The sequence below is a fragment of the Geodermatophilus sp. SYSU D01106 genome (assembly GCF_054049995.1).
In genome coordinates this window covers 1-55778 of the sequence record NZ_JBJGYM010000027.1, presented here as the reverse complement: position 1 = coordinate 55778, position 55778 = coordinate 1, and the positions used below count along the sequence as shown (strand labels likewise).

Sequence of the window (55778 nt, the reverse complement as noted above, 5' to 3'; positions counted from 1 at the left end):
CGGCACGCCCGGCGGCGGGGGCCCCCGCCGCCCGCCCCCCCCGCCGCCGGGGCGCCCCCCCGCCCCCCCCCGCCCCCCCCCCCCCGCCCCCCCCCCCCCCCCCCCTGGCCGGCCTGGCGCGGACCCTCGCCGACGAGGGCATCCGGCCGCCGGCGGTGTGGGTGGTCGGCGACGTCGTCGGGCTGGCGCCGCGGCTGGACCCGCCGACGGCGTGAGGGCGGCTGCGTGAGGGGCACGGCGCTCGCGCTCGCCCCGCTCCTGCTCGTGCAGGGCGCCGGGGTGCGGCGGCGGACGCCGGTGCTGCCGGAGGCGGCGGGCCCCCGCGCGGGCAGCGTCCCCGGCAGCGTCCCCGGGGACGGGCCGCCGCTCACCGCGGCGGTGCTCGGCGAGTCCACCGCCGCGGGGGTCGGGGTGGCCCGGCAGGAGGACGCGCTGGCCGGCCGGTTCGCCGCGGCGCTGGCCGCGGCGAGCGGGCGGGAGGTGCGCTGGCGGCTGTCGGCCCGCACCGGCACGACGGCGGCGCAGGCCACGCCGCGGCTGGTGCCGGGGCTCGCCGGGCTGCCGGCCGACGTCGTCCTGGTGGCGCTCGGCGTCAACGACACGCTGCGGCTGCGCTCGCCCGCCGCCTGGCTGCGCGACGTCACCGCCCTGCTCGACGCGCTCGCCCCGCTCACCGCGCCCGGCGGGGTCACCGTGCTCGCCGGGCTGCCCGACCTCGGCCGCTTCCCCACCCTGCCGCAGCCGCTGCGCGGCGTCCTCGCCCGGCAGGCCCGCGACCTCGACGCCGCGCTGGCCGGGCTGTCGCGGCCCGGGGTCCGGCACGCGCCGGCGCCGCCGCTGGACGGGCCGGGCCTGTTCGCCGACGACGGCTTCCACCCCGGCGCGGCCGCCTGCCGGCTGTGGGCCGACGCGCTGGCGCGCGTCGCGCTCGCCGCGCCGTCGTAGCGTTGCCACTGCGGATGTAGCAGTCCTACTATCTCGCCACCGACAGATCGGAGGCGACGATGCCCCGTCCCGACAGTCCCGACGACCCGGTGGTCGACGTCCGCGGCCTGCGGATGGCCTACGGCACGAACGAGGTGCTGACCGGCGTCGACCTCACCGTCTCCGCGGGCGAGGTGGTCTGCCTGCTCGGCCCCAACGGCGCGGGCAAGACCACGACGATCGAGATCCTGGAGGGCTTCCGCGCCCCCTCGGCGGGCACCGTCCGGGTGCTCGGCGAGGACCCGATGCGGGCCGGCGACGCCTGGCGGGCCCGGGTGGGGGTGGTGCTGCAGTCCTGGCGCGACCACGCCCGCTGGACCCCGCGCCGCCTGCTCACCCAGCTCGGCGACTACTACGCGCCGTACTCCACGCCCCAGCGGCCGCGGCCCTACGAGGTCGGCTGGCTGCTGGACACCGTCGGGCTCACCGAGCACGCCGACCGCAAGATCGTCGGGCTCTCCGGCGGCCAGCGGCGCCGGCTCGACGTCGCGGTGGGCATCATCGGCCGCCCCGAGCTGCTGTTCCTCGACGAGCCGACGGCGGGCTTCGACCCGCAGGCCCGGCGCGACTTCCACGACCTGGTGCACCGGCTGTCCGACCTCGAGGGCACCACGATCCTGCTGACCACGCACGATCTCGCCGAGGCGGAGAAGCTGGCCGACCGGATCCTCATCCTGGCCGGCGGCCGGATCGTCGCCGACGGCAGCGCCGACGAGCTGGGCCGCCAGGTCGCCGGCAGGTCGGAGGTGCGCTGGGCCTGCGGCGCCGAGCGCTTCGTGCACCCGACCGACGACGTCGTCCCCTTCGTCCGCCGCCTGTTCGAGCAACACGGCGGGGAGCTCACCGACCTCGAGGTGCGGCGGGCGAGCCTCGAGGACACCTACCTGGCCATGGTGCAGCGGTTCGAGTCCGGCGCCCGGAACCGGCCGGTGCTCGAGGAGGTCGTGCGATGAACCCGACCCGGCACGCGATCGGCCTGGGCCTGCGCCGCGGCTGGACGGAGTTCCTGCAGAGCGTCCGCAGCCCGCAGGACCAGGGCTTCTACCTGTTCACGGCGGTCGGCACGGTGCTGCTGCTGTGGTTCAACCGGGACAACGAGATCGGCGACTCGGGGATCTTCTACCCGACCTACGCACTGCCGAGCATCCTCGGCGCCCTGGTGGCCTTCGGGGTGGTCATCGGCCCGGCGTTCGCCCTGGCGATGGAGCGCGAGGACGGCACGCTGCTGCGGCACAAGGCGCTGCCGCACGGCATGCAGGGCTACGTGACCGGGCAGCTCACCTACCACTCGCTGAGCCTGCTGCCCTCGCTGCTGACCATCCTCGTGCCGAGCCTGCTGCTGTTCGACGGGCTCATGTCCGGCGGGGCCGCCGGCTGGCTGACCGTGGCGTGGGTCGTCGTCCTGGGTCTGCTGGCCACGCTGCCGCTCGGCATGGTGCTCGGCTCGGTCGTGCCCGGCACGCAGAAGGTGGGCACCTGGGGGATGCTGCCGATCCTCACGCTGACCGCGATCTCGGGGATCTTCTTCCCGCTGCAGGCGCTGTGGGGCTGGGTGCAGGGCCTCGCGCAGGTCTTCCCCGTCTACTGGATCGGCCTGGGCCTGCGGTCGGCCTTCCTCCCCGACGCGGCGGTGACCCTCGAGGTGGGCGACTCCTGGCGCACCGGGCTGACGGTGCTGGTGCTCGCCGCCTGGGCCGTGGCCGGCGCGCTGGTCACCCCGCGGGTGCTGCGCCGGATGGCCCGCCGGCAGTCCGGCTCCACGGTCGAGGCGGCCCGCGAGGCGTCGCTGCAGTGGGTGCGGTGAGCGGCGACCGCGACGCGGTCTTCAACCGGATCGCCCTCCTGCGCGCCGAGCAGGGGGTGACCCGGCGCGACCTGGCCGACGCGCTCGGCGTCCACTACCAGACGGTCGGCTACCTGGAGCGCGGCGAGTACAACCCCAGCCTGCACCTGGCGCTGCGCATCGCGGAGTTCTTCGGGCTGCCGGTGGAGGTCGTCTTCTCCACCCGGCCGTTCCCGCGGATCAGCGACGCCGCCCGCCCGGCCGATCCCCCCGCCGCGGCCGGCTGACGCTCAGACGAGGTCGGCGAAGACGACGGTGTTGTCCTCGCTGGCGCCGGCCTCCTCGTCGTACTCCCCGCTGCAGGTGACCAGTGCGAGGTCGGCGCCCTCCGGGTGGCCCTCCAGCGCCTCGGCCAGCGCCGGCGTGGCCTTGTCCAGGCCGGTCACCGGCTCGCCGAGGACCCGCAACCGGAGCACCGCGCCGCCGGCGTCGACGAGCACCACCTCGTCGCCGGCGGACAGTCCGGGCAGCGGGTCGAAGACGGCGCCGCCGTCCGCCCCGGCGTGGCCGAGCAGGACGGCCATCCGCCCGGAGCCGGGCGCGGGCCCGTCGGACCACCACGACGTCGTCCGCATCGACGCCGGGACCCCGTAGCCGTCGACGGCCTCCCCGGTGAAGGGGTTCTCGTACCGCACGGTGCCGCGGCTCTCGACGGCGGTGTCGACGCCGATGGCCGGGATGGCGATGCGCGCCGGGACGACGGGCCCGTCGGCCGGGGCGCCGGCGGCGGGGAGCGCGGGCACCTCCCCGGTCGCCGGGACGGCCGGGAGGGAGACCGCCGGCGGCGCCGCGGCGTCGGCCGCCGGGCGCCCGGTCCAGACGAACACCCCGGCCCCGGCGAGCAGCACGACGAGGAAGGTCAGCAGCGGCAGCCGCTGGCCGGAGAGCTCACGGGCGACGGATCGCACGGGACCGCACCCGGGAGACGGCGGCGCCGGTGGCGCCGGCGACCAGCACGCCGCCGCCGAGCAGCGCGAGCGGCACGCCACCGGCGTCGTCGGACCGGGAGGCCGCGACGGTCTCCACGGCCCCGTCGCCGCCGGTCGGCGCGTAGCCCAGGTACCGCACGGGGTGCTCGCCCGCCGACGCCGCGGCGGGCGCGGCCGGTGGCGGCGCCTCGTGCGCCGGCTCCGGCGCGGGCGTCCCGGGAGCGGCCGGCAGCGCGGGCAGGCAGGCCTGGAAGGCGGCGAGCAGCTCCTCGACGTCGGTGGCCACCTGCCCGGCGGCGGGACCGAGGGTGGCCGGGTCGAGCGCCGGCGGCTGCCCGGACGCGAGCCCGGTCAGCGCGCCCTGCAGCCCCGCGATCAGGTCCTGCACCGCCGCCGCCGGGTCCTGCGACAGCACCCCGTCCAGCAGGCCCCGGACGCCGTCGGCCACGCCCTGGACGCAGTGCTCCGGCACGCCGAGGGGGGTGAGCGCGGACTGCAGGCCGGACACGAGCTCCTGCGGGAGCGGCGGCACCGGGCCCTCCTCTTCCGCGGGGGCCGGTCCGGCGGGCGGCTGCTCGCCGGCACCGGCGCCGGCACCGGCGCCGGCGCCGGGCAGCGGCAGCGGCAGCGCGTCGGCGCCGGGGGCCGGCGGCGGGGCGGCGTCGTCGCCGCCCCGCTGCTCCCCGCCCTGCCCGGTGACCGCCTGCTCGAGCGTGGCGACGACCTCCTCGAGCGGGTTCGCCGGCGCGTCACCCGGTGCGGCCGCGGCCACGCCGGGCACCCCGACGACCGCGGCGACCAGACCGGTGACGAGCAGCGCCCGGCGGCCGCGCGGCCTGCGGGTCGGGGAGCGGTGCGAGGACGGCGACAACGGGACCCCCAGGGGACGTCGGGACAGGAGCGGCGCTCCCGTCCCGGGGGCAACGACCGTGACATCGATCGGTGACGGACCCCTCCGTCCTCCCGGTCCGCCGTCACGCTCCGGAGCGAACCGGTGACCCCGCTCAGATGTTGGCGCCGTCCGGCGGCGGCTCGTCCGGCAGCGGCGCGGCGAAGCCGGTGCCCCCGGCCGGGGTCGCGGGCATGCCGACCGTGTACGAGGTCATCGACAGCGAGCCGTACGCGTAGCCGTCCACGAGGACGTCCGCCGTCGTGCCCGTGGCCGCCGCGATGCCCGCCAGGTACAGCAGCGGCAGGAAGTGGTCGGGCGTGGGGACGGCGAGGTCGAAGTCGCGGTGCCCGTCGAGCCGGGTCACCGACGCGGGGTCGGTGAGCAGGCACTCGCGGGCGGCGTCGTCGAAGCGCCGGGCCCAGTCGAAGCCGGCGTCGGGCATGGCCCGGCTGACCCCGCCGAGGTTGTGCACGACGTTGCCGCTGCCGACGACCAGCACGCCGTCCTCGCGCAGCGGCGCGAGCGCCGCGCCCATCTGGAAGTGGTGGTCGGCGCCCTTGAGGGCGTTGATCGACAGCTGCGCCACCGGGACGTCGGCGTCGGGGAAGGCGTGCCGCAGCACCGACCAGGCGCCGTGGTCGATGCCCCAGCTGTCCACGTCGGCGCCCACCCAGGTGGGGGCGACGACGTCGGCCACCTGCTCCTGCAGCTCGGGCAGGCCGGGCGCCGGGTACTCGACGTCGAAGAGCTCCGGCGGGAAGCCGAAGAAGTCGTGGATGGTGCGCGGCCGCGGCATCGCGGTCACCGCCGTGGCGTGCACGTACCAGTGCGCCGACACGACGAGGATCGCGCGCGGGCGCGGGACGGCGCGGCCGAGCGCCGCCCAGGCCTCGGTGTAGCGGTTGCGCTCGAGCGCGTTCATCGGGTTGCCGTGGCCGATGAAGGCAGCGGGCATGACGGTCACTCGGCTCTCCCCCTCCGTCGTCGGCGCGCTCCCGCCCGGATCATCGCCTCCCCGGCTCCGGAGCGCGAGGGACGGCGGGGACGGCGGCCCGCCCGGCCGGGGGCAGCCGGCGCAGCAGCGGGGACAGCCGGCGGGCACCCGGGCCCTCGCGGCCGGCGACGTCGCCGGGGTTGGACAGCGCGCAGGAGCCCAGCGACAGGCAGCCGCAGCCGATGCACGACGTCAGCCCGTCGCGCAGCTGCTCCAGCGCGGCGATCTGCGCGTCGAGCCGGTCGCGCCAGTCGCGCGAGAGCCGCTCCCAGTCGCGGGCCGACGGGGTGCGCCCGTCGGGCAGCGAGGCCAGCGCCGCGCGGATCTCCGGCAGCGACAACCCGACGTTCTGGGCCGCGCGGACGAAGGCCAGGCGGCGCAGCACCGAGCGCCGGTAGCGGCGCGCGCCGCCCGGTGACCGCTCGGCACTGATCAGGCCCTCGGCCTCGTAGTGGCGCAGGGCCGAGTGGGCCAGGCCCGAGCGGGCGGCCACCTCCCCGATCGCGAGCAGCTCCACGGCGCCCCCTTGACCTCAAGTCGACTTCAGGTCAGAGCGTAGCCCCATGACACCCACCGCCCTGGTCACCGGCGCCTCCCGCGGGCTCGGCCTGGCCCTCACCGCCGCCCTGACACGCCGCGGCACGCGCGTCGTCGTCGACGCCCGCGACGCCGCCCGGCTCGCCGCCGCCGTCGGCGCCCTCCCCCACCGCGACCTGGTGACCGCGCTACCCGGTGACGTCACCGACCCCGCCCACCGCGCCGCCCTCGCCCGTGCCGCCGGCGACCGGCTCGACCTGCTGGTGCTCAACGCCTCCGCCCTCGGCCCGGCGCCGCTGCCGCGCCTCGCCGACCTCCCGCCCGCCGCGTTCGAGGAGGTGCTGCGGGTGAACGCCGTCGCCCCGCTCGCGCTGGTGCAGGCCGCGCTGCCGGCCCTCGAGCCTGCCTGCGGCACCGTCGTGTCGGTGAGCAGCGACGCCGCCGTCGAGGCCTACGAGGGCTGGGGCGGCTACGGCGCCGGCAAGGCCGCGCTGGACCTGCTCACCGCCGTCCTCGCCGTCGAGCACCCCGGCCTGCGCGTGCTCGCCGTCGACCCCGGCGACATGGCCACCGACATGCACGCCGCCGCCGATCCCGGCGCCGACCCCGCCGGCCTGGCCGATCCGGCCGACGTCGCGGCCGCGCTGCTGGACCTGCTCGACGGCGACGTCGCGGGCCCGCGGGTACGGCTGGCCGACCTGATGCCGGCGGCGCGGCCGTGACCGCCGCGGCCGCGTCGCACGCACCGGTGCCGATGGGCTCGGTGGCCACCGGGCCGCCGGAGCGCCGGGGCCTGGCCCGCGACGGCGTGCGACTGCTGGCCGTCCGCCCCGGCAGCCTCACCTCGGCCCGCTTCCGCGACCTGCCCGACCTGCTGGAGCCCGGCGACCTGCTGGTCGTGAACACGTCCGCGACGCTGCCCGCCCGGCTGACCGCCCGCCGCGCCGACGGCTCGCCGACGCCGCTGCACGTGTCGACGACGCTCGACGACGGCTCGTGGGTGGTCGAGGTGCGCCGCCCGGACGACGACGGCCCCGAGACGCGGCTGGAGCCCGGCACCGCGCTCGACCTGCCCGGCGGGGTGCGCCTGGTGCTGCGCGCGGGCTTCCCGGACCCGGGGACCCCCGGGCGGCTGTGGCGCGCGCACGCGACCCCCGCGGTGGCGGTGCCCGCGTACCTCGCGCGGCACGGCGAGCCGGTGCGCTACGGGTACCTGACGGCGCCGGTGGCCCTCGCCGACGTCCGCAACGTCTACGCCACCGAGCCCGGCAGCGCGGAGAACGCCAGCGCCGGGCGCCCGTTCACCGACCGGCTGCTCGTCCGGTTGATGGCCCGGGGCGTCCCGGTGGTCCCGCTGGTGCTGCACGCCGGTGTCTCCAGCCCGGAGGTCCACGAGCCGCCGGCGCCCGAGCGCTACCGCGTCCCGGAGGTCACCGCCCGGCTGGTGACGGCGACGCGGGACGCCGGGCGGCGGGTGGTCGCCGTCGGCACCACCGTCACCCGGGCGCTGGAGACCGTCACCGGCGAGGACGGCGTGACCCGCCCCGGCGAGGGCTGGACCGACCTCGTCCTCGGCCCGGAGCGGCCGGCGCGCGCGGTGACCGGCCTGCTCACCGGGCTGCACGCGCCGGAGGCGAGCCACCTGCAGCTGCTGCGGTCGGTGGCCGGCGGGGACCTGGTGGCCCGCGCCTACCGCGCCGCGGCCGAGGGCGGGTACCTGTGGCACGAGTTCGGCGACTCGATGCTGTTCCTGCCCTGAGCCTCACCAGAGGCCGGCGGCGTCCTCCAGCAGCAGGCGGCGGTGCTCCGGGGCCCGGGCCGGGCAGGCGGTGCACATCGGCTGCCCGGGCAGCCGGACCAGCAGGCAGCAGGAGGCCCGCCGCACGAACCGGGTGCCGCCGAGTTCGGTGTACCGCGGCGCGGGCATCGGGTGCCCGACGGCGGCGGCGACGGGCGCGGCCAGCGCGGTCACCGCCGCGACGTCGCCCAGCGCCCGGCCGAGGGCGAGCAGCCGGCCGGCCAGCGAGTCGGTGGCCACCGCCCACAGCGGCCGCTCCCGCATCCCGCCCGCCTCGGCCACCGCCGCGACCGCCGACCCGAGCGAGGCGCGCAGCTCCCCGGCGGGGTCGTCCCCGGCCGGCGCCGACGACACCCCGCCCAGCAGCACGCCGCCGACCTCGTACAGCGTCGTGTCGGCCAGCCGCGCCGACAGCGGGCGCCCGGTGGCCAGGCCCGCGGCCACCGGCGTCAGCAGCACCGCCGACGCCGAGTACCACCACACCGTGGCGAGGGCCCGCCGGTCGGCGCTGCGGTGCCGGGCGCCCAGCGCGGCCACCCGCTCCGCCGTCCACCCGGGGTCGGCCAGCAGGGCCGCCGGGACCCGGCGCGCGGCGGGTGGCGCGAGCAGGCCGAGGCCGGCCGCGCCGGGCACCCGGGCCGCCACCGCCGCCTGCGGTCCGCCGTCCACCGGGCCAGTGTCCGCGAGACCGCCACAGCCCGGCCGCACAGGGCCGCGCCGCGCGGTCCCGGGGGCCCTACGGTGTGTGCTGGCACACGCCGCCCTCCCGGCGGCGGACCAGACCCGAGACGGAGGGAGCCCCACGTGAGCGAGTCGACCGGGCCGGAGGGCCGCCGCTTCCCGGCGCCGCAGCAGCTGGCCGCCGCCGCGAACGTCGGCCCGGACGTGTACGCCGAGGCCGACCGCGACCGCCTGGCCTTCTGGGAGACCCAGGCGCGCCGGCTGAGCTGGGCGCAGGAGTGGGACGAGGTGCTCGACTGGAGCAAGCCGCCGTTCGCCAAGTGGTTCGTCGGCGGGAAGCTCAACGTCGCCTACAACTGCCTCGACCGGCACGTGGAGGCCGGCCACGGCGACCAGGTGGCCTACCACTGGGAGGGCGAGCCCGGCGACACCCGCACGCTCACCTACGCCCAGCTCACCGAGGACGTCTGCCGGGCCGCGAACGCGCTGCTCGAGCTCGGCGTGCAGGCCGGTGACCGCGTCGCCATCTACATGCCGATGATCCCCGAGACGGTCGTCGCGATGCTGGCCTGCGCCCGCATCGGCGCCGTGCACATGGTCGTCTTCGGCGGCTTCTCCGCCGACGCGCTGGCCAGCCGGCTCGACGACGCCGGTGCCGTCCTGGTCATCACCGCCGACGGCGGCTACCGCCGTGGGGCGCCGAGCGCGCTCAAGCCCGCCGTCGACGACGCCGTCGGCCGCAGCCCGGGCGTCCGCAACGTGCTGGTGGTCAAGCGGACCGAGCAGGACGTCGAGTGGACCGAGGGCCGCGACCTGTGGTGGCACGACGTCGTCGACCGGCAGTCGCCGCAGCACACGCCCGAGGCGTTCGACGCCGAGCACCCGCTCTACATCATGTACACCTCGGGCACGACGGCGAAGCCCAAGGGCATCCTGCACACCTCCGGCGGCTACCTCACCCAGGTCGCGTTCACGCACTGGGCGACGTTCGACCTCAAGCCCGACACCGACGTCTACTGGACCGCCGCCGACGTCGGCTGGGTCACCGGCCACAGCTACATCGTCTACGGGCCGCTGGCCAACCGGGCGACGTCGGTGATGTACGAGGGGACGCCGGAGACGCCGCACCGCGGCCGCTGGTTCGAGCTCATCCAGAAGTACGGTGTGACGATCCTCTACACCGCCCCCACGGTGATCCGGACGTTCATGAAGTGGGGCGAGGACATCCCCGCCGGCTTCGACCTGACCTCGCTGCGCCTGCTCGGCTCGGTCGGCGAGCCGATCAACCCCGAGGCGTGGCTCTGGTACCACGAGAACATCGGCGGCGGCCGCTGCCCGATCATGGACACCTGGTGGCAGACCGAGACCGGCGCGCACATGATCACCCCGCTGCCCGGCGTCACCGACCTCGTCCCCGGCTCCGCGCAGCACCCGTTCCCCGGCATCTCGGCGAAGGTCGTCGACGACGAGGGCAACGAGCTCGGCGACGACTCGACCGGCCTGCTGGTGCTCACCGAGCCGTGGCCGTCGATGCTGCGCACCATCTGGGGCGACGACGACCGCTACGTCGACACCTACTGGTCGCGGTTCGGGACGAACGTCTACTTCGCCGGCGACGGCGCCAAGAAGGACGCCGACGGCAACATCTGGCTGCTCGGCCGGGTCGACGACGTCATGAACGTCTCGGGGCACCGCATCTCGACCACCGAGGTCGAGTCCTCGCTGGTGGGCCACCCGACCGTGGCCGAGGCCGCCGTCGTCGGGGCGTCGGACCCGACCACCGGGCAGGGCATCGTCGCCTTCGTCATCCTGCGCGGCTCGGCCGAGGACTCCGGCGAGGACCTCGTGCAGACGCTGCGCAACCACGTCGCGCGGGACATCGGCCCGATCGCCAAGCCGCGGCAGATCATGGTCGTGCAGGAGCTGCCCAAGACCCGGTCCGGGAAGATCATGCGGCGCCTGCTGCGCGACGTCGCGGAGAACCGCGAGCTCGGTGACGTCACCACGCTCACCGACTCCTCGGTCATGAACCTGATCAAGGAGAAGCTCCCCGCGAGCAGCGGCTCCGACGACTGAGCGGGCACCGCGCCGCCCCGGCCTCCCCGCACGATCAGGGGAGGCCGGGGCGCGCGTCCGGCGATCATGGGGGACGATCACCGGCAGGCCGCCGCGCGCGGCCGCCCGCCGAGCCCCACCAGGGAGGAGCCCCCGTGGCCCACAGCGCGTCGTCCACCCAGCCCGCCGGGCGGCATGCCGGCTCCGCCGCCGACGACCCCTCGGTGGGCGCGCTCGTGCAGAGCGCCATGGCCGACGTCTCCACGCTGATCCGCGCGGAGATCGAGCTGGCGAAGTCGGAGATCGGCCGCTCGGCGAAGAAGGCCGGCGTGAGCGTCGGGCTCTTCGCCGCCGCCGGGGTGCTCCTGGCCTTCGCCGGGATCTACCTGTTCGTCACCATCGCCGAGTTCCTGACCTGGCTGGGCCTGCCCCGCTGGGTGTCCTACCTGATCGTCACCGTCGGGCTGCTGCTCGTCGCCGGGGTGGCCGCGCTCATCGGGCTGCGGATGCTCAAGAAGATCGACAAGCCCGAGCGGACGATGGAGTCGCTGCGCGAGCTGCCCGACGTCATGCACCGCGAGGCGCCCGGCGCCCGCCGCCGCGCGCTGCCCACGGTCAGCAACGGGCGCGTCGAGCGGCGCTCCCCCGACACCTACCTGGTCTGAGCGCGGCCGGCGGGCGGCCGGGCGGCGTCCCGGCCGACGAGCGGCCCGACGCCACCAGCGTCCTGCTGCCCGGCCCCTGGCTGCACCGCGACGCCTCGGCCAACGGCGTCCGGCTGCACCTCGCCGAGGCGGGGTCCGGCCCGCTGGTCCTGCTGCTGCACGGGTTCCCGCAGTTCTGGTGGACCTGGCGGGCGCAGCTGCCCGCCCTCGCCGACGCCGGCTTCCGCGCCGTCGCGCCCGACCTGCGCGGCTACGGCGCCAGCGACAAGCCGCCGCGCGGCTACGACCTGCCCACCGCGGCCGGCGACGTCGCGGCGCTGGTGCGCGCGCTCGGCGAGAAGGACGCCGTCGTCGTCGGCCACGACTGGGGCGGGCTCGTGGCCTGGACGATGGCCGCGCTGCACCCGCGGGTGGTCCGCCGGCTCGTCGTCGTCTCGATGGCCCACCCGCGGCTGCTGCGGGCGGGCCTGCGCGACCGCGCCCAGCGGCGGGCGCTGCGGCACGTGCTCGGCTTCCAGCTGCCGCGGCTGCCCGAGCGGCGGCTCACCCGCGCCGACGACGACCCGGTGGCGGAGTTCCTGCGCAACTGGGCGGGGCCGGAGTGGACGCACACCGCCGACTTCGCCGAGGCCGTCGAGCGCTACCGCTCGGCGGCGCGCATCCCGCAGGCGGCCTACGGGTCGATGGAGTACTTCCGCTGGGCCGGCCGCTCCCAGGTGCGCCCCGACGGCCTGCGCTACGCCCGCCGGATGGCCGCGCCGGTGACCGCGCCGACGCTGCAGCTGCACGGGTCGGCCGACCCGCTGGTGCTGCCGGGCACCGCGCGCGGCTCGGGCCGGTACGTGGCCGGCGCCTACGAGTGGCGGGAGCTGCCGGGCGTCGGCCACTTCCCGCCCGAGGAGGCGGCGGCCGACGTCACCCGCGCGGTCCGCGACTGGGCGCGCTAGTCACTCGCAGGGGCCGGTGTCGGCGGCCGCGGTGGCCGCCGCACCCGCCGTCGCGGCCGGGGCGACCTGCTGCGCGGTGAGCGCGTAGCCGGTGGTCGGGTCGTCGATCGCCGAGGCGAACACGACGCCGATGACCTGGCCGGCCGGGTCGAACAGCGGGCCGCCGGAGTTGCCCGAGCGCACGTCGCCGAACAGCGCGTAGACGTCGCGCTGCACCGTCCGGGTGTTGCGGAAGTCAGGGCCGCTGATCGGGCCCTGGTCGCGCACCCGGGCGGCGCCGACGAACAGCGGGCCGCCGCCGGGGTAGCCCATGATGATCGCGTCGTCGCCGGTGTCCGAGACGCCCGCGGCGAAGGCCAGCGGCACCTGCGGCAGGTCGGGGACGGCGAGCACGGCGACGTCGACCTCCTCGTCGACGTACACCGGGGTCGCCTCGTACTCCTCGCCCTCCGCCTCGACCACCGGGTCGCTGACGCCGGCGAGCACGTGGGCGTTGGTCATCACCCGGCCCGGCGCGTAGACGAAGCCCGACCCGTCGATCTGCCGCGAGCACGACGGCGCGATGCCGCTGATCTTCACGACCGAGCCGCTGACCTGGCCGACCACCGGGCTGCCGGCCAGCGCCGGGTCGGGCGCGTCGACCTCGCGGGCCTGGGTCGGGGTGAGCGGGTCGAGCACGTCGGGCAGCCCGCGCCGGTCGATGGCCTCGCGCAGCGAGTCGTAGACCGAGCGCACGCTGTCGGGCACCGCCCGGTCCACGGCCTGCACCAGCGCCGACTGGCGCACCTGCCCGGCCACCTGGGGGAACGGCGCGGTGGCCAGCGGGCTGGCCACCATCCACGCGACCAGCAGCACGGCCACCGCCGAGACGACGGCGCCGGCCACCGAGTCGAGCACCTCGGCCGGCTCCCAGGTGACCCGCCGCCGCACGGCCCGGCCGACCGCGCCCGCCAGCACCTGCCCGAGCAGCGCCCCGGCGAGCACCACGACCAGCGCCGCGAACACGCGGGTGACCGGCGTGCTGTCGAGCCGGTCGGCCACCGGGCCGGAGAGCTGGGCACCGAGCACCGCGCCGCCGAGGAACCCGAGGAACGACGTCGCGGAGACCACCAGCCCCTGGCGGAACCCGGAGAAGGCGAAGACCAGGGCGAGGGCGATGAGGAGCAGGTCGACCAGCGACATGGCTCAGCCGCGCACGGTCATGACGCCGACCTGGCCGAGCTGCACGTGGAAGCTGCACTCGAAGGGGTGCTCGCCGGGCGCGGCGACCTCGAACTCGATCGTCTCGGTGGCCCCCGCCGCGAGCAGCGGGATCTCCTCGGCGATCTCCTCGGGGCCCTGGCCGGGCGTGAAGCGGAAGTTGTGCGTGGCCTGGGTGGCGGTGCTCTCGACGGTCAGCCGCACCCGACCCGGCGCCACGGTGAAGGTGTCGGGCACGAAGACGTAGTCGTCCGGCGTCTGGATGGTGACCTCCTGGACGCCGTCCTCGGCGACGGTCACCTGCCCGAGCGAGGCGTCCGGGGTCGACGACGGCGCGGCGGCGCCGCCGTCGCCGGAACCGCAGCCGGCCAGCACGCCGGCGGCGAGCACCGCGCCGGCCAGTGCCGCGGGGGCGCGGCGCGTCCAGATCGCGGTCGTCGGCGTCCTCATCGCCGCGGAACCGTACTTGCCGGGGGCCCGTCCGCCGCGACGTCGGCGACGCTCGGCGCGGCGGCGTCCTCCGCCCCGCCCTCCCCCAGCGAGCCCGGCGCGGCCTCGGGGCGCGGCGCGACGGCCTCCAGCGGCCGCACGTCGCGCACGTCCCACGGCCGGGCCAGGCCGGTGGCCTCGAGGATCGCCTCCATCAGCCCGCCGGTGAAGCCCCACACGACCATCCCGGCGACGTCGAACGCCGGGCCGACGTAGCCCGCCGGGTGGCGCACGCGGAACCGGTTGGCCGGGTCGGTGAGGTCGGCGAGCGGCACGCGGGCCACACGTGCCACCTCGCGCGGGTCGCCGACCACGACGTCGGCGGGCTCGTCCCACCACGCCACGACCGGGACGACGAGGTTGTCGGAGTAGGGCAGGAAGAGCTCGGGCAGCGTGGCGAGCACCCGCACGCCCGCCGGGTCGACGCCGGCCTCCTCCTGGGCCTCGCGCAGCGCCGTGGTGACGGGGTAGTCCTCCCCCGCGTCGGCGCCGCCGCCGGGGAAGGCGGGCTGGCCCGCGTGCGTGCGCAGCCGGGCGGACTTCTCGATGAGCAGGACGTCGGGGCCGCGCGGCCCCTCGCCGAACAGCACGAGGACGGCCGACCGGCGCGGCGTGCCGGTGACCGACGGGAAGCGGTGGCGCAGCGGCAGGTCGGCGGAGGCGGCCAGGAGCCGCTGCAGCCATCCGGGGAGGTCGGAGGTGTCGGCGCCGGGGAGCACGCCGGTCACAGCTGCACCCCGAGGTGCTCGGCGACCAGCGCCCGCAGCTCGTCGGTCGACGCGACCGGGCCCAGCTTCACGGAGGCCACGGATCCGTCCGCCGCGAGGAACACCGTGTGCGGCAGCCCCTGCAGGCCCAGCGCCGCCGCGACCTCGCCGTCGCGGTCGAAGGCGCCGGGCAGCGTGACGCCCGAGTCGTCGGCGAACGACGCCGCCTGCGGCACGCCGTCCTGGCTGATGACCCCGAGCACGCGGACGCGGTCGCCGCCGAGGTCGGCGAGCTCCTGCACCAGCGGGAGCTCCTCGCGGCAGGGCCCGCACCAGCTGGCCCAGAGGTTCAGCACGGTGGGCACACCCGGGGCGCGGCCGAGGTCGAGCGTGCCGCCGCTGAAGCACTCGAGGGGTGCGACCCCGGCCAGGTCCCCGGTCGCGGGCTCGTCGGGCTGCTCCGGGCAGGGCGCCAGGTCGGTCTCGGTCGAGGCGACCGTCGCCCGCTGCTCCGGGGCCGGCTCGTCGGCGGAGGCGGTGCAGGCCGACAGGAGGGCGACCGCCCCGAGCAGCAGCGCGGCCGCACGCCGCCCGGCGCTCACTCGGTGTCCGACGCCGCGGGCGTCTTGACCAGCTTCAGCGCCAGCTCCGGGTCGGTGGGGCCGATGCCGTAGGAGGGGCACCAGCGGGCCAGGCCGCACGCCCCGCAGGCCGCCTTCTTGGCGTGGCAGACCCGCCGGCCGTGGAAGATCACGCGGTGGCTGAACATCGTCCAGTCGCGCTTGGGGACCAGCTCGGCGATCTCGGCCTCGACCTTGACCGGGTCCTCCTCGGCGGTCCAGCCGAAGCGGCGCACGAGCCGGCCGAAGTGGGTGTCGACCGTGAGCCCGGGGACGTCGAAGGCGTTGCCCAGGACGACGTTCGCCGTCTTGCGGCCGACGCCGGGCAGCGTCACCAGGTCGGCCATGCGGCCGGGCACCTCGCCGTCGAAGCGCTCGACCAGCGCCTGCGCGAGCCCGAGCACCGAGTTCGCCTTGGCGCGGAAGAAGCCGGTGGGCTTGAGGATCTCCTCGACCTCGGCCCGGTCGGCCGCGGCCAGCGCCACCGGGTCGGGGTAGCGCGCGAACAGCGCCGGCGTCACCTTGTTCACCGTCTTGTCGGTGGTCTGCGCCGACAGGACGGTGGCGACCAGCAGCTCGAAGGCGTTGGTGAAGTCGAGCTCGCAGTGCGCGTCGGGGTGGATCACGGCGAGCTCGCGGGCCATGCGGCGGGCGCGGCGGGTGCGCGCCAGCGGCGTCTCGTCGGGGTCGAACGGCACGGCGGCCGGACGGCGGGCGGGAGCGCGACGCGCCGCGGGGCGCGCGTAGGGCTGCTCGGATACCGGCGAGGACACGCGGTCGAGGGTAGGCGTCACCGGCGACGGTCCCGGGCGCGTGCCACCATGGCGGTGCAGGCCAGAAGCCGGCGACCCGATCGGGAGGTGACCGTGGTCGCACTGATCGTCATCCTGTTCCCGCCGATGGTCATCGCGTTCCTGCTGGTGATGGAGCGCGTGGAGGAACCGCTGCGCCGGCCCACGTCGCCGCGCGAGGTGGCCGAGTTCCTGCAGTCGGCGACGCCGGGTGAGGTCGACACGCTGGCCGCCTCCGGCATCCGCCGGGCCATGGCGCGCTGGCGCCGTCGTCGCCGCTCGCGGGTGCAGAAGAGCACCGAACCGCTGGTCTGAGGGCCGGTCCGGCCCGCGCGGGCGGGGACCGCCGGCCGCCCTCCTCCCCCCGACGGGTCACGTCGCGTCACACCGAACGGGTGACGAGTCGCACAGCCGCCTAGACTCCTCGTGGATGCGGGTGCCTTCGCCCCGCAGGTGGAGCGCGAGACGGTGGGGTGGGACGACACGTGGTGGACGAGGTACTGGCTCAGTCGGGGCTCTTCCAGGGGCTCTCGGAGGAGGCCGTCGACCCGGTCGCCAGCCGTCTGGAGACGATCACGCTGCCCCGCGGCCGGGTGGTGTTCAACGAGGGCGAGCCGGGCGACAGCCTCTACATCGTGCTGAGCGGCAAGATCAAGCTGTCCCGCCGCTCCCCCGACGGCCGCGAGAACGTGCTCGCCGTCATGGGCCCGTCCGACCAGTTCGGTGAGCTGTCGGTCTTCGACCCCGGCCCGCGCACGGCCACGGCCACCGCGGTCACCGACGTGAAGCTGGCCAAGATGCCGCAGTCGGTGCTGCGCCCGTGGATCGAGGCGCACCCGGAGGTCGGCGAGCGGCTCCTGCACGTGCTGGCCCGCCGGCTGCGCCGCACCAACGACTCGGTCGCCGACCTGATCTTCACCGACGTGCCCGGCCGCGTGGCCAAGGCCCTGCTGCAGATGGCCGACCGCTTCGGCAGCCGCGAGGCCGACGGCCTGCGCGTCAAGCACGACCTGACGCAGGAGGAGCTGGCCCAGCTGGTCGGCGCCTCCCGCGAGACGGTGAACAAGGCGCTGGCCGACTTCGTGCACCGCGGCTGGATCCAGCTGCAGGGCAAGTCCGTCGTCGTCCTGGACGAGGACCGCCTCCGCCGCCGCGCGCGCTGACGTCTGTACACGAGAGGCCCGGAACCGACTCGGTTCCGGGCCTCTCGTGTTCGGCGGTCCTAGGACGGGAGCGGCACGACCAGGCCGATCCGCGTGCCGTCGGGGAGCTCGGCGAAGCGGCCCTCCGGGGTGCGCACCAGCTCCGGCATGATCGGGTGCAGCGGCTCCGGCGGGCTGCCCGCCAGCGCCGCCGCCACGTCCGCGAACGGGGCGAGCTGGCCGAGCGTGTGGATCGTCGGCGGCAGCATCGGCCGCGTACCGGCCCGCATCTCCGCCAGCGCGACCTCCGGCGTCAGCCAGCTGGCCTCGTCGGCCTCGCCGGAGACGTCGCGCGCCTCCTGGCCGACCGGCAGCGCCGCCGCGAAGAAGCGGGTGTCGTAGCGCCGCGGCTCCGCCGGCGGGGTGATCCAGTGCGCGAAGGGCCGCAGCAGGTCCGCGCGCAGCGCGAGGCCGCGGGCCGCCAGCAGCTCGGCCAGCGACAGCTCGCGGGTGAGCAGCGCCTGCCGCTGCGTCTCCCACTCGTCGCCCGACACGTCCGGGACGACGTCGCCGCCGGGCTCGCCGGCGAGCAGGACCCCGGCCTCCTCGAACGTCTCGCGCACCGCCGCGCAGACCAGCTCGCGGGCCACCCGCTCGTCGCAGCCGAGCGCCACTGCCCACTCCGCCGGCGAGGGACCGGTCCAGGCGACGTCGGTGTCGCCGTCGCGCGGGTCGACGCCGCCGCCCGGGTAGGCGGTCATCCCGCCGGCGAACGGCATGCCGCGGGTGCGCCGCAGCAGGTGGACCTCCAGGCCCGCCCCGCCGTCGCGCAGCAGCAGGACCGTGGCCGCCGGGCGGACCGCCGCGGTCATCCCCTCAGCTCGACGGTGAGCTCGACCTCGACCGGGGCCCCCAGCGGCAGCTCCGCGACACCGACGGCGCTGCGCGCGTGCCGGCCGGCCTCGCCGAACACCTTGCCGAGCAGCTCGCTGGCGCCGTTCACCACCCGCGGCTGGCCGCTGAAGCCCTCCGCGCTGGCCACGTAGCCGACGACGCGGATGACCCGGGCCACCTGGTCGAGGCCGACCAGGTCGTCGACGGCGGCCAGGGCGTTGAGCGCGCAGAGCTTCGCGTCGGCGGCGGCGTCCTCGGGGTCGACCGACCCGCCGACCTTGCCGGTGCGGCGCAGGCCGCCGTCGACGAAGGGCAGCTGGCCGGAGGTGAACACCAGCTGGCCGCAGCGCACGGCCGGGACGTAGGAGGCGACCGGCGCGGCGACCGGGGGCAGCCGGATGCCGAGCTCGGCCAGCCGGGCGTGCCAGCTCTGGGGCTGCGCGGAGGTCATCGCGGCGGCCTCAGGACAGCGGGCGCTTGAGGTACGCGACCGGCTGCTCGGAGCCGGACGGGCCGGGCAGCACGGTGACCAGCTCCCACCCGTCGGTCCCCCACGAGTCGAGGATCGCCTTGGTGTTGTGGATCAGCAGCGGGATGGTGGCGTACTCCCACCTGCGGCGGGCCGGTTCGCTCATGGGGCCCGACGCTAGCGCAGCGGCGGGGGTCCGTCGGCCCGCCGGGCGGGCCGACGTCGCGCGGGGCTCCTAGTCTGGACCGGGTGAGCCCCGACCTGCCCGTCCGCTGTCACGTCGTGACCGGGAAGGGCGGGACCGGCAAGACGACGGTCGCCGCCGCCCTGGCCCTGGCCCTGGCCGCCGAGGGGCGGACCGTCCTGCTGGTCGAGTGCGAGGGCCGCCAGGGCATCGCCCAGCTCTTCGACACCCCGCCGCTGCCCTACGAGGAGCGCCGCGTCGCCGTCACCCGCGGCGGCGGGGAGGTGCGCGCGCTGGCGATCGACGTCGAGGAGGCGCTCCTCGAGTACCTCGAGATGTTCTACAACCTCCGCCGCGCCGGCCGGGCGCTGCGCAAGATGGGCGCGGTCGACTTCGCCACCACCATCGCCCCGGGCCTGCGCGACGTGCTGATCACCGGGAAGGTCAAGGAGGCGGTCACCCGCCGGGTCGACGGGCAGCGGGTCTACGACGCCGTCGTCGTCGACGCCCCGCCCACCGGCCGGATCACCCGGTTCCTCAACGTCACCAGCGAGATGGCCGGGCTCGCGCGCTCCGGCCCGATCAAGACCCAGAGCGACGGCGTCATGGCCGTGCTGCGCTCCCCGCAGACGGCGGTGCACCTGGTCACCCTGCTCGAGGACATGCCGGTGCAGGAGACCGCCGACGCCATCACCGAGCTCGCCGACGCCCAGCTGCCGGTCGGCTCGGTGATCGTGAACATGGCCACGGAGCCCGTCCTGCCGGAGCCGGAGCTCGTCCGGGCCGCCGAGGGCCGGCTCACCGGGGCCGACCTCGTGCCCGGCCTTACGGCCGCCGGCCTGCCCGCCGACGCCGACCTCGCCGACGCGCTCGCCGCCGAGACGGTCGAGCACGCCCGCCGCTGGGCCGCGCAGGACGCGCTGCGCGCCCGCGTCGAGGGCCTGGGCCGCCCGACCGTGGAGCTGCCGCTGCTGCCCGGGCCGATGGACCTCGGCTGCCTGTTCGAGCTGGCCGGCCGCCTCGAGGAGTCCCTCGGCGCGGAGGTGGCCGCGTGAGCGCCGCCCCCACCGACGGCGCCCGCGCCGGCCGCGCGGCCGGCACGCCGCGGCAGGCCCCGGCGATGGACCTGTCGGCCCTCGTCGACGACCCGGACACCCGGATCGTCGTGTGCTGCGGCTCCGGCGGCGTCGGCAAGACGACGACGTCGGCCGCGCTCGCCCTGGCCGCCGCCGAGGCCGGCCGCCGCGTCGTCGTCCTGACCATCGACCCGGCCCGCCGGCTCGCCCAGTCGCTGGGTCTCGTGGAGCTCGACAACGAGCCGCGGCGGGTCGACGTCCCGGGGGCCCCGGGCGAGCTGCACGCGATGATGCTGGACATGAAGCGGACGTTCGACGACATCGTGTCCGCGCACTCGACGCCCGAGCGGGCCGAGCAGATCCTGGCCAACCCCTTCTACCAGACCCTGTCCTCGTCGTTCTCCGGGACGCAGGAGTACATGGCGATGGAGAAGCTCGGCCAGCTGCGGGCGGCCGACACCTGGGACCTGATCGTCGTCGACACGCCCCCGTCGCGGTCCGCGCTGGACTTCCTCGACGCCCCGAACCGGATGAGCCGCTTCCTCGACGGCACGATGATCCGGGTGCTCACCGCGCCCGCGCGGGCCGGCGGGCGGGCCGGGTTCAAGTTCGCGAGCGCCGGGTTCATGCTCTTCACCCGCATCATCAGCAAGGTGCTCGGCGGCCAGCTGCTGCGCGACATCTCCGCCTTCGTCAGCGCCCTGGACACCATGTTCGGCGGGTTCCGCGAGCGGGCCACGGCCACCTACGAGCTGCTGCGCCGGCCCGGCACCTACTTCGTCGTCGTGGCGACGCCGGAGCCCGACGCACTGCGCGAGGCCTCCTACTTCGTCGACCGGCTCTCGGCCGAGGGCATGCCGCTGGCCGGCCTCGTGCTCAACCGCACCCACCCGCCGGCGGACACGCGGCTGTCGGCCACCCGGGCCGAGGCGGCGGCCGAGGCGGCCGAGGACGACGGGCTGGTGTCCGGCGCGCTGCGGGTGCACGCCGAGCGGATGGCCCTCGCCGCACGCGAGCAGCGGCTGGCCGACCGGTTCACCAGCGCCCACCCCGAGGTGCCGCTGCGGACCGTCGCGGCGGCGGCCGGCGACGTCCACGACCTCGAGGGCCTGCGGGTCATGGGCGAGGCGCTGACCGGCGCCGACGGCGACACGCCGACGGGCGTGCCGCGCACCCGGGTGCTGCCCGCGCGCCGCGGCTGATCACCGGTCCCGGGGCGGCGCGGCACGTACCCTTCCGGGTGATGTCCGAGGTGTCCCGTGGCCGGGTGCTGGCCAAGCTCGTCGCGATGATCGTGGTGGCCGGCGCGCTGGTCGCCGGCCTGATGCTGCCCTTCGTGGGCGGCACCGGGGTGGTGGCCCGCAACTCCGCCTCGCTGCTCGACGCGCTGCCGGTCGAGCTCACCGACGCGACGCCAGCGGGCAACTCGCGGGTGCTGGCCTCCGACGGGTCGCTGATCACGAACTTCTACGCCAACAACCGCACGGTGGTCACCTCCGACCAGATCGCCGACGTGATGAAGCAGGCCCTCGTCGACATCGAGGACTCCCGCTTCTACGAGCACAACGGCCTCGACGTGCAGGGCACGCTGCGCGCCGCGGTGACCAACCTGTCGGCCGGTTCGGTGCAGGAGGGCGGCTCGACGATCACCCAGCAGCTGGTCAAGCAGACCCTGCTGGAGACCGCCGACAGCGCCGAGGAGCGGACGGCCGCGACCGAGCAGGACGGCGTCGAGGGCCTGTCGCGCAAGCTGCGCGAGGCCCGTCTCGCCCTCGCCCTGGAGGAGACCTATCCCAAGGACGAGATCCTCACCCGCTACCTGAACATCGTGTACTTCGGGCAGGGCGCCTACGGCATCCAGGCCGCCGCCCAGCAGTACTTCAGCGTCAACGCCGTCGACCTCACCCTCCCCCAGGCCGCCATGCTGGCCGGGCTGGTGCAGAGCCCGGCCAACGACGACCCGATCACCAACCCGGAGAACGCCCAGACGCGGCGCAACCAGGTGCTGCAGCGGATGTTCGACCTCGGCCACATCTCCGAGGCCGAGCTGACCGAGATCTCCGCCCAGCCGGTCGCCGTCGCCCCCGGCGTCCGCCCGGCCAACGGCTGCATCGACGCCGCCGTCGGCGGGTTCTTCTGCTCCTACATGCAGGGCTACCTCACCGGCGTCCTCGGGATCACCCAGGAGCAGCTGGACAACGGCGGCCTGACCATCCAGACGACGCTGGACCCGCAGCTGCAGGTGCTCGGCGACCAGGCCGTCCTCAACACCCTGCCGATGGGCGCCGAGCTCGCCGGCATGTTCACCGCCGTGCAGCCGGGCACCGGCGCGGTGCTGGCGATGAGCGTCAACCGCCGCTTCGGCTGCTCCGACCCCGACTGCGAGTCCGTCGTCCTGCACACGGCCGCCAGCAAGGGCGCCGGGTCCACCTACAAGGTCTTCACCGCCGCGGCGGCGCTGGAGGCCGGCATCCCGGCCAACACCGTCATCACGACGCCGGGCAACCAGTACACCTCGCGGGTCTTCCGCGGCCCGGGCTGCGACGACGACGACCGCAACACCACCACCGCGCGCGGCATGTACTGCGTGCAGAACGCCGGCAACTACCCCGACACCCTGGACATGGTCGGCGCGCTGGTCCGCTCCTCCAACACCTACTTCCTCGCCCTGGAGGACCGCCTCGGCAGCGTCGAGGGCCCGGTGCGGATGGCCGAGCGGATGGGCATGACGTTCGACCAGCCCACCCAGAACTCCGCCGACACGATCATCGACGGCAACTTCGGCTCCTTCACCCTCGGCGCCGAGGCCACCAGCCCGCTGGACCTGGCCAACTCCTACGCCACGCTCGGCGCCCAGGGCACCCGCTGCACCCCGGTCCCCGTGGTCCAGGTGCTCGACCGCGCCGGCCAGCCGCTCACCGGGGACGACGGCCAGCCGCTGGTGCGCGGCGACAACTGCACCGCGAACGCGATCCCGGCCAACGTCGCCAACACGCTGAGCCAGATCCTCGTCGGCGACGTCGCCACCCCCGCCGGCACCGGCACCCGGGCGGCCATCGCCGGCCACCAGATCGCCGGCAAGACCGGTACCGCCCAGGGCCGCGACTCCGTCGCCTTCGTCGGGTTCATGCCCGAGTACTCCGCGAGCGTCATGGTCTTCAACCCGAAGGCCCAGCAGGACGTCGGCGGCTACGGCGGCAACTTCCCGGCGACCATCTGGCGCAACGCCATGGCGCCCTACCTGGAGACCCGGCCGACCTCGACGTTCCCGCCGGCCGACCCGGCGCTGATGAACGGCGGCCGCGGGGCCGCCACCCCCGCGCCGGACGCGGGGCAGGTGCCGACCGACCCGGGCGTGGTCGCGCCGGGCACGGCGACCGACGGCGCCCCCGCCGACGGCGGCCCCCAGGGCACCGGCGCGCAGGGCGGCGTCCCCCAGGGCGGGCCCCAGGGCGGCGCCGGCACCGACGGCGGGCGCGACGGCGGTCCTGGTTGGGGCGCGGGCGGCGGGTTCGGCGGAGGTCCCGGCGGGGGTCCCGGCGGCGGTGGTCCCGGCGGTGGCGGCGGGGGCTGACCCCGCCGCGCGGCCGGTCCGTCAGCCGAGCTGGCGGCGGACCTCCGCGGCCACCCGGCCACCCTCGGCCCGGCCCGCGACCGCGGCGTTGGCCGCGCCCATGACCCGGCCCATGTCCTTCATGCCGGTGGCCCCGGTGCGGGTGACCACGTCGGCGACGATCGCGGCGAGGTCGGCGTCGTCGAGCTGGGCCGGCAGGTAGCCCGCGACGACCTCGCCCTCGGCCCGCTCGCGGCCGGCCTGCTCGGCGCGGCCGGCGGAGTCGAACGCCTCGGCGGCCTCCCGGCGGCGCTTGGCCTCGCGGCGCAGGACGCCGAGCACCTCGTCGTCGGACAGCTCCCGGGCCTCCTTGCCGGCGACCTCCTCCGCACTGACCGCGGCGAGCACCATGCGCAGCGTGGCGGTGCGCAGCTCGTCGCGGGACTTCATGGCGGCGGTCAGGTCGGCGCGCAGCTGATCCTTGAGGTCGGACACGCCTCCAGCCTGGCACGACGCCCCCGTCCGCTCGGCGCGGGCCGGTGATCGCCACCCGTACGCTCGGCCCGTGCGCTGGTACACCGCCCTCCCCACGGCCGCCGTCGCGGCGGGTGCCTCGACCGTCGCCTACGCCTCGCTCTACGAGCGCACCCACTGGACGCTGCGCCGCTTCGACGTCCCGGTGCTCGCACCCGGCTCGGCGCCGCTGACCGTGCTGCACCTGTCGGACCTGCACATGACCGCCGGGCAGCGCTCGAAGCAGGACTGGGTGGCCGCGCTCGACGGGCTGCAGCCCGACCTCGTCGTCGACACCGGCGACAACCTCGCCGGCCACGACGCCGTCCCGGCGGTACTGCGCTCGCTGGACCCGCTGCTCGACCGGCCCGGCGTGTTCGTCACCTCGTCCAACGACTACTACGCGCCGCGGCCGAAGAACCCGTTCAGCTACTTCACCCGCACCACGAAGCGGGTGCACGGCGACGAGCTGCCCTGGCGCGGCATGCGCGACGCGTTCACCGGCCGCGGCTGGCTCGACCTGACCAACGCCCGCGGCGAGCTGACCGTCGCCGGGCGGCGGATCTCCTTCGCCGGCCTGGACGACCCGCACCTGAGGCGGGACAGGTACGACGACGTCGCCGGGCCGGCCGACCGCACCGCCGACCTGCGCATCGGCGTCGTCCACTCCCCCGAGCCGCGGGTGCTCGACCGCTTCGTCGCCGACGGCTACGACCTGCTGCTGTGCGGCCACACCCACGGCGGGCAGCTGCGGGTGCCGTTCTACGGGGCGCTGGTCACCAACTGCGGCATCGACCGCGACCGCGCCCGGTGGCTGCACCGGTGGGCCGGCCCGTCGCCGGAGCGCCCGGCGGGCACCTGGCTGCACGTCTCGGCGGGCCTGGGCACCAGTCCCTACGCGCCGGCGCGCTTCGCCTGCCCGCCGGAGGCGACGCTGCTCACGCTGACCGCGCGGGAGCCGTGACGAAGGACCCCGCTGCCCCCCACCCCTCGCACGCTCGGCGCGGGACCCTGCAGCGGGGCCGCCTGAGCTGACAGGTACAGTTCTCCTCACAGCCGGGGTGTGGCGCAGCTTGGTAGCGCGCGTCGTTCGGGACGACGAGGCCGCAGGTTCAAATCCTGTCACCCCGACCCACCACCGAGGGGCCGCCGGAAGGCGGCCCCTCGGTGCGTTCCGCGCCACGTTCCGGATGCGTCCGGTTGAGTCCGGGCCGCAGCGGGCACCCGTGCCCTGATGACCGAGTGGTTGCTCCTCCTCGCCGCCGTGGTGCTCACCGCGCTGACCGGCTTCTTCGTCGCCGCCGAGTTCTCGCTCACCACCGTCGACCGCGGCCGCGCCGAGGAGGCCGCCCGCGGTGGGGACACCGGCGCGGCCGGCGTGGTGACCGCGCTGCGCTCCCTGTCCACGCAGCTGTCGGCCGCCCAGCTGGGCATCACGCTCACCACGCTGGTCGTCGGCTACCTCGCCGAGCCGGCGATCGGCCAGCTGCTGCACGGCCCGCTCGAGGCGCTGGGGCTGTCGCAGGCCGCGGCCACCGGCGTCTCCTACGGGCTGGCCCTGGCGCTGGCCACGACGCTGCAGATGCTGCTCGGTGAGCTCGGGCCGAAGAACCTGGCGATCGCCAACCCGCTCGGCGTGGCCCGCGTCGTCGCGCCGGGCATGCGCCTGTTCACCGCCGCCACCGGTGTCCTCCTCCACGCCCTGCAGCGGCTGGCCAACGCGATCGTGCGGCGGCTGGGCTTCGAGCCGCGCGAGGAGCTGGACTCCGCGCGTGGCGCCGACGAGCTGGCCGCCGTCGCCCGCCGGTCGGCCGAGGAGGGCGACCTCTCCCCCGTCGCCGCCCGCCTGCTGCAGCGCTCGCTGGGCCTGCGCGCCAAGTACGCCACCGACGTCATGACCCCGCGGACCCGGCTGTGGACGCTGCGGGCCAGCGCCACGGCGGCCGACGTCATCGCCGCGGCCACCCAGTCCGGCAACTCGCGGTTCCCCGTGTACGGCTCCGACCTGGACGAGGTGACCGGCGTGGTGCACGTCAAGCGCGCCGTCGCCGTCCCCGAGGCGGAGCGCTCGTCCCGCACCGCCGGCGAGCTCGCCGACCCGGTGCTCGCCGTCCCGTCGTCCCTGCGTCTGGAGCGGCTGATGGACCTCCTGCGCGAGCAGGGCCTGCAGATCGCCCTCGTCGTCGACGAGTGGGGAGCCACGCACGGCGTCGTGACGCTGGAGGACATCGTCGAGGAGCTCGTCGGCGAGATCACCGACGAGACCGACCGGCCGCTGCGCACGCTGCGCCGGGTCGACGACCGCCGCTGGGTGCTGTCGGGCCTGCTGCGCCCCGACGAGGTGCTCGAGCGCACCGGCATCGCGGTGCCCGAGGGCCGGTGGGAGACGCTGGCCGGCTGGCTGGCCGAGCACCTGCAGCGGCTGCCGGAGGTCGGCGACACCGTCGAGCTGGACAGCGCGCGGCTCACCGTCGAGTCGCTGGACGGCCGCCGGGTCGCCCGGATCGCCGCCGAGCGGACCGTGGAACCCCAGTACGGCGCGACGGCGGCCTCCCGGCTGCGCGCGGAGCGGGAGGTCGCGGCGTGAGCGACGTGATCAGCCTGCTGATCCTGGTGGCGCTGCTGCTGGGCAACGCCTTCTTCGTGGCCGCCGAGTTCGCGCTGGTGTCGGCCCGGGTGGACCAGATCGAGCCCCGCGTCGACGCCGGGTCCGCCCGGGCGGCGAAGACCCTGGCCGCGATGCGCAACGTCTCGCAGAACATGGCCGGCGCGCAGCTCGGCATCACGCTGTGCTCGCTGGGCCTGGGCGCCGTCGGCGAGCCGGCCGTCGCCCACCTCATCGAGGCGCCGCTGCACGCCGCCGGCGTCCCCGACGCGCTGCTGCACCCGATCGCGCTGGTGATCGCGCTGTCGCTGGTCACCGTGCTGCACATGGTGCTCGGCGAGATGGTGCCGAAGAACATCACCATCGCCGGGCCCGACCGGGCGGCGCTCGCGCTCGGCCCGCCGCTGGCCGCCTTCACCCGCCTGCTCAAGCCGGTGATCTGGTTCTTCAACACCACGGCCAACGCGTTCGTCCGGCTGTTCGGCGCCACCCCGACCGACGAGGTGGCGGCGAGCTTCGACGAGACCGAGATCCGCTCGATGATCACCCAGTCGCGGCGGGAGGGCCTGCTCGGCACGGAGGTGAGCGAGCTGGCCGCGGGCGCGCTGACCTTCGAGCAGCACGCCGTCGAGGACGTGCTGCTGCCGATGGACACCGTCGTCACCGTGCCGCGCTCGACCACGCCCCGGCAGCTGGAGGCCGTCGTCGCCGAGCACGGCTTCAGCCGCTACCCGGTGCAGGGCGAGGACGGCAGCCTGCTGGGCTTCGTGCACGTCAAGGACGCCCTCGGCGTCACCGGCGCCGACCGCGACCGCCCGATGCCCGACGAGCACGTGACGCCGCTGGTGCCGATCGCGCCGGGGACCAAGCTGCCCGAGGTGCTGTCGGAGATGCGCGCCCAGGGCGCCCACCTCGGCGGCGTGGTGGCCCAGGAGGACGGCCGGCGGCGCACCGTGGGCCTGGTGGCGCTGGAGGACGTCCTGGAGCTGCTGATCGGTGACGTCCGCGACGCCGCCGCCGAGCACACCCGCCAGCTCGCCGACCGCGCCGCCCGCGGCCGCCGGACCGGTGCCGAGGCGGGAGCGGGCGCCGGGGGAAGATGACCGGGTGAGTGCACCCGCCCTCCCCCCGGAGGTCACCGCCCGCTGGCAGGCCCGCTTCCGCGCCCCGCGGGTGAGCCTGCCCGACTGGGCGCTGCGGGCGCCGGACCGCTCGCTGTACGCCTCCGACGTCAGCGGCGTCGTCGAGCAGTACGCCTGGGACCGCGGCACCGACGCCCACCGGCAGGCCACCGACCGGCCCAACGGCACGCTCATCGGCACCCTGTCCCCCGACGGCGAGCAGATCTGGTGGTTCGCCGACACCGACGGCGACGAGTTCGGCGTGTGGATGGTGCAGCCGTTCGCCGGCGGCGAGGACCGGGTCGCCGTGCCCGAGGTGGGCCCGGCCTACCCCGCCGGGCTGGAGATCGGCTCCTCGCTCGTGGCGATCGGCCGCTCCACCGACGACGGCAGCGAGCTGTGGCTGGCGCCCGCCGGCGGGACGCCGCGGGTGGTCTACCGGCACGAGGACCCGGCGTCGGTCGACGCGCTCACCCTCGACGACGAGCTGCTGGTGGTGTCGCACTCCGAGCACGGCGACCCGCGCTACCCGGCGCTGCGCGTGCTCCGGACGGCCGACACCACCGAGGACGCGCCCGCCGTCGTCGCCGAGAAGTGGGACGGCGAGGGCCGCGGCCTGCACGCGCTGGAGTTCGCCCCGCTGCCCGGCGACCGGCGGCTGCTGGTCGGCCACGAGCGCCGCGGCCGCGAGGAGCTGCTGGTCTGGGACGTCGCCGCCGACACCGAGACCGAGATCGTCCTCGACCTGCCCGGCGACGTGACCGCCGGCTGGTACCCCGACGGCTCGGCGCTGCTCGTGGGCCACGACCACGCCGCCCGCAGCGAGCTGTACCGCTACGACCTGGGCACGGGCACGTTGGAGCGGCTGGACACCCCGCCCGGCGTCGTCCGCGGGGCCACCGCCCGGCCCGACGGAAGCGTGGAGCTGGCCTGGTCCTCGTCGGAGCGCCCGCCGGTGATCCGCCGGGCCGACGGCCCCGTGGTGCTCGCCGCGCCCGGCGAGGAGCCGCCCGCGGCCCACCCGGTGGAGGACCGCTGGGTGCCCGGCCCGGGCGGCGACGTGCACGCGCTGCTGGTCCGCCCGGCCGGCGAGCCGCCGTACGCGACGGCGTTCCTCGTGCACGGCGGCCCCGAGTCCGCCGACGACGACAGCTACCGCGCGCGGCGGGCGGCCTACGTGGACGCCGGGTACGCGGTCGTGCACGTCAACTACCGGGGCTCCACGGGCTACGGCAGCGCCTGGCGCGACGCGCTGACCGGCCGCCCGGGCCCGACCGAGCTCGAGGACGTCGCCGCCGTCTACGACGCGCTGGTCGCCGAGGGCCTGCTCGACCCGGCGCGCGCGCTGATCACCGGCGGCTCGTGGGGCGGCTTCCTCACCCTGCTGGCGCTGGGCACCCAGCCCGAGCGCTGGGCGGCCGGCATCGCCGAGGTGCCGGTGGCCGACTACCTGGCCGCCTACGAGGACGAGATGGAGGGCCTGCGGGCCTACGACCGGGCGCTGTTCGGCGGCTCGCCGGAGGAGGTCCGGGAGCGGTACGAGCGCTCGTCGCCGATCACCTACGTCGAGCAGGTGCGCGCGCCGGTGCTGGTGGTGGCCGGCGCCAACGACCCGCGCTGCCCCATCCGGCAGATCGAGAACTACCTGGGCCGGCTCGAGGAGCTCGGCCGGCCGCACGAGGTGTACCGCTTCGACGCCGGGCACGGCTCCCTGGTCATCGAGGAGACGATCCGCCAGGTGGAGACGGCGCTGTCGTTCGCTCTGAGGCACGTACGGCCCTGACCCCCCGGGCGGGGAGCACGGCCACCACTACCAGCGTCACCAGCAGGTAGAGGTCCTCGACGAGGATGCCGACCACGCCGCGCTCGTGGTGGTGGCCCGTGGTCGCGAAGGCGAACCAGATCGCCGACGACGCCAGCACGCCCGCGGCCACCGCCGCCAGCGACCCGGCGAGCACCCGCGGCCGGGCACGCCACCACCGCGGGGCGGGCGCGGCGGGCGGCGTGCCGGCGGCGACGTCGACGAGCACGACCAGCGCCGGCACCAGCCAGACGAAGTGGTGCGACCAGCTGATCGGGCTCACCAGGCAGGCGGCCAGGCCGGTGAGCGCGACCCCGGCCAGGTCGTCACCGGCCCGCGCGGCGCGCACCGCCCGGGTCAGGACGAACGCCAGCGCCGCGGCGGCGAGCAGCGCCCAGACCAGGCGCGGCGGCTCGGCGGGGTCGGTGAGCCGCGCCAGCGCACCGAGCAGTGACTGGTTGGACGTCTTGTCCAGCTTGCCCACGCGCTCGGTCTGCCACAGCGTCTCGGTCCAGAAGCGCCACGACGTGCCGGGCACGACCGCGAACGCCAGCAGCGTGGCCGCGGCGGCGGTGCCGGTCGCCACGGCGGCGGCGCGGGTGCGACGGGTGAGCAGCAGCCAGACGACGAACAGGCCGGGGGTGAGCTTGACCGCGGCGGCCAGCCCGATGCCGACGCCGGCCCACCGCGAGCCGCGCCGCAGCGCCGCGACGTCGGCGAGCACCAGCGCCATCAGGAACAGGTTGACCTGGCCGAAGCCCATCGTCTCGCGCACCGGCTCGAGCACGAACAGCAGCGGCAGCGCGAGCACCCACGCCCACGTCAGCGGCCAGCCGTGCCGCCGGGCGAGCGGCGTGAGCAGCCACCACGCCAGCCCAGCGAGCACGACGACGTTGAGCAGCACGTGGCCGGCCGCGACCGCCGGGTAGGGCAGCAGCGCCATCGGCAGCACCAGCAGCGCCGCGAACGGCGGGTAGGTGAAGCCGTAGGGGCTGCGGCCGTAGGTGAAGTCGTAGAGCGGCTGCCCGTCCAGCCACCAGGCCACCGCGCCGCGGTAGACGCGCAGGTCGAAGAAGTCGTGCCAGGGGTCGTTGGGGACGACGACCGACACCCAGGCGACGACGCCGACCAGCGCGGCGAACAGCCCGACGCCGGCGGCGACGCGCCGCCGGTTGGTCGCGCCGGCCCGGGTGCCGGCCACGGGAGCGCTAGGCCTGGCCCCGGCGGGCGAGCAGCAGCTCGGCGATCTGCACGGTGTTCAGCGCCGCGCCCTTCCGCAGGTTGTCGTTGCTGATGAACAGCGCCAGCCCGCGGTCGCCGTCGACGCTCTGGTCCTGCCGGATGCGCCCGACGTAGCTCGGGTCCCGGCCGGCCGCCTGCAGCGGCGTCGGGACGTCGGTGAGCTCCACGCCGGGGGCCTCGCCGAGCAGCTCGGTGGCCCGCGCGACGGTCAGCGGCCGGGCGAACTCGACGTTGAGCGACAGCGAGTGCCCGGTGAAGACCGGCACGCGCACGCAGGTGCCCGAGACCCGGAGGTCGGGGATGCCGAGGATCTTGCGGCTCTCGTTGCGGAGCTTCTGCTCCTCGTCGGTCTCGAACGAGCCGTCGTCGACGACGCTGCCGGCCATGGGCAGCACGTTGTAGGCGATCGGGCGCACGTACTTCTGCGGCTCGGGGAAGCTCACCGCCGACCCGTCGTGGGTGAGCGCGGCGGCCTTGTCGACGACGGCCTTCACCTGCCCGTCGAGCTCCTCCACGCCGGCCACGCCGCTGCCGGAGACGGCCTGGTAGGTGCTGGCGACCATGCGGACGAGCTGGGCCTCGTCGTGCAGCGGCCGCAGCACCGGCATCGCGGCCATGGTGGTGCAGTTCGGGTTGGCGATGATCCCGCGCGGGACCTCGTCGAGCGCCTGCGGGTTGACCTCGGCGACCACGAGCGGCACGTCGGCGTCGCGCCGGAAGGCCGAGCTGTTGTCGATGACCGTGACGCCGGCCGCGGCGAACCGCGGCGCCTGGGCGCGCGAGGTGCTCGCGCCGGCGGAGAAGATCGCGACGTCGAGGCCGGCGGGGTCCGCGGTGGCGGCGTCCTCGACGGTGATCTCGCCGGCATCCGGGCCACTGCCCCACGGCAGGGTTCGGCCGGCGCTGCGGGCGCTGGCGAACAGCCGCAGCTCGGCGAGGGGGAAGCGGCGCTCGGCGAGGACCTGGCGCACGACGGCGCCGACCTGCCCGGTGGCGCCGACGATCCCGACGCGGAGCCCGTCGCTGGTGAAGGTCATCGTCCGGTCCCTCCGTAGACCACGGCCTGCTCCTCGTCGGTGCCGAGGTCGAAGGCGTCGTGCACCGCGCGGACCGCGAGGTCGACGTCGGTGTCGCGGCAGACCACGGAGATGCGGATCTCCGAGGTGCTGATGAGCTCGAGGTTCACGCCGGCGTCGGCGAGCGCGCCGAAGAAGCGGGCCGAGACGCCGGGGTGGCTGCGCATGCCGGCGCCGACCAGGCTGACCTTGCCGATGTGCTGGTCGAAGCGGACGTCGCTGTAGCCGACGGTGTGCTTGACCTTCTCCAGCGCGGCGATCGCGGTGGGCCCGTCGCTCTTGGGCAGCGTGAAGGAGATGTCGGCGAGCTTGCTGGTCTCGGCCGACACGTTCTGCACGATCATGTCGATGTTGATCTCGGCGTCGGCCAGCACGCGGAAGATCTGCGCGGCCTCCCCCGGCCGGTCCGGCACGCCGTAGACGGTGATCTTGCCCTCGCTGCGGTCGTGCGCGACGCCGGTGATGATCGCCTGTTCCACGCTGAGGTCCTCCATCGAGCCGGTCACCACGGTGCCGGGGAGCTGTGAGTAGGAGCTGCGGACGTGCACCGGGATGCCGTAGCGGCGGGCGTACTCGACGCAGCGGAGCATGAGCACCTTCGCGCCGGACGCGGCCAGCTCGAGCATCTCCTCGTAGGTGACGGTCTCGAGCCGACGGGCGTTGGGGACGATCCGCGGGTCGGCGGTGAACACGCCGTCGACGTCGGTGTAGATCTCGCAGACGTCGGCGCGCAGGGCCGCCGCGACGGCGACGGCGGTGGTGTCGGAGCCGCCGCGGCCGAGCGTGGTGATGTCCTTGGTGTCCTGGCTGACGCCCTGGAACCCGGCGACGATGACGATCGAGCCCTCGTCGAGCGCCGAGCGCAGCCGGCCGGGCGTGACGTCGATGATCCGGGCCTTGCCGTGGCTCGACGTCGTGATCACGCCGGCCTGCGAGCCGGTGAACGACCGCGCCTCGTAGCCGTGGGTGTTGATCGCGATGGCGAGCAGCGCCATGGAGATGCGCTCGCCCGCGGTGAGCAGCATGTCGAGCTCGCGGCCGGGCGGCTCGTCGGTGATCTGCGCCGCCTGGTCGAGCAGTTCGTCGGTGGTGTCGCCCATGGCGGAGACGACCACGACGACGTCGTTGCCGGCCTTCTTCTCGGCCACGATCCGCTCGGCGACACGCTTGATGTGGGCGGGGGAGGCGACGGAGGAGCCACCGTACTTCTGCACGACGAGGGCCACGGGTCCACAGGCTACCGATCCCGGGCCGGTCCTCCGTGATCCAGCCCGGTCCCGTCCCGTTGCGCCGCGCCGGGGCGGGCGTTGTGATCATGGGGTGACCGACCCCGTGGAGTGGCTGCTCAGCCCCGAGGAACGGGGCAACCCCGCCACCGACCTGCCGCCGTGGACCGAGGGCAACCTCGCCGTCCCGCTGGTGCACGGGGCCGCGTACTTCGACGCGCTGGTGGAGGCGGTCGAGGTGCTCGACGAGGGCGACCACCTCTTCTTCACCGACTGGCGCGGCGACCCCGACGAGGAGCTGCGGCCCGGCGGGCCCACGGTGGCGCAGCTGTTCACCGAGGCCGTGCAGCGCGGCGTGACCGTGCGCGGGCTGGTGTGGCGCTCGCACGTGGACTGGTTGTCGTTCAGCGCCCGGGAGAACCGCGCGCTCGACCGCGAGGTCGAGGACGGCGGCGGTCTCGTGGTGCTCGACCAGCGCGTACGCCGCGGCGGCAGCCACCACCAGAAGCTCGTCGTCTGCCGGCACGACCAGGACGCCACCAAGGACGTCGCCTTCGTCGGCGGCATCGACCTGTGCCACAGCCGCCGCGACGACGCCGACCACCGCGGCGACCCGCAGACGCTGCCCATGGCGGCGGCGTACGGGCCGACGCCGCCGTGGCACGACGTCCAGCTCATGATCCGGGGACCGGCCGTGGGCGCGCTCGACACGGTGTTCCGGGAGCGCTGGGACGACCCGATGGACCCCGACGAGGGCAACCCGATCGCCCACCTCATCGACCGGTTCAGCCGCAGCCGCATGTACGGCGACCCGCTGCCGCCGCAGCTGCCGCCCCCTCCCCCGGCGGGGCCGCACCTGGTGCAGAACCTGCGGACCTATCCGGCGATCCGCCCGCCCTACAGCTTCGCGCCCGACGGCGAGCGGTCGGTGGCGCGCGGGTACTCCAAGGCGATCAAGCGGGCGCGGCGGCTCATCTACCTCGAGGACCAGTACATGTGGTCGGGCGAGGTGGCCGAGCTGTTCGCCGACGCGCTGCGCGAGCACCCCGACCTGCACCTGGTCGTCGTCGTGCCGCGGGTGCCCGACCAGGACGGCGCGATCGCCGAGCGCCCGCAGTACGTGGGCCGCTGGCAGGCGCTGGAGATGTGCCGGCGGGCCGGCCGCGACCGCGTGCACGTCTACGACGTGGAGAACCACGAGGGCACGCCGGTGTACGTGCACGCGAAGGTGTGCGTGGTCGACGACGTGTGGGCCAGCGTCGGGAGCGACAACTTCAACCGGCGCTCGTGGACGCACGACAGCGAGCTGTCCTCGGCCGTCCTCGACACCACGCTCGACCCGCGGGAGCCGCGCGACCCGGCCGGCACCGGTGACGGCGCCCGCACCTTCGCCCGCGACCTGCGGCTGGTGCTCGCCCGCGAGCACACCGACCGGGCCGACGACGGCAGCGAGGACGCCGACCTGCTCGACCCCGAGGCGTTCGTCGCCACCCTCGACGCGGCCGCCGACGCCCTCGACGCCTGGCACGCGGGCGGCCGGCAGCGGCCGCGTCCGCGCGGCCGGCTGCGCCACCACCGGCCCGAGCAGCTGTCGTTCCCCACGCGCCTCTGGGCGACGCCGCTGTACCGCCTGGTCGACGACCCCGACGGCCGCCCGCTCCGCCTCCGCCGCCGCCGCGAGTTCTGAGCGGCCGGGCCGCACCCGGTCGGCCCGGCCGCACCGATCCCCAGGGAGACCGCTCCCCTGGGGGCACATGTCCTCCCGAGCCGAGTCGTGCTCTGCCCCGCCCCTGTGGGCAGAGCACGAAGGCGGACGGAACACCCACCACGGGCTCAGTCGTGCTCTGCCCCGCGCAAGAGGGCAGCCCACGAAGGGAGCCGGGTACCTACCACGGAGACGGTCGTGCTCTGCCCCGTCCCTGTGGGCAGAGCACGACCGTCCCCAGGAGGACACATGCCCTCCCGCAGGACCACCGCGCGGCCGAGCCTGGAGCCGTGGCCTTCGACCTCGCGGGCACGCTCCGGCGCATCCGCCGGGCGGCCGACGTCTCGCAGCGTGAGCTGGCGAAGGCCTGCGGTCTGTCCAAGAGCACGGTGGCAGCGATCGAGAGCGGCGACCGGGGCCTGGACGCGCGGGTGCTCGCCCGGCTCGCGGACACGGCCGGGTTGCGGCTGGCGCTGCTCGACGGCGAGGGGCACGAGGTGGCGCCGATGGACGGTGGGGCCGTGCGCGACGAGGGTGGCCGGCGCTACCCGGCGCACCTCGACGTCCGGCACGGCGACGACGGGTGGTGGCACGGCCCGCACCGCTACGACCGCGATCCGGTGACGTACACCTTCGACCGCGACCGCCGGTGGCGTGACCTCCGGCGCGTCCGCCGCGGCATCCCGGACGACCACCAGCGACCGCAGCCGGGGGACGGCCTGCGCGACCGCGCCGAAGTCCGGCGGCGCGCCGCGCTGCGGGCCTGGCGGGAGCGAGTCGACGAGGCCCGGGCGGCCGCCGCGTCCCGCCCGGATCCCGTCTGCACCTGCCCGCCGGCCTGCGACGACGTCTTCCTCGACGACCGGCCGCCCACCCCCGGACGGCTGCGGCCGCACGCGCCGGAGTGCGCGTGTGGCTGCAGCCTCGACTGACCCGCTGCTACCGTGGGCCCGTGCGCGGCAGCCTCCTGCTTACCCGCCGCGGCGAGGCCCTCTCCTAGGTCGGCCCCCTCGCCGCGGAGTCCCGCGCGTCCCCGGCGCCTGCTGACCGCCCCACCGGAGCGACAGTCCAGCCCGCGCCAAAGGAGTCAGACCACCGTGAGCAGCCCGCAGCACCCGCACGCCCGCAACCCCCAGCGCCCCTCGGGGATGCCGGTCTCCCGCTACGCCCCCTTCCAGCCGGTCGACCTGCCCGACCGCACCTGGCCCGACACCGTCACCACGGCCGCACCCCGCTGGTGCGCCGTCGACCTGCGGGACGGCAACCAGGCACTGATCGACCCCATGTCGCCCGACCGCAAGCGGCGGATGTTCGACCTGCTGGTCCGCATGGGCTACAAGGAGATCGAGGTCGGCTTCCCGGCCGCCAGCCAGACCGACTTCGACTTCGTCCGGCAGCTGGTCGAGGAGGACCTGGTACCCGACGACGTCACCATCCAGGTCCTCACCCAGGCCCGTGACGAGCTGATCGAGCGCACCTTCGAGTCCCTGCGCGGCGCCCGGCAGGCGATCGTGCACCTGTACAACTCGACGAGCACCCTGCAGCGCCGGGTCGTCTTCGGCTCCGACCGCGCCGGCATCGTCGACATCGCCGTCCACGGCGCGCAGCTGGTCCGCAAGCTGACCGAGCAGATGGGCGACACCGAGATCCGCTACCAGTACAGCCCGGAGTCCTTCACCGGCACCGAGCTGGACTTCGCCGTCGAGATCTGCAACGCCGTCACCGACGTCTGGGAGCCCACCCCCGACCGGCCGACGATCCTCAACCTGCCGGCCACCGTCGAGATGGCCGAGCCCACGGTCTACGCCGACCAGATCGAGTGGATGCACCGCAACCTGGGCCGGCGCGACGCCGTCGTCCTCAGCCTGCACCCGCACAACGACCGGGGCACCGCCGTCGCCGCCGCCGAGCTCGGCTACCGCGCCGGCGCCGACCGCATCGAGGGCTGCCTGTTCGGCAACGGCGAGCGCACCGGCAACGTCGACCTGGTCACCCTCGGCCTGAACCTGTTCAGCCAGGGCATCGACCCGCAGATCGACTTCTCCGACATCGACGACATCCGCCGCACCGTCGAGTACTGCAACCAGCTGGGCGTGCACGAGCGGCACCCCTACGGCGGCGACCTCGTCTACACCGCCTTCTCCGGCTCCCACCAGGACGCCATCAACAAGGGCTTCAAGGCCCTGGAGGCCGACGCGCAGGCCGCCGGGAAGACCGTCGACGAGATGACCTGGGCGGTCCCCTACCTGCCGATCGACCCCAAGGACGTCGGCCGCAGCTACGAGGCGGTCATCCGGGTCAACAGCCAGTCCGGCAAGGGCGGCGTCGCCTACATCATGAAGACCGAGAACCACCTCGACCTGCCGCGCCGGCTGCAGATCGAGTTCAGCGCGGTCATCCAGCGGCACACCGACGACGAGGGCGGTGAGGTCACCGCCGCGCAGATGTGGACCGCCTTCAGCAGCGAGTACCTGCCCGACCCCGACGCCCCGTGGGGCCGGTTCGCGCTGGCCGGCCACCGGCACACCACCCACGGCGGCACCCTCGACGAGATGGTCGTGGAGCTGACCGACGGCGGCGTCCCCGTCACCGTGCAGGGCCGCGGCAACGGCCCGATCGCCGCCTTCGTCGACGCGCTGAAGACCCTCGACGTCGACGTCCGGGTGCTCGACTACGCCGAGCACGCGCTGTCCGCCGGCGGCGACGCCCGCGCCGCCGCCTACGTCGAGTGCGCCGTGGGCGACCGGGTGCTGTGGGGCGTGGGCATCGACCCGAACATCGTCAGCGCGTCGCTGCGCGCCGTCGTCTCCGCGGTCAACCGCGCCCAGCGGTAGCCGGGGCAGGGCCGGGCGGGCGCCTCAGACGCCCGCCCGGCCCGCCCCGTCGCGCTCGGGCGGGGCGTCGCCGGGCTCGTCGCCGCGGTGGGCGTCGTCCTGCGCCCCGGCGGCACGCAGCTCGTCGACCAGCAGCAGGTCGCGCCGGACGTGCCGGCGCCGGTAGGCCACCCGGCTGATCAGGTGCGCGCTGACCGGCGCGGTGAGCAGCTGGAACGCCGCCACGAGCAGCAGCATCCAGGCGTTCGCCCAGCCGTCGAGGCGGATCGCCGCGCCCACCATCACCAGCAGCACGCCGAGCACCTGCGGCTTGGTGCCGGCGTGCATCCGGGACAGCACGTCCGGGAAGCGCACCAGGCCCAACCCGGCGGTCAGGCACAGCGTGGCGCCGGCCACCAGGCAGGCGTAGGCGAGCACGTCGGCGAACGCGGTCACGACCGGCCCTCCCGCTCCTCCGCGGCCACCGGCAGGCCGACGTCCCGCCCGTCGTCGGTGCTCGCCCGCAGCAGCATGCCGCCGACGTAGCGCGCCACCGAGATCGAGCCGACGAAGGCCAGCAGCGACACCACCACCAGCACGGGCACGAGCGTGGGGTCGCGCACCAGGGCCGCGTGCACCGCGAGCCCCGCCGCGATGATCACCAGCAGCGTGTCGGTGGCGACCACCCGGTCGAGCAGCGACGGCCCGCGCACCAGCCGCACCAGGCACAGCAGCGCGCCCCCACCGATCAGCGCGTACAGGACCGCGTCCACGGCGATCACGGGGCCCGCACCTCCTCGCGCGCGTCCGACCCGGCCCGCTCCAGCGCCTCCAGGTCCTCCGGCGCCCCGAACGCCCGCACCAGCCGCTCCTCGACCACCAGCACGTGGGCGCGCTTGCGCTCCACGTCGGCGCGGTCGCGGACGGGCAGCAGGTGCAGGGTCATCACCCGCCGCTCCCGGTCGAGGTCGAGCACCAGCGAGCCCGGCACCAGGGAGATCGCCTCGGCGACCATCGTCAGCAGCAGGTCGGAGTCGACGCGCAGCTGCACGCGCACGATCGCCGTGCGGCGCACCCCCGCCGGGCGCAGGGTCTGCCAGGCCACCTCGGCGCCCGACACGAACAGGTCGACGACGAAGTGGCCGAGGAAGACCAGCAGCGGCACCGGCCGCACCCGCACCCCGCCGACGACGTGCGGCAGCGGCAGCAGGACCAGCACCACCAGCGCGACGACCAGGCCGGACAGCAGGTTGGCCCACGACCAGCTGCCCCACAGCAGCATCCAGACGAGCACCAGCCAGACGACGAGCGGGACCTGGTGGCGCAGCCGCGTGGCGGCCGGTTCCACGGTCACGGCACCTCCTCCTCACCGAACACCGACGTGACGTAGGGCGAGCGGTCGTACAGGTCGGTCGAGGCCCGGTCGGCCAGGCCGTAGAGCGGGCCGGCCAGCCCGGTGAGCGCCACCGTGAGGGTCACCAGCGCCGTGGTCGCGCCGACCATCGTGCGCGGCAGCGGGCGCAGCGCCCGCACCGCGCCGGCCGCCGGCGGCAGGTCCGGCTCGGACGCCGTCGCCACCGCGGTGTGCCGGCGCCAGGCGTCGCTGAACGCGGTGCGCGGCCGCCCGTCGCCATCGCCGTCGCCGGACCCCGGGGTGCCGGAGGACTCGGGCGCCTCGTCCACGGGCCGCCGGCGGGAGGTGGCGTCGGCCGCCGCGGCCGCGGCGGTCTCCTCGGCCGGGGCCTGGTTCGGCGACCGCCAGAAGGCCCGGGTCCACACGCGGGCGACGGCGAGCAGCGTGAGCAGGCTGGTGACGACCCCGCCGGCCACGAGGGTGTACGCCGCGGCGCCCCCCTGCGCGACGCCGGCCTCCAGCAGCCCGAGCTTGCCGATGAACCCCGACAGCGGCGGGATGCCGGCCAGGTTCATCGCCGGCACGAAGAACAGCACCGCCAGCAGCGGCGAGCGCCGGGCGAGCCCGCCGAGCCGGTTGACCGACGTCGTCCCGCCCTGCCGCTCGACGAGCCCCGCGACCAGGAACAGCGTCGTCTGGATGGCGATGTGGTGGGCGACGTAGAACACCGCGCCGGCCAGGCCCGCCGCCGTGCCCAGGGCGATGCCGAAGACCATGTAGCCGATGTGGCTGACCAGCGTGAACGACAGCATCCGGCGCAGGTCGCTCTGCGCGACGGCGCCGAGGATGCCGACGACCATCGTCGCCAGCGCCGCCCAGATCAGCACGTCGTCCAGCGCGCCGCCGGGGAACAGCAGCGTCTGGGTGCGGATGAGCGCGTAGACGCCGACCTTGGTGAGCAACCCGGCGAACACGGCGGTGACCGGGGCGGGCGCCGTCGGGTAGCTGTCGGGCAGCCAGGCCGACAGCGGGAAGACCGCGGCCTTGATGCCGAACGCGACGAGCAGCATCGACTGCAGCAGCACCTGGGTGCCCTCGGGCAGCTCGCCGAGGCGCACCGCCAGCTGGGCCATGTTCACGGTGCCGGTGGCGGCGTAGACCAGGCCGATCGCGGCGAGGAACAGCAGCGAGCTGGTCAGGCTGACCACGATGTAGGTGACGCCGCCGCGGATGCGCGGGGCCGTGCCGCCGAGGGTCAGCAGCACGTAGGACGCCATCAGCAGGATCTCGAAGCCGACGTAGAGGTTGAACAGGTCACCGGCGAGGAAGGCGTTGCTCACGCCCGCGACCAGCACCAGGAACGTCGGGTGGAAGATCGACAGCGGCGTCTCCTCCGACCCGTCGGCCGCGCCCTGCCCGACGGCGAAGACCAGCACGCCGAGCGCCACGGTCGAGGCGACCACCAGCATCAGCGCCGACAGCCGGTCGACGACGAGCACGACGCCCAGCGGGACCGGCCAGCCGCCCACCGACACCGCCCCGGCGCCCTCCGCGTCGGCGACGAGCAGCAGCACCACCGAGACGGCGAGCACCGCGGTGAGCACCAGCACGCTGAGCGTGCGCTGGAACGTCGGGTGCCGGGCGCCCAGCAGGGCGCCGGCCGCGCCGAGCAGCGGCAGCAGGACCGGCAGCGGCGCGAGGACCCCGATCACGAGGGGCTCCGGCCGGCCGGCACGTCCACGTCGTCGGCCAGCTCCTCGAGGTCGGCCCGCAGCGAGTCGGCGTGCATGGCCGCGCGGTCCTCGGGGGCGAGGTCGTCCGGGTCGAGCTCGTCGGCGTCGGTGTCGCGGCGGGCGGCGACCCGGCGGTCCTCCTCGTCGGTGCCGACGGCCTCGTTGCGGGCCAGCCGCCACGAGCGGTGGATGAGCGCCAGCACGAACGCCGAGATGCCGAAGGTGATCACGATCGCGGTGAGCACCAGCGCCTGGGGCAGCGGGTCGTTGATCTCCTCGGCGTCGGAGTAGCCGAGGATCGGCGCGAGCCCGGCCGGGCCACCGGTCGACAGCAGCAGCAGGTTCGTGGCGTTGCCCAGCAGCAGGAAGCCCAGCAGGACGCGGGTGAGGCTGCGGTCGAGCAGCAGGTACACGCCCGCCGCGTACAGCCCGCCGATCATCACCGGCAGCACGATCGTGGGGGTCATCGCAGCACCACCTCCCCGGGGGCGAGTTCGATCGGGTCCTCCTGGTCCTCCTGGCGGTCGAGCTCCGCGCCGAGGCTGCGCAGCACGTCGAGCACCAGGCCGACGACGATCAGGTAGACGCCGCAGTCGAAGAACAGCGAGGTCACGAGCTTGACGTCGCCGAGGACGGGCAGCGTCGTCTGCAGGATCGCCGTCTGCAGCACGTCGCCGCCGACCAGCAGCCCGGCGACGCCGGTGGCGCCCGCGAACAGCAGGCCGCTGCCCAGCAGCAGGCCGGGGGCCACCGGCGCGGCCTCGCCCAGCTCGTACCGGCCGCCGGCGAGGTAGCGCAGCACCAGCGCCAGCCCCGCGACCAGGCCGCCGGCGAAGCCGCCGCCGGGCTCGTTGTGGCCGCTGAAGAGCAGGTACAGCGAGAACACGGTGATCGTGTGGAACAGCAGCCGGGTGACCACCTCGAGCACGACCGAGCGCCGGGCGGGGTCGAGGGTGGCGGTGGCGGCCAGCCAGCGGTCGCGCGGCGCCCGGCGGCTGCGCTCGGCGGAGCCGGTCAGCTCGGCGCGGGTCACCCGGTCCACCCCGCCGGTGCGGCCGCGGAGGAACACCAGGCTGGCCACGCCGGTCGCGGCGACGACGAGCAGCGAGACCTCGCCGATGGTGTCCCAGGAGCGGATGTCGACCAGCGTCACGTTGACGACGTTCTTGCCGCCGCCGAAGTCGTAGGCCGGGCCCGGCCAGCCCGCCGACACCGGCGGCGCCGTGCGCACCGCCATCGCCACGGCGCCCACCGCTCCCATGAACGCGCCCACCCCGACGGCGATCACGCCGCGCACCGCCCGCTCGCGGGGCCGGTGCCGCTCGGAGATGTCCTTGGGCAGCTTGCGCAGCACCAGCACGAACACGACGAGGGTGAGCGTCTCGACGAGGAACTGGGTGAGCGCCAGGTCGGGTGCGCCCTGCAGCGCGAAGACGACGGCGATGCCGTAGCCGGTGACGCCGACGACGAGCACCGCGGACAGCCGCTGCCGGATCCGCAGGGTGAGCGCGGCGGCGGTCACCACGACGACGCCGACGACGGCCTGCACCGGGGTGTCCCAGGCCCGCCACTCCCCCGGCCACGGCGCCTGCGTGAGCAGCAGCGTGCCGGGCAGCGCGAGGACGACGACGAGGATCGTGCCGAGGTAGGCCGGCAGCGACCCGCGCTGGGTGGTGCCGGTGACCAGGACCGAGAGCCGGTCGACGCCCTGCAGGACGTTCCAGTAGCCCTCGTCCGCCGAGGCGCCCACGGCCACCCGGCCCTGCAGGCGCTGTACCGGCCCGCGGAGGGCGAACAGCGCGGCGCCGCCGAGCACGGTGAGCGCCGACAGCGCCAGCGCCGGCTGCCAGCCGTGCCACAGCGCCAGGTGCTCCGCCTCGGGGGCGAGCAGCGGCAGCGTCTCGGCGTACGCGGCGACCAGCGGGTCCAGCACCGGGCTCAGCGGCCCGAGCACGAGGCCGGTGAGCGCGAGGACGGCGGGCGCGGCGAGGAACAGCGCGCCCGGCGGGTGCTCGACGGCGGTGTCGGGGACGCCGGGCTTGCGGGCGAAGGCGCCCCACACGAACCGGGCGGTGTAGGCCGCGGTGAGCACGGAGCCGAGGACCAGGCCGGCGAGCACGACCAGGGCGACCGTGCGGTCGGGCAGGCCGCCGTCGAGCAGGGCGGTGAAGGCCGCCTCCTTGCCGACGAAGCCCAGCAGCGGCGGGAGCCCGGCCATCGACGCCGCGGCGGCGCCGCCGATCGCGGCCAGGACGGGCAGCCGGCGGCCGAGGCCGGACAGCCTGCGCAGGTCGCGGGTGCCGGTGGCGTGGTCGACGACGCCGACGGTGAGGAACAGCGTGGACTTGAACAGCCCGTGCGCGAGCGTCATGGCCAGGCCCGCGGCGGCGAGCTCGGCGCTGCCGGCGCCGACCAGCACCACGAGGAAGCCGAGCTGGCTGACGGTGCCGAAGGCCAGCAGCAGCTTGACGTCCTTCTGCCGCAGCGCTCGGTAGCCGCCGAGCAGCATGGTGGCCACGCCCAGGCCGAGCACCACCGGCCGCCAGCCGGGGACGTCGGCGAGGCCGGGCGCCAGCCGGGCGACCAGGTAGACGCCGGCCTTCACCATGGCAGCCGCGTGCAGGTAGGCGCTGACCGGCGTCGGCGCCTCCATGGCCGCGGGCAGCCAGAAGTGGAACGGGACGAGGGCGGACTTGGTGACCGCGCCGGCGAGCACCAGGGCCACGCCGGCCGTCATCGCGGTGCCGCTGCCGGGGGCGGCGACGACCTCCGAGAGCAGGTACGAGCCGCTCGCCTGGCCGATGACGATCAGGCCGACGAGCATCGCCAGGCCGCCGGCGGTGGTCAGGACCAGCGCCTGCGACGCCGCCCGCCGCGCGGCCAGCCGCCGTCCCGAGCCGCCGATGAGCAGGAACGAGAAGACGGTGGTGAGCTCCCAGAACACGTAGAGCAGGAGCATGTCGTCGGCGAGGACGAGCCCGAGCATCGAGCCCGCGAAGGCGGTGAGGCACCCGGCGAAGCGGCCGGTGCCCTCCTCGCCGGGCTCGAAGTAGCGGGCGCAGTAGACGAGCACCAGCGCCCCGACGCCGGTGACCAGCGCGGCGAAGGTGAGCGACAGGGCGTCCAGGCGCAGGGCGACGTCGAGGTCGAGCGCCGGGATCCAGGGCACCGTCTCGCGCTGCTCCTCGCCGGCGAGGACCGGGCCGAGCCGGCTCAGCACCCAGCCGAAGCCGGCCGCGGGCACCAGGGCCAGGGCGAGGAAGGCCTGCCTCCCCCACCACCGCACGAGCACGGGCGCCAGCAGTCCGGCGGACAGGTGGAGGAACAGCAGAACGAGCACGTGTCTCCGGGAGTCGTGGGCGGCTCGGGGACACCAGGAACGTCGGTCGACGCGGCCGGCGGTGACAGCGAGTCTACCCGTGAGGTCCGTTCGGCCCGGCCGCGCTGCAGGGGCCCGCGCCGAGCGGAGCGAGGTGTGGGGGGCAGCGGGGTCCTTCTGCTACCCGTACGCGCCGAACGCCCTGCTCGCGACGGCGGGGACGCCTCACCGGCCGGGCGTCACCAGGCCGGACTCGTAGGCGAACGCGACCGCCTGCACGCGGTCCCGCAGACCCAGCTTCAGCAGTACCCGGCTCACGTGCGTCTTGACCGTCGCCTCGCCCAGGTACAGCCGGGCGGCGATCTCGGCGTTGGACAGCCCGGCGGCGACCAGCGCCAGCACGTCGGTCTCCCGCTCGGTGAGCTGCGCGAGCTCGGCGGCGCGGCCGGGGTCGGGCGCGGGCGCGGCGGCGAAGGAGCGGATCACCCGCAGGGTCACCGCCGGGTCGAGCAGGCCCTGCCCGGCCGCGACGGTGCGCACCGCCGCCACCAGGTCCTCCGGCGGGGCCACCTTGAGCAGGAAGCCGCTGACCCCGGCGCGCAGGGCGGCGGCCACGTACTCGTCCTCGTCGAACGTGGTGAGGACGACGACCCGCGTGCGCGCGCCCGACCCGACGATGCGCCGCGCGGCCTCCAGCCCGTCCATGCCGGGCATCCGCACGTCGAGCAGGACGACGTCGGGCTCGAGCTCGGTGACCGCGCGGACGCCCGACGCGCCGTCGCCGGCCTCGCCGACCACCTCGATGTCCGGCTCGGCGGCCAGCACCATCCGCAGCCCCGTGCGGATCATCGACTGGTCGTCGACCAGCACCACCCGGATCGTCACGCGCCTACCGCCGCGGGCGGGACGGCGGCCGGCGCGGGGACGGGGAACCCGGCGCGCACGCGGTAGCCGCCGCCGCGCACGGGGCCGACGTCGAGGTCGCCGCCGGCGACGGTGACCCGCTCGCGCATGTGCAGCTGCCCGTGGCCCCCCGGTGCGTGCGGGGTGGGCTCGACGCGCGGGCGGCCGTCGTCGGTGACCGTGACGGTCACCCGGCCCGGCGTCCAGGCGACCTCGACGCGGGTGGCGGCCGCGCCCGCGTGCCGGACCACGTTGGACAGCGCCTCCTGCACCACCCGCACGGCCGCGACGTCGACCAGCTGCGGCAGCTCGGCCGGCTCCCCGGTGACCACCAGCTCCACCGGCATCCCGCCCGCCCGCAGCTCGGCCAGGACGGCGTCCAGGCGCGACAGCGACGGCTGCGGCGCCGGGTCGCCGGCGCCGGACTCGCGGAGGATGCCGACCACGCGGCGCATCTCGTCGACCGACTCCCGGCCCAGCCGCTCCAGCCCCAGCAGCACGTCCTGGGCCTCCGGGTGGTCGGGCAGCAGCCGCCGCAGCCCGCCCATCTGCAGCACCATCACGCTGACCGCGTGCGCGACCGAGTCGTGCACCTCGCGCGCGATGCGGGCGCGCTCGGCCACGACGGCGGCGCCGGCCACGGCCTCCTGCTGCTCGGCCAGCCGGGCGGCGAGCACCTGCAGTTCCCGGGCCCGCTCGCGGGACCGGCGCACCAGCAGGCCGACGCCCCAGGCGGTGCCGGCGACGACGAGGTAGAAGACGCTCTCCCAGGTGGAGGGGCCGAACACCAGCCCGGCGACCACCACGACGAGCGTCGCCGAGACCGCCGCGCGCAGCCCGCGCCGCACCGGCAGGACCGCGGCCGCGTGCCCGACGAGGACGGCCATCCCGATGAGCTGGGCGCCGCCGGGGCCGGGCGTACCGAGCGCGTAGTTGCCGAGCACGCTGAGCGCCCCGGCGACCGCGGCCGCCTCCGGCCACCGCGTGCCGAGCGCCACGACCGCGCCGACGGCGACGCCCGGCAGTGCGGTGACCAGCGGGAAGCGGAACGTCTCGTCGATCGCCGTCTCCACCCCCGAGAGCACCGCGAGCAGCGCGCCGAGGGCCGGCCACACGAGCCGGCGGGCGGAGGGGGACGAGGTCCAGCGGGGCACGGCGAGCACGGTAGGGGCGGCCGGGCGCGGACGGGATCCCCCGCGCGGCCGATCGACGGGGGCCTGTCCATCCGCCGTGCGGCGGAGCCCGGTCGGTCCGCGACGACGGACGTGCCGGGCGCCCCACCGGCCGGAGAGTCCTCGCCGACGCACCGACCGATGCGGTGCCCGACCCGACGAGGACCGATGACCACCTCCCTGACCCCCGCCCCCACCGCCGCCCCGCAGCGACCGGCCCGCAGCGCCGGCGCCACGATGCTGACCCTCGCCGGCGGCGCGATGGTCGCGGGCTCGCTGCTCTACGTGGCGGGCCTGGCCACCTCGCCGCCGCAGGCCTCCCCGGCCGACGCCGACTACATCGCCTCGCTGGCGGCCGACGAGGGGCAGACGGCGCTCTCGGCGCTGCTGCTCCACTACGGCAACATGGCGCTGGCCCTGGCCTGGCTGGCCGCGCCGGCGCTGGTCCGCGGCCGCCGCGGACGCATCCCGACGATCGTCGGCGCCCTGCTGTCGGCGATCGGCCTGGTCACGGTGACGGGGATGGTGCTCTACGACTTCTGGATCGGCGGGATCGGCCAGGAGCTGCCGGCCGACACCGCGCTGGCGCTGTTCGAGTCGGTGCAGGGCCAGGCGGCCGTGGGCGTCGTCGGCACGGTGACGCTGTTCGGGCTGCTCGGCCCGCTGGTCGGTCTCGCCGGCCTGGCGCGCGCCGGCGTGATCACCTGGTGGCTGCTGGTCCCGGCCGTGGCCTGCCTGGTCGCCTCGGCGGCGCTCAGCTTCACCCCGCTGCTCTACGCCGGCTTCGCGCTCGTCGGCGCCGTCCCCACGGTCGTCGTCGGGCTGCGGATGATCGCCCGCACCCGCGCCGAGGCCGCCGCCGCCTGAGCCGGGATCAGGTGACCTGATCGTGGCGCCTCCTCCCCCACGTCCCACCGTGAGGGAGGAGGCGCTGCCGTGCAGGAGGACCCGCTCAGCCCTCGGCGAGCTCCGCGGCGGCCAGCCAGTCGCTCTCCACCTGGTCCTTCTCGGCCAGCAAGGTCCGCAGCCGGCCGTCGAGCTCCATGACCCGCGCGTGGTCGGTGGCCGCGGCGGCGAGGTCGGCGTGCAGCCGCTCCTCCTCCGCGGTGAGCTTCTCCAGCCGCCGCTCGAGGCGGGCGGCCTCCTTGCGGGCGGCGCGCACCTCCGCCGCCGACGGGCCCGCCGGGGCGGGCGCCGGGGCCGCGCCACCGGCGGGCGCGGGACCGGAGCCGGCCGAGGGCAGCGCGGCCTCCCCGGCGGCCCGGCGGGCGAGGTACTCCTCCACCCCGCCGGGCAGCGCGGCGAGCGACCCGTCGCCCATGAGCGCCACCACCGAGTCGCAGACCCGGTCGACGAAGTAGCGGTCGTGGCTGACCACCAGCACCGTGCCGGGGAACCCGTCGAGCAGGTCCTCGAGCTGGGTGAGCGTGTCGATGTCGAGGTCGTTGGTCGGCTCGTCGAGCAGCAGCACGTTCGGCTCGGCCATGAGCAGCCGGAGCAGCTGCAGCCGGCGCCGCTCGCCGCCGGAGAGGTCGCCGACCGGCGTCCACTGCCGCGACGCCGGGAAGCCGAAGCGCTCGGCCAGCGAGGAGGCCGAGATCTCCTGGTTGCCGATCCGCGCGATCCGGGCGACCTCCTGCACCGCCTCGAGCACCCGCAGCCGAGCCGGCAGCTCGGTGACGTGCTGGGACAGGTAGGCCGGCGCCACCGTCTGCCCGCGCACCACGGAGCCGCGGTCGGGCTCGACCTCGCCCACGAGCATCCGCAGCAGCGACGTCTTGCCCGCGCCGTTCACCCCGACGACGCCGATCCGGTCGCCCGGGCCGACGTGCCAGGTCAGGTCGGCGAACAGCGTCCGCGGGCCGGCCTCCGACCGCACCGCGTAGTCGACGTCCTCGACGTCGTACACCGTCCTGCCGAGCCGGCGCGCGGCGAAGCCCTTGAGCTGCATCGTCTCGCGCGGTGGGGGCTCGTCGGCGATGAGCGCCTCGGCGGCCTCGATGCGGAAGCGCGGTTTGCTGGTGCGCGCCGGCGGGCCCCGGCGCAGCCAGGCGAGCTCCTTGCGCACCAGGTTGAGGCGGCGCTCCTCGGTGGCCGCCGCGACGCGCGCCCGCTCGGCGCGGGCCAGCGTGTAGGCCGCGTAGCCGCCCTCGTAGGAGTGCACCGCGCCGTCGGCGACCTCCCACGTCTGCGTGCACACCTCGTCGAGGAACCACCGGTCGTGGGTGACGACCACCAGCGCCCCGACCCGCCGCTTGACGAAGTCGGCGAGCCAGGCGACGCCCTCGACGTCGAGGTGGTTGGTCGGCTCGTCGAGGACGAGCAGGTCCAGCGGGCGGATCAGCTGCGCGGCCAGCGCCACCCGCCGCCGCTCCCCGCCGGACATCGGCGCGACGGGCGAGTCGAGGCCCAGCCGGTCGAGCTCCAGGCCGGTGAGGACGCTGCGGACGGCCGGGTCGGCGGCCCACTCGTGCTCGGCGGCGAACAACGTCGGGGGCAGGACGACGTCGCGGACGGTCGCGCCCGGCGGCAGCGTCCCGGACTGGTCGAGGACGCCGACGGCGAGGTCGCCGCGCTGCGTGACCCGTCCGCTGTCGGGCTCCTCCCGGCCGGTGAGGACGCCGAGCAGCGTGGACTTGCCGCTGCCGTTGCGGCCGACGACGCCGATGCGCTCGCCGGACGCGACGCCGAGGGAGACGTCGTCGAGCAGCACGGTGGTGCCGTGCGCCTTGGACACCCGCTCCAGGTTGAGCAGGTTCAACGGGGCGCTCACGGCCGGGCCTGCGTCGTCGGGGGCGTCGTGGAGTGCGTCATCGGGAGACCAGTATCGCCGGGCCGCGCTAGTGGACCCCAAGGCGGCCACAAGTGCGGTCCGGAGAGTCGTCCCCGGAACACCCCGGGTCCACGGGGGCGAGGACTGGAGGACGAGATGAGCATGACGGCAGCGGCCCACGACGCGGCGGTCCCGGCGCCGGCGGCGCCGCGCCTGCGGGCGGTCCCGCCCCTGGCGGAGCCGGCCCCCACCTCGACGGCGCTGTGGTGGGCGCGGCTGCTGCGCCGCGGCCCCGGCCCGCTCGAGTACTCGCTGGTCGGCGTCAACTCCGACCGCTTCGACGACGGCACCCCGGTGGACATGACCGCCCTCGACGCCCGCGGCCGCCGGCCCGCCGGCTGGCTGGTCGACGTCCGCTACCGCGCCGCCGACCGCCGCGTCGTCCGGGTCGACGTCGTCGAGGACGTCGCCGACCGCTGCCCGCCGATGTGGTTCGCCGAGGTCACCCACGCCACCAGCGCGGTGCCGGCGGCCTCGCTGCTCGCCTTCCGGGGCTCGGCCTTCCGGCCGGGCTCGGTCGTCGCGCCCCACCAGGTCGCCGCCGCGGGCGTCCGGATCACCGACCGGATCGGCGAGGTCCGCTGGTGGATCCGCTCGGGCCTGGTCGACACCGTCTCGGTGGAGCAGGTCTACCGGGGACGAGGCGTGGCCCGCACGCTCGTCACCGTCGCCGAGGGGCTGCGCTCGCTGCGCGGCTGGGCGCCGCTGCGGTCCGACGGCCGGCTCACCGACGCCGGCGCCGCCTGGCTGGAGACCGCGCCCGCGGCGTGGGCTCCGCGCCTGTCGGCCCGCACCGAGGTGCTGCCCGACGCCGACGCCGAGCAGGGCCCGACCGGGGTCGCGCGGCTGCTCCGCTGAGCCGGCGGGGCGCGGCCGACCTGCGGATCGGTCGTGCCCCGCCTACCGTCGGGCGGGTGCCAGTGCCCGCGGTGACCTGGTCCGACGTCGAGGCCCGGGCGCGGACCGTCCCGCTCGGCCCCGTGCTGCGCCGCGGCGGCACCGACGACCTGCTCCTGCGCGGCCTGGTCACCGACTCGCGCCGCGTCGTCCCCGGCTCGCTGTTCGCCTGCGTGCGCGGCGCGTCCAGCGACGGGCACCGGCACGCGGGGGCGGCTGCCGCCGCGGGCGCCGCGGCACTGCTGGCCGACCGGCCGGTCGACGTCGCGCTGCCGGTGCTGCTGGTCCCGTCGGTGCGCGCCTGCCTGGGCCCGCTCGGCGCGCTGCTGGCCGGCGACCCGGCCGCGGCGCTGCGCCTGGTCGGGGTGACCGGCAGCAACGGCAAGACGACGACGAGCACGCTGGTCCGCGGCGTCCTCGAGGCGGCCGGGACGCCCACCGGCGTCGTCGGCACGCTCGGCGCGGCGGTCGGGCGCCGGTCCCGCGGCACGGCGCTGACCACGCCGGAGGCGCCGGAGCTGCACGAGCTGCTGCGCTGGATGGTCGACGCCGGCGCGCGGCGGGCCGTCGTCGAGGCCTCCTCCATCGCGCTGGACATGGGCCGCATCGACGGCCTGCGCTTCGACGTCGCCGTCTTCACCGGGTTCGAGGAGGACCACCTCGACCACCACGGCACGATCGAGCACTACTGGGCGAGCAAGGCGCGGCTGTTCGGGCCGGACCGGGCGGCGGCCGGCGTCGTGGTCGTCGACGACCCGTGGGGACGGCGGCTGGCCGACCAGGCGCCGGTGCCGGTGACCCGGGTGGGCGCGGCGGAGGACGCCGACGTGCGCGTGCTCGGCTGGCGCACCGGCGCGGCCGGCACCGAGGTGCTCCTGGCCGACGACACCGGCGGACACCGCGTGACCAGCCGGCTCGTCGGGCGGGTGCACGTGTCGAACCTGGCCGCCGCGTGGGCCACCGGCCGGGTGCTCGGCGTGCCGGCCGAGGAGATCGCGGCCGGGCTCGCGGCGGTCGCCCCGCCGCGCGGGCGCAACACCGTGCTGGGCGGGGACGGGCGGCCGGTGGTCGTCGTCGACTACGCGCACACCCCGCGCGCCCTCGCCGCCGCGCTCGCCACCGCCCGCGACCTGCGCGGCCCCGGCGGCCGGGTGCACCTGGTCCTCGGCGCCCGCGGCCGGCGCGACCGGTACAAGCGACAGGGCCTGGGCGAGTCCGCCCGGGCGGCCGACGTCGTCTGGCTGACCAACGAGGGCAGCCACGGCGAGGACCCGGCGGCGATCATCGCCGAGCTGCGGGTCGGCCTGCTCGGCGGCGGCGCGGCGGTGCGCACGGTGCCCGACCGGCGGGCCGCCATCTCCGCCGCGGTGCGCGCCTCCGGGCCGGCCGACGTCGTCCTGGTCGTGGGCCGCGGGCACGAGACGCGGATGCTCGACACCACCGACCCGCGCGACGCGGTCCACCTCGACGACGCCGAGGTGGCCAACACGGCGCTCATCGCCGAGCACGGCCCGCCGGCCGCCGTCGCGGCGCGGGCCGAGCGCGCTTCCTGACCGGGGCACGGCGGAGGGAAGACAGCGGGGCCCTGCGGCGCTACAGTCGCCACTAGTTGAGCGCTCAACAGAGGAGGCCGGCCATGCCCGCCGTCACCGTCGAGGACACCACCACCCTCCCCCGGGTCCCGCTGCCCGCCCCGCGGACGGTGCGCCGCCGCACGCGGTCGGTGACCACGGCCCCCTCCGGCTTCGAGGGCGAGGGCTTCCCCGTGCGCCGGGCCTTCGCCGGCGTCGACCTGCGCGACCTCGACCCGTTCATCCACATGGACCAGATGGGCGAGGTCGAGTACGCCCCCGGTGAGCCCAAGGGCACCTCCTGGCACCCGCACCGCGGCTTCGAGACCGTCACCTACATCATCGACGGCACCTTCGAGCACGCCGACTCCCACGGCGGCGGCGGCACGATCAGCAACGGCGACACCCAGTGGATGACCGCGGGCGGCGGCGTCCTGCACATCGAGCGGCCGCCGGAGGCGCTCGTCGTCAGCGGCGGGGTCTTCCACGGCCTGCAGCTGTGGGTGAACCTGCCGCGCGCGCAGAAGTGGGTGGAGCCGCGCTACCAGGACCTGCGGGCCCGCGAGTCGGTGCTGCTCGCCAGCCCGGACGCCGGCGCGCTGGTGCGGGTGATCGCCGGCGACGTCGGCGGGCACACCGGCCCGGGCTCCACGTACACGCCGATGGCGATGGTGCACGCGACGGTGGCGCCCGGCGCCTCGCTCGACCTGCCCTGGCGGCCGGACTTCAACGCCCTGGTCTACGTGCTCTCCGGCGCCGGCTCCGTCGGCATCGACGGCGCGCCGGTGCGCACGGGCCAGCTGGCCGTGCTCGGCCCCGGCGACACCGTGACCGTCCGCGGCGCGGTGCACCAGGAGTCGCGCACGCCGGCCCTCGACGTCGTCGTCCTGGGCGGGCTGCCGATCCGCGAGCCGATCGCCATGTACGGGCCGTTCGTGATGAACAGCCGGCAGGAGGTCGTGCAGGCCTTCGACGACTTCCGCGCCGGGCGCCTGGGCTCGATCCCGGCCGTGCACCTGCCGTCCCCCGCGGTCCCGCACGCCGCGGTCCGCGGCGAGTCCGGCCAGTGACCGGCACCCCCGGCGGAGGCCTCCACGCCTCCGCCGGGGGTGCATGCTGACGTCGACCCGGACCATCGAGGAGCCGAACGTGCCCGTCTTCCCGCCCGTCCCGCTGACCGAGTGGGCCGACACCAAGGAGACCGTGCACCGGTTCCTGCAGGTGGTCGGCAAGCTCCGCCTGGCCAACGCCCCGCGGCGCAACCACTGGTGGCACGTCCCGTTCCACCTCACCGGCCGGGGCCTGACCACCCGGCCGATGGGCTTCGACCCCGTCTTCGCCGTCGACCTCGACCTGGTCGACCACCGGCTCGAGGTCAACGTCGCCGACGGCAGGCGGGCGTCCTTCCCGCTGCCCGGGCTCAGCGTCGCCGGCTTCTACCGGCAGCTGCAGGCGACGCTCACCGGGCTCGGGCTGCCGGCCCACATCGACCGGCCGGTGCCCTTCGACCTGCCCGACCGGACCCCGTTCGCCGAGGACGAGCACCACGCCGCCTACGACCCGGCGCACGTGACCCGCTACTGGGTGGTGCTGGGGCAGGTCGCGCAGGTGCTCGAGGAGTTCGCGGGCCGCAGCTACGCGAAGACGAGCCCGGTGCACCACTTCTGGCACACCTTCGACGTCGCCGTCACCCGCTTCTCCGACCGGCGGGTGGAGCAGCCCGACGCCGTCGACCCGGTCACCCGCGAGGCCTACTCGCACGAGGTGATCAGCGCCGGGTTCTGGTTCGGCGACGACCAGGTGCCCGAGCCGGCGTTCTACTGCTACACCGCGCCGGAACCGGCGGGCCTCACCGAGGAGCCGCTGCGCCCCACGGCCGCGCGCTGGGTCCCGAGCCGCGGCGCCCACCTCGCGCTGCTCACCTACGAGGACGTGCGGACGGCGGCCGACCCCCGCGCCACCGTGCTGGACTTCCTCGAGAGCGCCCACGCCGCCGGGGCCCGCCGCGCCGGCTGGGACGTCGGCGCACTCCGCTGCCCGTCCGCCCCCGAGCCCCGCTGACACACCCTCGTGGAGGTCCCGTGAGCACGTCCGAACCCCGGCCGACCACGCGCACCGTCGGCGGCCTCGACGACACCGCCGCGGGCCCGGCCCTCGACCTGCTGCCGGCGAAGGAGGTCATGCTCGGTCCCGGCACCCCCGTCCGGCGGCTGTTGCCCACGCTCGGCCGCCGGATGGTGGGCGCCTGGGCGTTCGTCGACCACTACGGCCCCGACGACGTCGCCGCCACCGCCGGGATGCAGGTCACGCCGCACCCGCACACCGGCCTGCAGACGGTGTCCTGGCTGATCGAGGGCAGCGTCCACCACCGCGACTCCCTCGGCAGCGACGTCACCTTCGGCCCGCGGCAGCTCGCGCTGATGACCGCCGGGCACGGCATCGCGCACTCCGAGCAGTCGCCGGTGCCGCACCCGCGGTTCCTGCACGGCGCCCAGCTGTGGGTGGCGCTGCCCGACGGCGCCCGCGACACCGCGCCGGCCTTCGAGCACCACGCCGCGCTGCCGGGCTTCGCCTCCGACGGGCTCACCGCCACGGTGCTCATGGGCTCCTTCGGCGGGGCGACGTCCCCGGGCACCGCGCACTCCCCGCTGGTGGGCGTCGACCTGGACCTGGCCGCCGGGGCCGACGTCGAGGTGCCGCTGGAGCCGGACTTCGAGCACGCGCTGCTCGGCGCCGCGGGCGGGGCCGACGTCGAGGGCGCGCCGCTGGCCCACGGCGCGATGGTCTACCTGGGGACCGGCCGCCGCTCGGTGCGGATCCGGACCGACGCCCCCACCCGGCTGCTCCTGCTCGGCGGCGAGCCGTTCGAGGAGCGGCTGGTCATGTGGTGGAACTTCGTCGGCCGGTCGGGCGAGGAGATCACGGAGTACGCCGAGCGGTGGAACGACGGCGACGCGCGCTTCGGCGCCGTCCCGGGGTTCGGCGAGGACGAGCGCCAGCTCGCGCCGGCCCTGCCGCCCGTGCCGCTCAAGGCCCGCGGGAGGGTCCGGTGACCGTCAACGACCGCCTGCTGGGGTTCGTGGCCGGGCGCCGCTGGGGCGTGCTGGCCACCGTCAAGCGCGACGGACGGCCGCAGCTGTCCAACGTCGGCTACGCGTACGACCCGGAGCAGCGGCTGTTCCGGGTGTCGGTGACCGCCGACCGCGCGAAGACCCGCAACCTGCAGGCCGACCCGCGGGTGACCCTGCACGTGTCCTCGGACGACTTCTGGTCCTGGGCCGCCGTGGAGGGCACCGCCGAGCTGACCCCGGTGGCCGCCGACCCGTCCGACGCGACGGTGGACGAGCTGGTGGCCTACTACCGGGCGATCTCCGGCGAGCACGAGGACTGGGACGACTACCGGCGGGCGATGGTCGCCGACCGCCGCCTCGTCGTCCGGTTCACCCCCGACCACACCTACGGCCAGGTCCGCTGACGGCCGGGCCGGCGCGCCCCGTCCGCGCCGGCCCGCCCCGTCCGCTCAGCCCTCGGGCGGCAGCTGCATGACCGAGAAGGACGCGCCCCACGGGTCGGTGACCACGGCGAACCGGCCGAACTCGGTGTCCTCGGCGGGGTGGGTGACCTTGCCGCCCGCGGCCTCGACCGCGGCCACCGTGTCGTCGGCGGAGGTCACCGCGAAGCAGGTCGACCACCCCTTCGGCGCACCGGGGCCGACCGGCCCGAGGCCGCCGAGCGGGCGCCCGTCCGTGCTGAAGGTGGCGTAGCCGCCCATATCGGGGATCTCGTCCCAGGAGAACCCGAAGACGGCGCCGTAGAACGCGCGGGCCGCGGGGACGTCGTCGACGGCGGCCTCGTTCCACACCTGCGCGCCGTGCTCGTTGACCACCTCCGCGCCGGTGTGCGTGCCGGCCTGCCACAGCCCGAAGCCGTTCCCCTGCGGGTCCAGGGCGATGGCCATCGTGCCCATCGGCCCGACCGCCATCGGCTCCACGACGACGGTGCCGCCGGCCTCGCGGATCCGGTCGCAGGTGGCCGCCGCGTCGCCCGTCGCGAAGTACGTCGTCCAGGCCGGCGGGTCGTCCGGGCCGGTCAGCGGCCCGAGGCCGGCGGCCTGCGCGCCGCCCTTCAGCGCGTTGACGTAGCCGCCGTACTCCGGGCTGTCGGCCGTCCAGTCCCAGCCGAACAGGCGGCCGTAGAACTCCTTCGCCGCGGCGGGGTCGGCGGCGCCGTAGTCGACCCAGCAGGGCGTGCCGTCGGGCCAGGGGGTGTTCCGCGTGGGCATGGCTCCTCCTCGGATGCTCGGGGAGGGCACCGTCCCACCGGGGACCGACACTCCGGGAGCCCCTGACGCATCCCGGCTCGGGTCCACGCGTCCTGACTCACCTCCGCGCGTCCTGGCCCACCTCCGCGCGTCCTGGCTCACCGCCCGCGGGGAGCCCGGAGC

General features: G+C 75.9%; 55 protein-coding genes and 1 tRNA gene. 29 read left to right on the top strand and 27 right to left on the bottom strand.

The features are described 5' to 3' along the window. The first annotated feature begins 225 nt into the window (after window positions 1–225). From ACI78R_RS21165 to ACI78R_RS21150, 4 genes are read left to right on the top strand one after another with little or no spacing between them, the layout of a single operon-like run. Window positions 226–945, top strand: a complete 720-nt coding sequence (locus ACI78R_RS21165) for an SGNH/GDSL hydrolase family protein (protein ID WP_457042167.1) — start codon at window positions 226–228, stop codon at window positions 943–945. A gap of 59 nt (window positions 946–1004) precedes the next feature. Then, a complete protein-coding gene (locus ACI78R_RS21160; protein ID WP_457042166.1) occupies window positions 1005–1937 on the top strand; it encodes an ABC transporter ATP-binding protein in 933 nt (310 codons plus the stop codon). Further along, window positions 1934–2788 (top strand): ABC transporter permease, encoded by an 855-nt coding sequence (locus tag ACI78R_RS21155; RefSeq protein ID WP_457042165.1) that lies wholly within the window; start codon window positions 1934–1936, stop codon window positions 2786–2788. Before ACI78R_RS21160 ends, ACI78R_RS21155 begins: the two co-directional genes overlap by 4 nt. After that, window positions 2785–3054 carry a helix-turn-helix transcriptional regulator gene (locus tag ACI78R_RS21150; protein ID WP_454556100.1) on the top strand — a complete coding sequence of 90 codons (270 nt, stop codon included), beginning with the start codon at window positions 2785–2787 and terminating at the stop codon, window positions 3052–3054. The genes ACI78R_RS21155 and ACI78R_RS21150 overlap by 4 nt, the downstream gene beginning before the upstream one ends. 3 nt (window positions 3055–3057) lie before the next feature. Here the strand turns inward: ACI78R_RS21150 and ACI78R_RS21145 are convergent, their stop codons facing one another. The 4 genes from ACI78R_RS21145 to soxR all read right to left on the bottom strand — a co-directional run bounded on the left by ACI78R_RS21145 (window position 3058) and on the right by soxR (window position 6159). After that, window positions 3058–3735, bottom strand: a complete 678-nt coding sequence (locus ACI78R_RS21145) for a class F sortase (RefSeq protein ID WP_457042164.1) — start codon at window positions 3733–3735, stop codon at window positions 3058–3060. Next, window positions 3716–4627 carry a hypothetical protein gene (locus ACI78R_RS21140; RefSeq protein ID WP_457042163.1) on the bottom strand — a complete coding sequence of 304 codons (912 nt, stop codon included), beginning with the start codon at window positions 4625–4627 and terminating at the stop codon, window positions 3716–3718. The genes ACI78R_RS21145 and ACI78R_RS21140 overlap by 20 nt, the downstream gene beginning before the upstream one ends. 133 nt (window positions 4628–4760) lie before the next feature. Continuing rightward, complete coding sequence (gene ygiD / locus ACI78R_RS21135) at window positions 4761–5603, bottom strand: 4,5-DOPA-extradiol-dioxygenase (RefSeq protein WP_457042169.1); 843 nt, start codon at window positions 5601–5603, stop codon at window positions 4761–4763. A 49-nt stretch (window positions 5604–5652) separates the two neighbouring features. Next, the gene (gene soxR, locus ACI78R_RS21130; RefSeq protein WP_457042162.1) at window positions 5653–6159 is read right to left on the bottom strand and encodes a redox-sensitive transcriptional activator SoxR; all 507 of its coding nucleotides are present in this window, start codon (window positions 6157–6159) and stop codon (window positions 5653–5655) included. Between the two features lie 46 nt (window positions 6160–6205). On the opposite strand from soxR, the gene ACI78R_RS21125 reads away from it, so the two are divergent. Both ACI78R_RS21125 and ACI78R_RS21120 read left to right on the top strand, forming a co-directional pair. Beyond that, on the top strand, window positions 6206–6901 hold the full coding sequence (locus ACI78R_RS21125; protein ID WP_457042161.1) for an SDR family NAD(P)-dependent oxidoreductase: 696 nt from the start codon (window positions 6206–6208) through the stop codon (window positions 6899–6901). Further along, complete coding sequence (locus ACI78R_RS21120; RefSeq protein WP_457042160.1) at window positions 6898–7938, top strand: S-adenosylmethionine:tRNA ribosyltransferase-isomerase; 1041 nt, start codon at window positions 6898–6900, stop codon at window positions 7936–7938. The genes ACI78R_RS21125 and ACI78R_RS21120 overlap by 4 nt, the downstream gene beginning before the upstream one ends. A gap of 3 nt (window positions 7939–7941) precedes the next feature. Here the strand turns inward: ACI78R_RS21120 and ACI78R_RS21115 are convergent, their stop codons facing one another. Beyond that, window positions 7942–8646 carry a (2Fe-2S)-binding protein gene (locus ACI78R_RS21115; protein ID WP_457042159.1) on the bottom strand — a complete coding sequence of 235 codons (705 nt, stop codon included), beginning with the start codon at window positions 8644–8646 and terminating at the stop codon, window positions 7942–7944. A 135-nt stretch (window positions 8647–8781) separates the two neighbouring features. On the opposite strand from ACI78R_RS21115, the gene acs reads away from it, so the two are divergent. The 3 genes from acs to ACI78R_RS21100 all read left to right on the top strand — a co-directional run bounded on the left by acs (window position 8782) and on the right by ACI78R_RS21100 (window position 12325). Beyond that, complete coding sequence (gene acs, locus ACI78R_RS21110) at window positions 8782–10734, top strand: acetate--CoA ligase (RefSeq protein ID WP_457042158.1); 1953 nt, start codon at window positions 8782–8784, stop codon at window positions 10732–10734. 134 nt (window positions 10735–10868) lie between these two features. Next, window positions 10869–11378: a phage holin family protein gene (locus ACI78R_RS21105; protein WP_336030320.1), complete on the top strand. Its 510-nt coding sequence runs from the start codon at window positions 10869–10871 to the stop codon at window positions 11376–11378. Next, window positions 11375–12325, top strand: coding sequence for an alpha/beta fold hydrolase (locus ACI78R_RS21100; protein ID WP_457042168.1), 951 nt, complete (start codon window positions 11375–11377; stop codon window positions 12323–12325). The genes ACI78R_RS21105 and ACI78R_RS21100 overlap by 4 nt, the downstream gene beginning before the upstream one ends. On the opposite strand, the gene ACI78R_RS21095 is transcribed toward ACI78R_RS21100, so the two are convergent. Genes ACI78R_RS21095 through nth form a run of 5 tightly spaced genes read right to left on the bottom strand, consistent with a single transcriptional unit; the run spans window position 12326 to window position 16114 of the window. Beyond that, window positions 12326–13507: a MarP family serine protease gene (locus ACI78R_RS21095; protein ID WP_073418192.1), complete on the bottom strand. Its 1182-nt coding sequence runs from the start codon at window positions 13505–13507 to the stop codon at window positions 12326–12328. Window positions 13508–13510: 3 nt separating this feature from the next. Beyond that, window positions 13511–13975, bottom strand: coding sequence for a cupredoxin domain-containing protein (locus ACI78R_RS21090; protein ID WP_457042157.1), 465 nt, complete (start codon window positions 13973–13975; stop codon window positions 13511–13513). Continuing rightward, complete coding sequence (locus ACI78R_RS21085) at window positions 13972–14742, bottom strand: NUDIX hydrolase (protein WP_245794231.1); 771 nt, start codon at window positions 14740–14742, stop codon at window positions 13972–13974. Before ACI78R_RS21085 ends, ACI78R_RS21090 begins: the two co-directional genes overlap by 4 nt. After that, window positions 14739–15323: a TlpA family protein disulfide reductase gene (locus ACI78R_RS21080; protein WP_457042156.1), complete on the bottom strand. Its 585-nt coding sequence runs from the start codon at window positions 15321–15323 to the stop codon at window positions 14739–14741. The genes ACI78R_RS21085 and ACI78R_RS21080 overlap by 4 nt, the downstream gene beginning before the upstream one ends. Further along, on the bottom strand, window positions 15320–16114 hold the full coding sequence (nth, locus tag ACI78R_RS21075; RefSeq protein ID WP_073418188.1) for an endonuclease III: 795 nt from the start codon (window positions 16112–16114) through the stop codon (window positions 15320–15322). Before nth ends, ACI78R_RS21080 begins: the two co-directional genes overlap by 4 nt. Window positions 16115–16207: 93 nt before the next feature. On the opposite strand from nth, the gene ACI78R_RS21070 reads away from it, so the two are divergent. Together ACI78R_RS21070 and ACI78R_RS21065 are read left to right on the top strand one after the other, a co-directional pair. Further along, window positions 16208–16447 carry a hypothetical protein gene (locus ACI78R_RS21070; protein WP_083628424.1) on the top strand — a complete coding sequence of 80 codons (240 nt, stop codon included), beginning with the start codon at window positions 16208–16210 and terminating at the stop codon, window positions 16445–16447. A 173-nt stretch (window positions 16448–16620) separates the two neighbouring features. After that, on the top strand, window positions 16621–17295 hold the full coding sequence (locus ACI78R_RS21065; protein WP_073418184.1) for a Crp/Fnr family transcriptional regulator: 675 nt from the start codon (window positions 16621–16623) through the stop codon (window positions 17293–17295). Between the two features lie 59 nt (window positions 17296–17354). On the opposite strand, the gene ACI78R_RS21060 is transcribed toward ACI78R_RS21065, so the two are convergent. Genes ACI78R_RS21060 through ACI78R_RS21050 form a run of 3 tightly spaced genes read right to left on the bottom strand, consistent with a single transcriptional unit; the run spans window position 17355 to window position 18803 of the window. Then, window positions 17355–18146, bottom strand: a complete 792-nt coding sequence (locus ACI78R_RS21060) for an NUDIX hydrolase (protein ID WP_457042155.1) — start codon at window positions 18144–18146, stop codon at window positions 17355–17357. Continuing rightward, complete coding sequence (locus ACI78R_RS21055; protein WP_073418181.1) at window positions 18143–18619, bottom strand: RidA family protein; 477 nt, start codon at window positions 18617–18619, stop codon at window positions 18143–18145. The genes ACI78R_RS21060 and ACI78R_RS21055 overlap by 4 nt, the downstream gene beginning before the upstream one ends. A gap of 10 nt (window positions 18620–18629) precedes the next feature. Then, a complete protein-coding gene (locus tag ACI78R_RS21050; protein WP_139252784.1) occupies window positions 18630–18803 on the bottom strand; it encodes a hypothetical protein in 174 nt (57 codons plus the stop codon). Window positions 18804–18886: 83 nt separating this feature from the next. Here ACI78R_RS21050 and ACI78R_RS21045 point away from each other — a divergent pair, with 83 nt between their 5' ends. The 3 genes from ACI78R_RS21045 to ACI78R_RS21035 are packed head-to-tail and all read left to right on the top strand — an operon-like array spanning window position 18887 to window position 23471. Beyond that, a complete protein-coding gene (locus ACI78R_RS21045) occupies window positions 18887–19876 on the top strand; it encodes an ArsA-related P-loop ATPase (protein ID WP_457042154.1) in 990 nt (329 codons plus the stop codon). Then, on the top strand, window positions 19873–21099 hold the full coding sequence (locus ACI78R_RS21040; protein WP_457042153.1) for an ArsA family ATPase: 1227 nt from the start codon (window positions 19873–19875) through the stop codon (window positions 21097–21099). Before ACI78R_RS21045 ends, ACI78R_RS21040 begins: the two co-directional genes overlap by 4 nt. A gap of 41 nt (window positions 21100–21140) precedes the next feature. Further along, window positions 21141–23471: a transglycosylase domain-containing protein gene (locus ACI78R_RS21035; RefSeq protein WP_457042152.1), complete on the top strand. Its 2331-nt coding sequence runs from the start codon at window positions 21141–21143 to the stop codon at window positions 23469–23471. Window positions 23472–23492: 21 nt separating this feature from the next. On the opposite strand, the gene ACI78R_RS21030 is transcribed toward ACI78R_RS21035, so the two are convergent. Beyond that, window positions 23493–23945, bottom strand: a complete 453-nt coding sequence (locus ACI78R_RS21030; RefSeq protein ID WP_073418173.1) for a GatB/YqeY domain-containing protein — start codon at window positions 23943–23945, stop codon at window positions 23493–23495. 70 nt (window positions 23946–24015) lie between these two features. Between ACI78R_RS21030 and ACI78R_RS21025 the strand changes: the two genes are divergently transcribed. The 5 genes from ACI78R_RS21025 to ACI78R_RS21005 all read left to right on the top strand — a co-directional run bounded on the left by ACI78R_RS21025 (window position 24016) and on the right by ACI78R_RS21005 (window position 29472). Then, window positions 24016–24927: a metallophosphoesterase gene (locus ACI78R_RS21025; RefSeq protein ID WP_457042151.1), complete on the top strand. Its 912-nt coding sequence runs from the start codon at window positions 24016–24018 to the stop codon at window positions 24925–24927. Window positions 24928–25020: 93 nt separating this feature from the next. Continuing rightward, window positions 25021–25094: transfer RNA gene (locus ACI78R_RS21020), tRNA-Pro, on the top strand. A gap of 103 nt (window positions 25095–25197) precedes the next feature. Continuing rightward, the gene (locus ACI78R_RS21015) at window positions 25198–26550 is read left to right on the top strand and encodes a hemolysin family protein (RefSeq protein ID WP_073418169.1); all 1353 of its coding nucleotides are present in this window, start codon (window positions 25198–25200) and stop codon (window positions 26548–26550) included. Continuing rightward, window positions 26547–27671, top strand: a complete 1125-nt coding sequence (locus tag ACI78R_RS21010) for a hemolysin family protein (protein ID WP_073418167.1) — start codon at window positions 26547–26549, stop codon at window positions 27669–27671. Before ACI78R_RS21015 ends, ACI78R_RS21010 begins: the two co-directional genes overlap by 4 nt. 4 nt (window positions 27672–27675) lie before the next feature. Next, entirely contained in the window at window positions 27676–29472 is a 1797-nt protein-coding gene (locus ACI78R_RS21005) for a prolyl oligopeptidase family serine peptidase (protein ID WP_457042150.1), read from the top strand. Here ACI78R_RS21005 and ACI78R_RS21000 read toward each other — a convergent pair. The 3 genes from ACI78R_RS21000 to ACI78R_RS20990 are packed head-to-tail and all read right to left on the bottom strand — an operon-like array spanning window position 29405 to window position 33034. Further along, window positions 29405–30691, bottom strand: a complete 1287-nt coding sequence (locus ACI78R_RS21000) for a glycosyltransferase 87 family protein (protein WP_457042149.1) — start codon at window positions 30689–30691, stop codon at window positions 29405–29407. The genes ACI78R_RS21005 and ACI78R_RS21000 overlap by 68 nt on opposite strands. A 7-nt stretch (window positions 30692–30698) precedes the next feature. After that, window positions 30699–31769 carry an aspartate-semialdehyde dehydrogenase gene (locus ACI78R_RS20995; protein ID WP_457042148.1) on the bottom strand — a complete coding sequence of 357 codons (1071 nt, stop codon included), beginning with the start codon at window positions 31767–31769 and terminating at the stop codon, window positions 30699–30701. Further along, window positions 31766–33034, bottom strand: a complete 1269-nt coding sequence (locus tag ACI78R_RS20990; protein ID WP_073418161.1) for an aspartate kinase — start codon at window positions 33032–33034, stop codon at window positions 31766–31768. Before ACI78R_RS20990 ends, ACI78R_RS20995 begins: the two co-directional genes overlap by 4 nt. 94 nt (window positions 33035–33128) lie before the next feature. Here ACI78R_RS20990 and ACI78R_RS20985 point away from each other — a divergent pair, with 94 nt between their 5' ends. The 3 genes from ACI78R_RS20985 to leuA all read left to right on the top strand — a co-directional run bounded on the left by ACI78R_RS20985 (window position 33129) and on the right by leuA (window position 37573). Further along, entirely contained in the window at window positions 33129–34721 is a 1593-nt protein-coding gene (locus tag ACI78R_RS20985; protein WP_457042147.1) for a phospholipase D family protein, read from the top strand. 308 nt (window positions 34722–35029) lie between these two features. Next, window positions 35030–35671 carry a helix-turn-helix domain-containing protein gene (locus tag ACI78R_RS20980; protein ID WP_457042146.1) on the top strand — a complete coding sequence of 214 codons (642 nt, stop codon included), beginning with the start codon at window positions 35030–35032 and terminating at the stop codon, window positions 35669–35671. Between the two features lie 165 nt (window positions 35672–35836). After that, complete coding sequence (leuA, locus tag ACI78R_RS20975) at window positions 35837–37573, top strand: 2-isopropylmalate synthase (RefSeq protein ID WP_457042145.1); 1737 nt, start codon at window positions 35837–35839, stop codon at window positions 37571–37573. Window positions 37574–37597: 24 nt separating this feature from the next. Here leuA and mnhG read toward each other — a convergent pair whose 3' ends face one another. The 8 genes from mnhG to ACI78R_RS20935 form a co-directional block, all read right to left on the bottom strand. Continuing rightward, window positions 37598–38008 (bottom strand): monovalent cation/H(+) antiporter subunit G, encoded by a 411-nt coding sequence (mnhG, locus tag ACI78R_RS20970; protein ID WP_457042144.1) that lies wholly within the window; start codon window positions 38006–38008, stop codon window positions 37598–37600. After that, window positions 38005–38334 carry a monovalent cation/H+ antiporter complex subunit F gene (locus ACI78R_RS20965; RefSeq protein WP_457042143.1) on the bottom strand — a complete coding sequence of 110 codons (330 nt, stop codon included), beginning with the start codon at window positions 38332–38334 and terminating at the stop codon, window positions 38005–38007. The genes mnhG and ACI78R_RS20965 overlap by 4 nt, the downstream gene beginning before the upstream one ends. Continuing rightward, window positions 38331–38906 (bottom strand): Na+/H+ antiporter subunit E, encoded by a 576-nt coding sequence (locus tag ACI78R_RS20960; protein ID WP_073418151.1) that lies wholly within the window; start codon window positions 38904–38906, stop codon window positions 38331–38333. Before ACI78R_RS20960 ends, ACI78R_RS20965 begins: the two co-directional genes overlap by 4 nt. Next, window positions 38903–40618 carry a Na+/H+ antiporter subunit D gene (locus ACI78R_RS20955; RefSeq protein WP_457042142.1) on the bottom strand — a complete coding sequence of 572 codons (1716 nt, stop codon included), beginning with the start codon at window positions 40616–40618 and terminating at the stop codon, window positions 38903–38905. The genes ACI78R_RS20960 and ACI78R_RS20955 overlap by 4 nt, the downstream gene beginning before the upstream one ends. Beyond that, entirely contained in the window at window positions 40615–41106 is a 492-nt protein-coding gene (locus ACI78R_RS20950; RefSeq protein WP_457042141.1) for a Na(+)/H(+) antiporter subunit C, read from the bottom strand. The genes ACI78R_RS20955 and ACI78R_RS20950 overlap by 4 nt, the downstream gene beginning before the upstream one ends. Further along, a complete protein-coding gene (locus ACI78R_RS20945; RefSeq protein ID WP_457042140.1) occupies window positions 41103–43979 on the bottom strand; it encodes a Na+/H+ antiporter subunit A in 2877 nt (958 codons plus the stop codon). The genes ACI78R_RS20950 and ACI78R_RS20945 overlap by 4 nt, the downstream gene beginning before the upstream one ends. A 204-nt stretch (window positions 43980–44183) precedes the next feature. After that, entirely contained in the window at window positions 44184–44843 is a 660-nt protein-coding gene (locus ACI78R_RS20940; protein WP_336030358.1) for a response regulator transcription factor, read from the bottom strand. Then, a complete protein-coding gene (locus ACI78R_RS20935) occupies window positions 44840–46015 on the bottom strand; it encodes a sensor histidine kinase (protein ID WP_457042139.1) in 1176 nt (391 codons plus the stop codon). Before ACI78R_RS20935 ends, ACI78R_RS20940 begins: the two co-directional genes overlap by 4 nt. Window positions 46016–46201: 186 nt before the next feature. On the opposite strand from ACI78R_RS20935, the gene ACI78R_RS20930 reads away from it, so the two are divergent. After that, window positions 46202–46900 carry a hypothetical protein gene (locus tag ACI78R_RS20930; protein ID WP_457042138.1) on the top strand — a complete coding sequence of 233 codons (699 nt, stop codon included), beginning with the start codon at window positions 46202–46204 and terminating at the stop codon, window positions 46898–46900. 85 nt (window positions 46901–46985) lie between these two features. Here the strand turns inward: ACI78R_RS20930 and ACI78R_RS20925 are convergent, their stop codons facing one another. Further along, complete coding sequence (locus ACI78R_RS20925; protein ID WP_457042137.1) at window positions 46986–48806, bottom strand: ABC-F family ATP-binding cassette domain-containing protein; 1821 nt, start codon at window positions 48804–48806, stop codon at window positions 46986–46988. Window positions 48807–48968: 162 nt separating this feature from the next. Here ACI78R_RS20925 and ACI78R_RS20920 point away from each other — a divergent pair, with 162 nt between their 5' ends. The 6 genes from ACI78R_RS20920 to ACI78R_RS20895 all read left to right on the top strand — a co-directional run bounded on the left by ACI78R_RS20920 (window position 48969) and on the right by ACI78R_RS20895 (window position 54809). Next, window positions 48969–49724, top strand: a complete 756-nt coding sequence (locus ACI78R_RS20920; protein ID WP_073418135.1) for a hypothetical protein — start codon at window positions 48969–48971, stop codon at window positions 49722–49724. 56 nt (window positions 49725–49780) lie between these two features. Further along, entirely contained in the window at window positions 49781–51316 is a 1536-nt protein-coding gene (locus tag ACI78R_RS20915) for a Mur ligase family protein (protein ID WP_457042136.1), read from the top strand. Window positions 51317–51399: 83 nt separating this feature from the next. Further along, entirely contained in the window at window positions 51400–52404 is a 1005-nt protein-coding gene (locus tag ACI78R_RS20910; RefSeq protein WP_073418131.1) for a pirin family protein, read from the top strand. A 43-nt stretch (window positions 52405–52447) separates the two neighbouring features. Continuing rightward, complete coding sequence (locus tag ACI78R_RS20905) at window positions 52448–53395, top strand: DUF5996 family protein (RefSeq protein ID WP_457042135.1); 948 nt, start codon at window positions 52448–52450, stop codon at window positions 53393–53395. Between the two features lie 20 nt (window positions 53396–53415). Further along, window positions 53416–54387, top strand: coding sequence for a pirin family protein (locus tag ACI78R_RS20900; RefSeq protein ID WP_457042134.1), 972 nt, complete (start codon window positions 53416–53418; stop codon window positions 54385–54387). Beyond that, window positions 54384–54809: a PPOX class F420-dependent oxidoreductase gene (locus tag ACI78R_RS20895; RefSeq protein WP_457042133.1), complete on the top strand. Its 426-nt coding sequence runs from the start codon at window positions 54384–54386 to the stop codon at window positions 54807–54809. Before ACI78R_RS20900 ends, ACI78R_RS20895 begins: the two co-directional genes overlap by 4 nt. A 45-nt stretch (window positions 54810–54854) precedes the next feature. Here ACI78R_RS20895 and ACI78R_RS20890 read toward each other — a convergent pair whose 3' ends face one another. Beyond that, window positions 54855–55616, bottom strand: a complete 762-nt coding sequence (locus ACI78R_RS20890; RefSeq protein ID WP_073418126.1) for a VOC family protein — start codon at window positions 55614–55616, stop codon at window positions 54855–54857. Window positions 55617–55778: the final 162 nt, after the last annotated feature.

Excerpts from the sequence above, each read along its gene's own strand:
- ACI78R_RS21160 (WP_457042166.1), top strand. The coding sequence starts at position 1,005 with ATGCCCCGTCCCGACAGTCCCGACGACCCGGTGGTCGACGTCCGCGGC.
- ACI78R_RS21155 (WP_457042165.1), top strand. The coding sequence starts at position 1,934 with ATGAACCCGACCCGGCACGCGATCGGCCTGGGCCTGCGCCGCGGCTGG.
- ygiD (WP_457042169.1), bottom strand. The coding sequence starts at position 5,603 with ATGCCCGCTGCCTTCATCGGCCACGGCAACCCGATGAACGCGCTCGAG.
- ACI78R_RS21125 (WP_457042161.1), top strand. The coding sequence starts at position 6,206 with ATGACACCCACCGCCCTGGTCACCGGCGCCTCCCGCGGGCTCGGCCTG.
- ACI78R_RS21095 (WP_073418192.1), bottom strand. The coding sequence starts at position 13,507 with ATGTCGCTGGTCGACCTGCTCCTCATCGCCCTCGCCCTGGTCTTCGCC.
- ACI78R_RS21090 (WP_457042157.1), bottom strand. The coding sequence starts at position 13,975 with ATGAGGACGCCGACGACCGCGATCTGGACGCGCCGCGCCCCCGCGGCA.
- ACI78R_RS21060 (WP_457042155.1), bottom strand. The coding sequence starts at position 18,146 with ATGACCGCGGCGGTCCGCCCGGCGGCCACGGTCCTGCTGCTGCGCGAC.
- ACI78R_RS21055 (WP_073418181.1), bottom strand. The coding sequence starts at position 18,619 with ATGACCTCCGCGCAGCCCCAGAGCTGGCACGCCCGGCTGGCCGAGCTC.
- ACI78R_RS21050 (WP_139252784.1), bottom strand. The coding sequence starts at position 18,803 with ATGAGCGAACCGGCCCGCCGCAGGTGGGAGTACGCCACCATCCCGCTG.
- ACI78R_RS21035 (WP_457042152.1), top strand. The coding sequence starts at position 21,141 with ATGTCCGAGGTGTCCCGTGGCCGGGTGCTGGCCAAGCTCGTCGCGATG.
- ACI78R_RS21015 (WP_073418169.1), top strand. The coding sequence starts at position 25,198 with ATGACCGAGTGGTTGCTCCTCCTCGCCGCCGTGGTGCTCACCGCGCTG.
- ACI78R_RS20995 (WP_457042148.1), bottom strand. The coding sequence starts at position 31,769 with ATGACCTTCACCAGCGACGGGCTCCGCGTCGGGATCGTCGGCGCCACC.
- ACI78R_RS20950 (WP_457042141.1), bottom strand. The coding sequence starts at position 41,106 with ATGACCCCCACGATCGTGCTGCCGGTGATGATCGGCGGGCTGTACGCG.
- ACI78R_RS20930 (WP_457042138.1), top strand. The coding sequence starts at position 46,202 with ATGACCACCTCCCTGACCCCCGCCCCCACCGCCGCCCCGCAGCGACCG.
- ACI78R_RS20920 (WP_073418135.1), top strand. The coding sequence starts at position 48,969 with ATGACGGCAGCGGCCCACGACGCGGCGGTCCCGGCGCCGGCGGCGCCG.
- ACI78R_RS20910 (WP_073418131.1), top strand. The coding sequence starts at position 51,400 with ATGCCCGCCGTCACCGTCGAGGACACCACCACCCTCCCCCGGGTCCCG.
- ACI78R_RS20905 (WP_457042135.1), top strand. The coding sequence starts at position 52,448 with ATGCTGACGTCGACCCGGACCATCGAGGAGCCGAACGTGCCCGTCTTC.
- ACI78R_RS20890 (WP_073418126.1), bottom strand. The coding sequence starts at position 55,616 with ATGCCCACGCGGAACACCCCCTGGCCCGACGGCACGCCCTGCTGGGTC.